The following is a 56438-nucleotide window of genomic DNA, read 5'->3' as shown; positions in this document are numbered from 1 at the left end:
CAGCAGGTTAGCTGCGAAGGCAGGTCGCTCGAACGCAGCCACGACCGCCGCCTTGAAGGCATCGACGTCTTCCGCCTCGTCGGCGCCGGCTACTGCGTGCGACAGAATCGTTTCGCGCGATATCACGCCGAACAACTCGCCGGTCATGAAGGTGGCGAAGCGTTCGACAGTCCCGCCATGCACACTGACCCACTTCGAATGCGTCCCCGGCATGCAGACGAGCGCATCGCCAGCCGCGTTAAGGCCCAAAGCGCCCAGCAACTGGGTCTCCTCGCCGCGCATGACATCGGGCGCCTCGCGGTCCCGTTGCGCGATTCCCGGGAGGATGCGGATGTCACGGTCCTGTCCCGGCACCGCGACGGCCCGCTGCAGGATTGAGGCGAGCGGCGCCGGCGTGTCGACATAGCCGGCTTCAATCCACCCCTGTCTCGCCCCGGCCATGCCACAGATGATCACGGGCAGGGTAGGCGCGGCGCCGACGGCCTCGAGATGCGATTGCAGCACGGCCGCAAAGCCAACCTTGCCGGCCGCCATCATCCCTTCGTGGCTGCGCCGCTCCCCCAACACGTTGCCGGCGCGGTCGACGAGCCAAAGCCGGAAGCTGCTCGTGCCCCAGTCGACCGCGACATATGCCGCCTCGCTCATCCCAAATCCATGTCGATTCTATTCGCTCCCTAGGGTCATCGTACCACGCCGCTCTGCCGGCGAGCTACGCTCGCTTTCCATTTGATTTGCAGAGGCGCAATCAGCATGATCTGACGTCATGTGGAGCCGCGTCGCTTGCTGCGGGATGGCTTCGCCAACGAGCGCACGTCCGCGACAACGCGGCATGACAGCAAAAAGGAACACAAAAAAGGAAGATATGGGAGGACGCCATGGTGAACAATTTCCCCCTTAGAAGTGCGCTCATGGGCCTTGGCCTCCTGTTAGCAGCGCTGTCGGCGCCGGCCCATGCGCAATCGACCGCGAAGACGGTGACGCTGGTTGTGCCCTTTGCAGCCGGCGGTGGCACAGATACTGTCGCGCGTCTGATCGGTGAGCGGATGTCGCGCACGCTCGGCCAGACCGTCATTATCGAGAACGTGGTTGGCGGCGGCAGCACGCTGGCCAATGATCGAGTTGCGCGGTCGGCGCCTGACGGTTCGACAATCCTGATCAATCACGTTGCGCTGCTCGCCGCGCCCAGCCTGTTCACTAATCTCCGTTACGATACGAAAACGGCGTTCGAGCCGGTCGGCCTCGTCAACAATGCGCCGATGGTCCTGATTGGCCGCAAATCGATTCCTGGCGAGGGACCGAGGGACCATGTGGCCTGGATCAAGTCGCAGCGCGACAAGGCGAACTTCGCGCATGGCGGTCTCGGGACCAACAGCCATCTGTGCGCGGTGATGATGGGAAATGTTCTTGGCTTCAAGCCGACGGTCGTGGCCTATCGCGGATCAGCCCCGGCGATCGCCGATCTGCTGGCCGGGCAGATCGATCTGTTGTGGGATCAGGTGACCAACGCGCTGCCGCAGATCCAGGCCGGAGCGCTGCACGGCATCGCCATTACATCGCCGCAGCGGCTCGAACAGCTAAAGGACGTGCCGACCACAGCCGAGCTCGGCATGCCCGAGGTCAGCTACTCGATGTGGCACGGGCTCTATGTGGCGAAGGGCACGCCCAGGGAGACCATCAATGCCCTGAACGCGGCGCTCCGCGCGGCCCTGGCCGAGCCCGAGCTTCTGGAGAAGCTCAAGCAGCTCGGAACTTTGCCGTTCCCGAACAATGAACTGACGCCCGAAGCGCACGCACGCCTGTTCGCGGCCGACCTGCTGCGCGTGGCAAAGCTCATTGAAAGCTCGGGCATCAAGGCGAGCGAAGCGAAGTAGGGCCCTTGCGGAATGCGGAGCGGCTGCGCCGAAGCCGGTGTAGCTCCGTCACACGTTGAGATCGTGCGGCGCGTGGGTGGTGACAGCGTTGCCCGTCTGGTTCCAAATGAAACCGTCGGGCGATTGTGCAGACAGTTCGATCATTTGGGCTGCCTCTGTAGTCGCCGGCGGCGCATTGGCTCCAAGATCGTCTTCGGGGGAGCTGATCGGCGCCGAGCTATCCTCTGCAAGGTCGATGACGTTGACGTCAGACATCTTGTCCTTGAAGTAGAACGCGTCGTTGGTGCCGTTGATGGTGATTGTCACTACCTGTGCGGTGCCGTCGATGGTAGCCACGGTGAAGCAGTCGGTCAGCGTGTCGCAGTCGTTGAGCGCCTGCACGTCGCAATTTGTGTTGTCGAGCTCGTAGGTCCAGACGCCATCCTTCGTCATCGTGAAGCTGCCATAGCCGCCGTCGCTGACTGTCGGGCAGCTGACCGCTGTGAACGTATTGGGCGTGTTGTCGACGTCAGTATCGGTGAGTGTGCCGGTTGCGATCGGCGTACCATCTGTGCAAGCGCCAGCTTCGGTTACTGAACCGGTTGTGGCGCCGCAGATGACGGCGGCGTCGTTGGCGCCGTTGATGGTGATCGTCACCACCTGCGGGGTGCCATCGATGGTGGTCACCGTAAAGCAGTCGGTCAGCGTGTCGCAGACATTGAGTGCCTGCACCGTGCAGTTGGTATTGTCGAGCGTGTAGGTCCAGACGCCATCCGTCGTCATCGTGAAAGTGCCATAGCCGCCATCGCTCGGCTTCGGCGAATCGATCGCCCTAAAGGTGTTGGGAGCGTTGTCGACATCAGTGTCGGTGAGCGTGCCGGTCGCGGTTGGTTTGCAAGATACCGAATTGGCCACGCCGCCAGCCTCGATGACCGAGCCTTGCTTGGTTCCGCCAATGATGGCGGCGTCATTGGTACCGTTTATGGTAACCGTCACCAGCTGCTCGGTGCCATCCACGGCGGTCACCTTGAAAGTGTCGGTCAGCGTGTCGCCGACATTAAGGGCCTGCACCGCGCAGTTGCTATCGTCGAGCGTGTAGGTCCACACGCCGTCCGCCGTCATCGTGAAGGTGCCATAGCCGGCGTCGCTGGCCGTCGGGCAATTGACGGCCGTAAAACCGGACGCGTTGTCGACGTCGGTAGCCGTGAGCGTGCCGGTCGCGATCGGTGGATCGCAGTTGGTGCCACCGTCCTCGGTCACGGAGCCGGTCGTGGCGCCGGAAATGACTGCTGCGTCGTTGGTGCCCTTGATGGTGACTGTCACGACCTGGGGGGTGCCGTCGATCGTGGTCACCGTAAAGGAGTCGGTCAGTTTATCGCCGACATTGAGTGCCTGCACTGCGCTGTTGGAGTCGTTGACCGTGTAAGTCCATATGCCGGCCGCTGTCATCGTGAAGGTGCCAAAGCCCTGCGCGCTCGCCGTCGGAGTGTCAACCGTCGTAAAAGTGTTGGGCGCGTCATCGACGTCGGCGCTGGTGAGCGTCCCGGTGGCGCTCAGCGTGGCGAGCGCGACGTTGGCGAGACTGCTGGCCTCGATCGCAGTGCCATTGGTGTCGCCGGAGATGATGGCCGCGTCGTTGCTGCCGTTGATGGCGATCGTAAAGGTTTGATCCGCCGAGAGCGTGCCGTCGGATACGGTGACCTTGAAGTCCGTGGTGGTGGGTTCGGTCAGCGCATTGATCGCGTTATTGTCCGGAACGAACGTATAGGCGCCGGTCCTGCTATCGACATAAAGCGTACCGTAGGGACCAGCCTTCGATACATCGTAAGTTACTCCGTCGATTGCGGTGCTGCCGACGGTTCCCCCGCTGATGCCGAAGGTCAGTACAGCGTTGCTGTTGGGACTGCTGGCAAGGAAAGTGCCGCTTGTCGCAGTGAAGAGGTCAAAGACGGTGGTGTCGATTTCGGTCGGCCCAATCACCGCATTCAACGTTGGAGGGGTTGGCGGTGGAGGCGGTATTTGCCCGAAAATGATCTCCGGAGCTGATGCCAAGGTCACCGTAGGCGCAGCAGGGACTTCCAGCTCCGGGGCAGAACCATCGGTCTGGATGAAATTGATTGGTTGGACCGGCAGCTTCTCGAGGGGAGGAGGCGTGCTCGATCCCGTCGACCCCAGCCCCTGCTCTTGGGTGGCGAGCGCCTCCTGCTGGGCCGCCTGCAATTCGGCCATTCGCGCAGCGGAGTTTGTGCTCTGACTTACGATGACCGAGGACCCTTGCGAACGCAGGATGATGGTCTGTCCAGGATCGTCAACGACGATGTGTCGAGGGATCGCCTCCTTGGTGACCAGCTCGAATGAGCCATGTTCGAGGTCTTTGTATGCGATGTTGCCGTCGTCCAGGAACGTGACGTCAGGATCGGCGGCCTGGGCCTGCTTGCCGAGCGCAAAGGTGAGTGCCGTGAGCCACAGCATGCCGAACCTGCCGGCATGAGCCCGGCTTCGAGTAGCGCCGGCTGGGACTTGGGTGGCAGCGCAGGTCGTCCGCCCAACCAGACCGGACCGGGCCGCGATCTGAAGCGGGGCCGCAACGGCCTTGACTTCGTCCCCCGTCTCGGCGTGGGACCCGACGAGCATGAACTTAACCCCCGTCTGCCACTTACCCCGTGCAATTGTTCATGGCCTGGCTTGCCCGGCCCATGAGGAAAGTATCTGAAGCAAAAAATACGTGACGCAAAAACATCCCGTCGCGGCCAGCACCTGGGACCGGCCGCTGAAATTTCCTGATTTCAACTTAGCCCAACCCCTGGGCATTAGCTTTAGGCTCAAAAGGAGTAATACTTTCGAGAGGCGGAGAGATGATGCCTTCCCCGGAAATCGGGTCTAATGTCCGTGATTCAAAGCTCTCCTGAGCGCCCTCTCGGACAAGATCATCTCGGGAAAGGGGGGATCATGTGCACGCGTATAATTGCCGCATTGGCGACAGGCTTCGCTCTGGCGACAGCCGGATTTGTCGCCGGGCCGGCCCACGCGCAAATTCAAGCTCAAGTTAGGCCCGCCGTTCAGGAGCTGACGTCCAAGCCAATCGGCAAAGTTGTTGTCGCCACGGGGTCGGTTACCATTGAACGTGCGACTGCGGTGGTGGTGCAGGCGAGCACCTCAGGTCAAGCCGGCCAGGCGAAGGTCGGTGACCTCGTCTATCAGGGCGATGTCGTTGCAACTGGCGCCGACGGCAAGGTCGGCATCAACTTCACCGACGGCACCTCGTTCAATCTGTCGAACAATGCGCGCATGGCTTTGAACGAGTTCGTGTACGATCCAAATAGCCTATCCAATTCGACGCTGTTCAGCCTGACCAAGGGAACCTTCACCTTTGTCGCGGGCAAAGTTGCAAAAACCGGCGATATGAAGGTCGATACTCCTGTTGCGACCATGGGCGTTCGCGGCACCACGCCGCGCGTCGAGATTTCGGATGACGGGACAGTCAGATTTTCCACGCTCATTGAACAAGGCAAAGGCAGGGCGCTGCGGAATCCGGGAGCGCCAGCGGCGCAGCAACCGGATCAAAAGCCGTATCCAAAATCAAATCTGAACATCTGTAGGGGATGCTAGGCACGTTCGCGGCGTGAGACTCGTCGGTGAGCAAGATTCGGGAGTTCAAGTCGACAACTGCCGCTTCGCAGGTGCCGGGATCGGAGACCCTTTCATGAAATGCAGTGCAAGCGGGCGCGTCACTCGGGGGCTTGCGTCTGTTGCTGCCTTGCTATTGTTCGGATCGCAGGCTGCCGCGCAGAATGCGAAGAAGAGCGACTATCTCGAGAACATTGCATTGTGCAACGGTTCGGATCGCGCCTCGCTTGCCGTTCGGATTAATGGTTGCACGGCGTTCATCGATTCCGGTCAGGGAACGACGACGGCCCTTGCGATTGCCTATAACAATCGGGGCAATGCCCATACCGCAAAGGGAGACCTTGACCGCGCCCTTCAGGATTTCGACCAATCAATCAAGCTCGATCCGTCTTCCGCCAAAACCTTCAACAACCGCGGCGCGGCTTATTTGCGGAAGGGCGAATACGATCTCGCGATCCAAGCCCTGGACCAAGCGATCAAGCTCAACCCGAACTACGCCAGAGCCTTCGTCAACCGGGCCGCGGTCTACCTGAAAAAGAACGAGTACGACCGCGCGGCGCGAGACTACGACGAGGCCATTCGTCTTCAGCCCAACCTGGAAGCTGCGTTGAGCGGGCGCTGCTGGACCCGGGCCATTCTCGGCTCATTGCAAACGGCGCTTCAAACGGCACTTGAGGATTGCAACAAGGTGCTTCAGTCGTGGCCGAACGATGCCGCTACCTATGACTCGCGCGCCTTGATTCACCTGAAGATGGGACGCGAGGCTGCGGCGATCGAAGATTTCAGTGCCGCGTTGCGCTTCGATCCGAAGCTGGCGAGTGCGCTCTATGGGCGCGGGCTCGCCAGGCTCAAGCGCGGCGACAAGACCGGCGGCGATGCCGACATCTCGGCGGCAAAGATGATCCAGGCGGGAATTGATGACGACTTCGCGCGCTATGGCGTACGCGCCGCCAACTGATCAGCAGGCTTGGCGCGGCACGCTCGCCAAAGCAAGGCGCCGCGCCTAGCGTACCAGATCAGTCGAGCTTCACGTTCGCCTCGGTCACGACCTTGCGCCAGCGTTCAACTTCCGAGGACACCATTTTCGCGAAGGCCGGCCCCGTAACATCGGGCACATCGGAGCCGTTGCGTTCCCAGGCCTCCTTGATGGCCGGCGTCTGCATCGCCTTCTTCAACTCCTTGGTCATCTGCTCGACGATCGCCGGCGGCGTATTCTTGGGTGCGAACACGCCATACCAGGTCGACACTTCATAGCCGGCCAGGCCCGCTTCGGCAGCGGTCGGAAGATCGGGGAATGCCGGCACGCGTTTCGGCGCAGCGACGGCGAGTGCGCGCAATTGTCCGGCCCTGACGGGGGCTGCCGACGAGCCGAGCCCGTCGAACACGACGGGCACATGGCCGGCGATGAGGTCCTGCATGGCGGGGCCAGCGCCGCGATAGGGCACGTGCTGAATGTTGGTCTTGGTCAGGATCTTGAACAACTCGCCGGCGAGATGGTGCGTGGTGCCGGCGCCGGCCGAGCCATAGTTCAGCTTGCCCGGATTGGCCTTGGCGTAGGCGATGAACTCGGCCAGCGTCTTGGCGGCAACCTTGTCCGGATTGACGACGACCACCTGCGGCGGCCGCGCGATCAGCGCCACCGCGATGAAGTCCTTCTCGATGTTGTAGTCGAGGTTGGGATAGAGCGAGGGGGCGATGGCATGATGCGCCGCGCCAACGAAGAAGGTGTAGCCGTCGGGCGCGGCCTTGGACGCCGCGGAAGCGCCGACCGTGCCGCCCGCGCCGGCGCGGTTTTCGATCAGCACGCGCTTGCCCAGCTGCGTATCGAGTTGGGCTGCAAGCGGGCGGGCAAAGGCATCGGTGCCGCCGCCGGCCGCGAACGGCACGATGAAGGTGATCGCCTTGTCAGGCCAGGTCTGGGCTTGGGCTGCAGTTGGGGCCTGGCCGACCACGGCGGACACGAGCGCCAGAAGTGGAAGCAGGGCACACCGAATAACTCTTGGCTTCACAGGATCTTCCTCCGGAAGTTGTAAATTGGCATCCGCCACTGGCGGCGCGATTGTGTTTTTTTGAGGCCCCGGTTCCACCACGCGTGCGGTCAGGGCGACGGACCCCACCGTATGCAAGATGCCAAGCGTGTCCATTAAAAATAAGTATGCAGTCGCGGCAAACGCCGGGGCGTTTGGTCGCTGCACCACGGGCAGCGGCGTGATCGTTCCGGCGCGGGCTGCCCTGTACGCCGCGCTATCGCGCGTATTCCGGCGCCGAAACCTCGGGACGAAGCAGAAGCACGATTAACAGCACGGGAAGCAGCGGGGCGACCCTGGCCACGGGAAACATCAGGGGCGGGCTCACCAAAGGCAGCAGCCAGACCATGAACGCCAAGGTCCAGCACCATAGCGGCAGTGGAGCGCGCCGTGCCATCAACCAGAACGCCGCGGCGATTACCAGCAGCGTCCCGTCATAAGGGCCGGAATGCGGGGCGGCCAGGACGGTCGCGGCGAGAAAGACCGCCGTCTTCTCCCGCGTCCCCAACCGCGATCGGAAAGCGATGATGACGGATATAGCCGCACCAAGCGTGGCGAGCAGCTGAATCCACGACGCCAATCGCGCCGGCGCGCCGAGCAGAACCGCGCAGGTATAGACGCTGTGGCCCCACATGCGGCCGTACTCGATCCACTTCTCGCTCGGGCTGACGAGATTCTCAAAAATGACAGGAAACCAGCGCAACCAGAGGTCCCATCCGAAAATCAATCCGCTCGCGATCATCAAGGCGAGCGCGGATAGCCCCGACGCCAGAAGCGCGCGCCATTGCCCCGCCGCGACGAGCGCGATCGGGACCAGGATGCAGAATTGAGGTTTGAACGTCAGCAGCCCCAGCACCAATCCGCCGAGATAGGGGCGCTGCTCGAGAAGTCCGAAGCCGCCGACGATCAGCGCGGCGACCAGGAAGACGGCCTGGCCGTTGATCGTGTTGATGGCCGATGCCGGGCAGATCAGCACGGCAGCCAGCAGAGCGCCCGATGCCAGGGCAGCTCCCACGCTCGCGCGCAGCGCCACTGCCAAGAGGGCGGCGGTCACGACCTGAAACGCCACGTAGGAGCCGAAGAATCCCAATGGCGCGAACGGCAGCAGAAGCACCAGGAAGCTCGGCGGATACGCCCACGGGCGGAATTCCAGCGGCTTGGAGAGCCAGCCTGCGAACGCCGTATTGAGGAAATCGGTGAAACGATCGCCATCGAAGATCAACGGCGCATTGCCGTCGAGCACCGAACGGATCGCGCCGTAGAAGACCATCCAGTCAGTGCCTAGCGTGTTGTAGTCGAGCCCGATCTTGCCCGGATACGGAATGGTCGTGACCAGGATAAGCCAGACATAGAGCGACATCACGAGGCTGGGGATCAGCACCACCGCGGGCGGATGCAGCGCGCCCCTCTGCTCGAAGCTACCTGCGCCGTGAGCCAAATCCATGTGTTGTCCCTGCCAAGCGCCCACCTTGCTGCGGTCGAGCGAATCGGTGCCGATCTTACGACGATCGAGGCGATGTGCCGAATGGACTCCGGTTGCAAACCTAAATATGCTCGCTCTGGGAATGTGGGGGAATCTTATGAAGTGCCGTGCCGCCGCGATCGCAGTCCTGCTGTGCTCGATTCTTGCCGGTTCAAATGCGAATGCGCGCGGACCTTATGGTTCGATCAGCGTCGGCAATTGGAAAGGCGGGGCCTACACCAACGATCAGACCGGATCCTTCTCGCATTGTGCAGCAGGCGCCCAGTACGCCAGCGGTGTCTATTTTGTCGTGATGATCGACGGCAATGGCGGGTGGAGTCTCGGCTTCATGCGTGAGCAATGGAGGCTGAGGACCGGGGAAGCCTTTCCGCTGACCCTGACATTCGACGGCCAGCAGCCCTTCAACGTTCATGGCATCCCGATCGCCGACAAGCTGGTTCGCGTCCCGATGCCGAGCAATTCCTCGCTCATCAGCCAGTTTCGGCGGGCAAAGGCCATGACTGCCTATACGCAGGGGCAGCTCTTCCAGTTCAATCTCGATCAGACCGGGCAGCTATTGCCGGTGCTGGCGAACTGTGTCGCCAAGATCAAGCAGTCGGGATTGGCAAGCGCCGGTGACTTTTCGGTCCTGCCCGCCGCCAAACCGGTCGCGGCGGCAACGGCGCCGGACTCCGCACCAGCCAAGCCTGACAGGCTGTTCGATCAGACCGGTACCGGTTTTCTGGTGAGTACGAACGGGCATCTCGTCACCAACGCGCATGTCGTGCAGGGCTGCGTCGGCGACATTCAGGGTAGCCTGTCAGGCGAGGCATCCACCAAGCTGCGCCTGGTGTCCAGCGACGAGACCAACGATCTTGCGCTTCTGCAGGCGACGGGCTCGTTCAAGGAGGTCGCCAAAATCAGGGACAAGGCGATCCAGTCCGGCGACAGCGTGGTGGCGATCGGCTATCCCTTCCATGGGCTGCTGACGTCGGATTTCACGGTGACCACCGGCATTGTGAGCTCGCTGAGCGGTCTTCTGAACGACACGCGCTTCCTGCAGATCAGTGCGGCCGTTCAACCCGGCAATAGCGGAGGGCCGCTACTTGCCTCCAGCGGCGACGTGGTCGGCGTGGTTGCGGCAAAGCTCAATGCCATCAAGTTCGCGCGGGCAACCGGCAACATCCCCGAGAACATCAACTTCGCCATCAAGACCGGAGCGTTGCGAGATTTTCTCGATAATAGCGTGGTGCCGTATCAGATCTCCGACGCCAAGGCTGAATTGAAGACCGCAGACATCGCCCGCAATGCCAGGGCGTTTACGTTCCTGATCTCCTGCAAAGCCAAGGCGAAGGAAAAAGAGACGGCACGAAATCAGTGACGGCGGCGCGCCAACGGCCGCTAGGTCAGCTGAAATCCAGGCGGGAGAACCGCCGGGCGTGGCCGCGGCGGTCAGCCTGATGGAAGCCTACCGCGAACTACTGCCGCGGCCATGCGCGGTCTGGGCGTTCCAGGTGCCCCAGCTGATGCTGGCAAGGCTTCGTTGGTCCGTCGCAAGCGGCCGTCGGGTCTGCCGCTCGTAGGCGCCGATGATGTGCTGCGACTGCCGGATTTTCTGCTCGAGCTCGGCAATCGTCTTCTGGGTCTTGCCGGTCCTGCTTGACTGCGCGGACTCGCCCACCGTGAACCTGGCGGCCTCGATATTCCTCAAGGTCTCGCGGAGCTTCTTGAGCTGGGCCCGGTGCCACGCAATGGCGCTGTCACTGTCTACAGGCATGCAAACCCTCCTGATTCGCAGCCGAATCTAGCACGCATGGGGCAAGTTGGGCCAAGGGGAGGCGCCAGCGCGGCGCCGGGCCCACCGGTTTCACGCCGCGGGGCCCCCGCAGCTTCCCGATTTCGGCCCTTTTTTGCCATCGAAGCGACCGCGGGCGAGCGTTCAAACAACAAACTTGCATGGCGAGCTGTGCTCAGCGCGGTCCCATTTATCGTCCTGGCGGCAGAATGCCGGGAGCCATGGAGCGTGCGATGAGCGAAGCTGAATTCGATCGGGTTGTGGATGCTGTGCGGAAGGAAATCGCGCTTGCACCGGCGGTGCAGTCGTTGACGGGGCTGCGGGCCTTCGACTGGCGGGCGAAGGCGCCCGGCAAGGCAGCGTCCCGGCGTCACGCCCCGATTGCGAGAATTCGCCGCGTCGGCGAGGGGCGCAAACGGTACAGGTGAAACGGATACAGGAGACCCAATGGAGCGATCAGTATTCGAAGTCGTCAAAGCGCCGCTGGGCTGGTCGGTATTCGCCGACAACATCAAGATCGGTGGCGTCTACGATTCGCGGGGCGCCGCCCTCGAAGCCGCCGCGCTGGCCGCCTCCTATACCGTCAGCGATGGTGGCGGAGTGCAAATCAACGTGCCCGGCGCGGAGGAAGAAAAGCCGAGATGGGCCGTCGCATTTGAGATTGCGAGCTCCATCCTGCCAACGAAGGCTGCGCGCGCGCGAAGCGGGTCGCGGTAAATCGCCGGCGGCCTTTCATTTCACATCATCGAACGGCGACACCGCGGGGCTGCCGACGCGCATCCGCTTAATGCGACGTACCGCCATCGGCGCGCCGTCGGACTGATACTTAAGCTCGTATTTCTTGCCGTTCTTGTCGACGGCGACGCAGGAGATAGAGGAAAGCTCCAGCGTCACGAAATTGCCGACCTGCGTGCAGAGGCCGGCGGTCGATTCGACTGACGGCACCGGGAGGCCATCGGCCTTGGGTCTGTCCTTGGATTTCAGGAGCATCCGGTCGATCGGCAATTCATACAGGTTGGCATCCGGCCTGCGCCCGTTGTCGCCGGAAAACGTGATGGTGTGGCTATCGTCGCTGGGGTCGTCGAGCGCGACGGTAAAATTCGCTCTGCCTTCCTCGGTCTGGAAGAAGGCGACGGCCCGACAAGAGAAATCCCGCCCCGCGACCTTGAGCGTGTTGCACTTGCCGGACATCATCGCGAAGATGATGGTATCGGGCTCTTGCCGATGAAGTTCGTCCGAGGCACGCGCCGGCATCGCCATGAAAATAGCGGCGAGGGCGAAAGCAAGCCGGAAAAACTGCATGGTCATATCGGGTTGATAGGACATCGGGCGCTGGCTGGCCAGCGTCTCGCTAGGTTCCGGGAAACAGGTCCGGTCTTGCGACGCCCTGCGCGGTCAAAAATCGAGCGGAGCATTATCGACCACCTCTTTCATAACGAAGAAGGTGCGGGTCTGGCGGACGCCCGGCAGTGCGATCAATTGCTCGCCATGGATGCGGTTGAAATCCTCCATATCGCCGACCCGGATCTTGAGGAAATAGTCAAAATCGCCGGCCACCAGATGGCAGTCCAGCACGAATTTGAGCTGCGCGATCGCCCGCTCGAAGGCGGCGAAGCTTTCCGGCGTGGAGCGGTCGAGCACGACGCCGACCATGACGAGCGCGCCTTTGCCGACCTTGCGCGGCGCCACCATGGCCCTGACCTGGGGGACATAGCCCTCGTCGAACAGGCGCTGGGTCCGACGATGACAGGTCGCGGGGCTGACACCCGCCGTTTCGGCCAGCTCGGCGTTGGTTAGCCGGCCGTTATTCTGCAGCAAACGCAATATCTTGAGGTCGATGCGGTCGAGCCTGCCGGCCATGAAAGGAGCTCTCGTCAGAACGCTGGTCTATGGAAAAAAGAGTAATCCAGCTTCGTCATTGTGCAATCTTTCTGCAGCCGATCCGTCAACTTTGAAAACACCTTTCCAAGGCTTGGTGATACGGCGTTTCCCAGATCAGACCATCAACGGGGACGACGATGCTGGAGAAATTCGAACGCTATCCGCTCACCTTCGGGCCTACCCATATCGAAAAGCTGGAGCGGCTGTCGCAGCATCTTGGCGGCAAGGTCGAGATCTACGCCAAGCGGGAAGATTGTAATTCGGGGCTTGCCTTTGGCGGCAACAAGCTGCGCAAGCTCGAATACATCATTCCCGATGCGATCGCCTCCAATGCCGATACGCTGGTCTCGATCGGCGGCGTGCAGTCCAACCACACCCGCATGGTTGCAGCGGTTGCGGCCAAGATCGGCATGAAGTGCCGCCTGGTGCAGGAAAGCTGGGTGCCGCATGAGGACGCGGTCTATGACCGTGTCGGTAACATCCTGCTCAGCCGCGTCATGGGCGCGGATGTGCGTCTGGTCGACGAAGGGTTCGATATTGGCATCCGCCAAAGCTGGGAAGATGCGATCGCAGATGTGAAGGCCAAGGGCGGCAAGCCCTATGCCATCCCCGCCGGCGCCTCCGTGCACAAATATGGCGGGCTTGGCTATGTCGGCTTTGCCGAAGAGGTCAGGGCGCAGGAGAAACAGCTCGGCTTTGCCTTCGACTACATCGTCGTCTGCACCGTCACCGGCTCGACCCATGCCGGTATGCTGGTGGGATTTGCCAAGGACGGCCGCGAGCGCAAGGTGATCGGCATCGACGCGTCCTTCACGCCTGATCAGACCAAGGCGCAGGTGCTCGACATCGCCCGCAACACGGCCGCACTCGTCGAACTCGGCCGCGAGATTGTCGAGGACGATGTTGTGCTGATCGAGGACTACGCCTATCCCGCCTATGGTGTCCCGTCGGAAGAAACCAAGGAAGCCATCCGGCTCTGCGCCCGCCTCGAAGGCATGATCACCGATCCGGTCTATGAGGGCAAATCCATGCAGGGCATGATCGACCTCGTGAACAAGGGCTATTTCCCGAAGGGATCGAAGATCCTCTACGCCCATCTCGGCGGCGCGCCGGCGATCAACGGCTACGCTTACACCTTCCGCAATGGATGAGGCTGTCGTGTGCGGCCCTTATGCGTCGGTAGCACGCACCAACGCGAGCAGTTCGTCGCCGTAATGTTCGAGCTTCTTGTCGCCGATGCCGGGGACGTTCCGGAGCTCGTTCAGCGTCGACGGCCGCGCGGCGGCGATGCCGTCGAGGGTAGAATCGTGCAGCACGACATAGGCCGGCACGCCTCGTTGCCGCGCGATCTCCGAGCGCCAGGCCCGCAGTGCCGCCTGCAGGCCGGCATCGGCGGGCCTCGTCTCGGCGCGCGGCGCCAGATCGCCGCGTCGCGATTTGGCGCGGCTGGCACGGATGCGCGTACCGGGTGGCATCTCGCGCAGCATCACTTCGGTCTCGCCTTTCAGGACGCCGCGTGAACTCTCCGTGAGCTTCAGCGCATTGAAGGCCTCGCTGTCGGTGCGCAGATGACCCATGGCGACCAGTTGCCGGATCACGGTGCGCCATTGCTTCTCGTTGAGGTCGCGCCCGATGCCGAACACGGACAACTTGTCATGGCCGAATTGCGTGACGCGCTCGGTCAGCCGGCCGACTAATACGTCGATCAGGTGCATGGCGCCGAAACGTTGCCCGGTGCGGTAGACGCAGGACAACAGCTTTTGCGCTGGTATCTTGCCGTCGCGAAGCTGTGGCGGTGACAGGCAGTTGTCGCAATTGCCGCAATTCTCTGATGTGACGGCTTCACCGAAATAGCCAAGCAGGCGGCTGCGCCGGCAGCCCGCAGTTTCCGCCAGCCCGACCAGTGCGTCGAGCTTGCCGATCGAGACACGCTTGAACGTATCCGAGCCGGTGGACTCGTCGATCATGCGGCGCTGCTGCACGATATCGGTCAGGCCATAGGCCATCCAGGCGCTGGAAGGCTTGCCGTCGCGCCCGGCGCGCCCGGTTTCCTGGTAATAGGCCTCGATGCTCTTCGGCAGATCGAGATGCGCCACGAAGCGTACGTCCGGCTTGTCGATGCCCATGCCGAACGCGATGGTGGCGACGATCACGATGCCATCCTCGTTGATGAAGCGATCCTGGTTGCGGGCGCGAACGCTGGCGTCCAAGCCGGCGTGATAGGGCAGAGCCGGGATGCCGGCATCGGTCAGCGCTTGAGCGATGTCCTCCACCTTGGCGCGCGACAGGCAGTAGACGATGCCGGCCTCTCCGGCGTGGCCCTCGCTGATGAAAGTCTTGAGCTGGGCGGGCGCATTCTGCTTCTCGACGATTTCGTAGCGGATGTTCGGGCGGTCGAAGCTCGAGATGAAGCTCGGCGCACCCGCCAGTCCAAGCCGGATCACGATCTCCTTGCGCGTCATCGCGTCGGCAGTCGCGGTCAGCGCGATGCGCGGCACGTTCGGGAAGCGTTCCGCGATCACGGACAGGCCGATATATTCGGGGCGGAAATCGTGTCCCCATTGCGACACGCAGTGGGCCTCGTCGATCGCAAACAGCGCGATATTGCACTGGCTGAGCAGGTTAAGGCAGCGCGGTGTGAGCAAGCGCTCGGGCGCGACGTAGAGCAGGTCGAGGTCGCCGGCGAGCAGCCGCCGCTCGACTTCCGAGGCCTCGTCGAACGAGAGCGTCGAGTTCAGCACCGCGGCATTGACGCCGGCCTCGATCAGCCCCGCGACCTGGTCGCGCATCAGCGCGATCAGCGGCGACACCACGATGCCGCAGCCGTCGCGCAGCAGGGACGGCAACTGGTAACACAGCGACTTGCCGCCGCCGGTCGGCATCAGCACCAGGCAGTTGCCGCCCTCCGTGACGTGGCGGACGATCTCTTCCTGCGCGCCGCGAAAGCTCGGCAGGCCGAATACGTGATTTAGTACGGAAAGCGCGTCCCGAGCGGTTCCCGAGTATCGATTGGGGGCTGTGTTCGCTTCCATGCCGGCTTCAAGGGGTCAACAGGCGGTGATCGATGCCGTCTCGGGCGAACGAGGTCGGGATATCCGTGTTTAAAGCACGGTCGAACAACAAATTCAAATCAATGAACATGACAAGATCGTCCCGGCTCATCGCAAGCGGTATCGCTGTCGTGCTGATCGCCGGCGCGGCGATGGCTTTTGCGATCGTTTGGCGGCCAGTCATTCCGGCGATCGATCCCCCGGCGCCACACGCGTTCGATCCCGCCCTGATCAAGCGCGGCCGCGATCTTGCGGCGATCGGCAATTGCAACGAGTGCCACACCGTGCGCGGAGGCAAGAACTTTGCCGGTGGCCTGCCGGTACCGACGCCGTTCGGGACGATCTACTCCTCCAACATCACACCGGATGCCGAGACCGGGATTGGCCAATGGTCGGAAGCAGCGTTCCGCCGCGCGATGCGCGACGGGGTCAACCGCAAGGGCGAGCACCTCTATCCGACCTTTCCCTACGATCATTTCACCCATGTTTCCGATGAGGACGACCGGGCACTCTATGCCTTTCTGATGACGCGACAACCGGTCCATGCACCCTCGCGCGAAAACCAGATTTCGTTTCCGCTTAATCAGCGGCCGGTCATCGCCGGTTGGAAACTGTTGTTCCTTCGCCGCGATAGCTATCAGCCTGACGCGACAAAAAGTGCCGAATGGAATCGCGGTGCCTATCTGGTCGAAGGGTTGGCGCATTGCGGCGCCTGCCACACGCCACGCAATGTGCTGGGTGCTGAACGCAAGAGCGCCCAGTTTGCCGGCGGCGACGTCGACAATTGGCTCGCCTATGCCCTGAACGACCGCTCGCATGCGCCGGTGCCATGGGATGCCGACGCCCTCTACATGTACTTGCGCAGCGGCTGGCATCCCGCTCACGGCACGGCGCGTGGGCCGATGGCACAAGTGGTCAGCAATCTTTCGTCGGTGTCGGATAGCGATGTCCGCGCCATCGCAGTCTATATGGCCGACATATCAGGCGCACCGACGCCAGAGCGCAAACAGGAGGGCGAGGCCGCGCTCGCGCAAGCCAGATCACCGTCTCAGGCCTCGCAGACCGACACGGTTGGCGCGACGATCTATGTCGGCGCCTGTGCATCCTGCCATGAGACGAGCCGGCCGCTACCTTATGGCGGCGTCAATCTTGCGCTCAGCACGGCAGTCTCTAGCCCCGATCCGCGTAATCTCGCCAACGTCGTGCTGTCGGGTGTCTCGGCCGTCGAAGGCGAACGCAGCCCGATCATGCCGGGCTTCGCCGATAGTATGGACGACGCACAGATGGCAGCCCTGCTGAATTATCTGCGCGCTCGCTTCAGCAAGCAGCCGGCGTGGATCGGCGTTGAAAAAACCGTCGCGGAAGCGCGCCGCGCCGTGACGATCTACCACGAGACATCGGCTGGGCCGCGTAATGCTCCGGCCGATCCGACGCAGCGAGACAAGCCATGATGACATTGAAGGTCAATGGTCGGGAACATCAGGTCGGCGCCGATCCGGATACGCCGCTGCTTTATGTGCTGCGCGATGACCTCAAGCTCAACGCCGCTAAATTCGGCTGCGGGCTTGGCCAATGCGGCTCATGTGCCGTGATCGTCGACGGCAAGGCCGTTCTCTCCTGCATAACGCCGATGGTCTTGCTGGAAGGCAAGCAGGTGACGACGCTCGAAGGCCTTGGCTCGGTGTCCGAGCCGGCGCCGATCCAGCGTGCCTTCATCGAAGAGCAGGCGGCACAATGCGGCTACTGCATTCCCGGCATGATGATGCGAGCGCAGGCACTGTTGCTGAAGAATTCCAAGCCGACCGATGCAGAAATTCGCGCTGCGCTCGAGCAGCATCTATGCCGTTGCGGTACGCATATGCGCATCCTGCGCGCGGTACGCCGTGCGGCGCGACTGATGGAGACAACCGATGCGTCTTCGACAGCCAACAGGAGCGCGCAATGAACGCCCCGCTCATTCTCAATCGTCGCCGCGTGCTTGCGGGCGGCGGTGCGCTGATCGTCAGCTTCTCGCTCACGAACGCTTTCGCGCAAGACCAGGCTCCGGCGGCGACTCCACCACTGAGGCGTCCCGGCAGTCTCGCGACCACGCCATATTTGGATTCCTGGATCCGCATCGATGCCGATGGCAGCATTACGGTCTTCACCGGCAAGGCCGAACTCGGCCAGGGATTTAGGACCGCGTTCCAGCAGATCACTGCGGAAGAACTCGATCTGCCCTTCGAATCCCTAGAGGTCATTACCGCCGACACGAAACTTACAGCGAACGAGGGCTACACGGCGGGAAGCCGCTCGATGCAGGATAGCGGTGCCGCGATCCAGAACGCGGCGGCGCAGGTGCGTGAATTGCTGGTCGCGGAGGCCGCGAAGCGCCTTGATCTGCCGGCGGAAAATCTCCGAACCGAAAATGGCGCGGTGATCTCGCCGGATGGCCGGCGGCTGTCTTATGGCGAATTGGTCGCCGCCGATATGTTGCATGTGCAGGCGCAGCCGAAATCACGGCTCAAGGACCCCGCCACGCTCAAGGTGATGGGCCAGTCGGTACCACGCGTCGATATCCCGGCAAAAGTCACGGGAGGCGCGGCCTATGTGCAGGACATGCGGCTGCCAGGCATGGTGCATGCCCGTGTCGTGCGGCCACCGAGTTATGGCGCGCAACTGACGGAGTGCGATAGTTCGGCAGTCGAAAAATTGCCCGGCGTTGTGAAAGTCGTACGCGATGGCAATTTCCTGGCTGTGGTCGCCGAGAAGGAGTTTCAGGCGATCAAGGCGATGAACGCGCTGTCACTAGCGGCGAAGTGGAAAGAGAGTGCGAGCCTGCCGAAGCAGGACGATCTCCTGAACGTGCTGACGCATTTGCCGTCGCAGGATTTCACAATCCTCGAGCGCGGCGATCCGTCCGTGCTCAGTAGTAAGTCCATCGAAGCGATCTATACGCGGCCTTATCAGTTACATGGCTCGATCGGGCCGTCCTGCGCGGTAGCGCAATTCGCCGACGAAACCATGACAGTGTGGACGCATACACAAGGCGTCTATCCTGATCGTCAGGCTATCGCTGAAATGTTGCGGATGCCACCGGCTAACGTCCGCCTGATCCATGTCGAAGGCTCCGGCTGCTACGGCCACAATGGCGCCGACGATGCCGCGGCAGATGCGGCGCTGATCGCACGCGCGTTGCCCGGTCGTGCCGTCCGTGTGCAATGGATGCGCGAGCAGGAGCACGCCTGGGAACCGTTCGGCCCGGCGATGGTGACGAAACTGAACGCATCACTCGACAGCAACGGCAAGATCGCCGCCTGGCATTTCGAGGTGTTCAGCAACACACATTCGATGCGGCCGGGCGGCGCCGGAGCGCTATTGGCAGCCCAGCACATGACGCAATCCTTTGCCGTGCCGGAGCCAAAGCCGCTCCCGCTGCCGGAAGGCGGCGGCGACCGCAATGCGATTCCGATCCACACTTTGCCCAGCGCGCGCGTGGTCCACCACTTCATCCCGGCAATGCCGCTCAGGATTTCCGCGTTGCGCGCGCTCGGAGCATATCACAACGTGTTCTCGATCGAGAGCTTCATGGACGAACTCGCGGGCCTTGCCGGTGCGGACCCCGTCGAATTCAGATTGAAGCATCTCGATGATGTCCGGGGCCGAGAGGTGATCGAAAAGGCCGCGCAAGGCTTTGGATGGAAGCGCAACGTGAGACCGGCGGATCGCGGCCACGGCTTTGCTTTCGCCCGCTACAAGAATCTCGCGGCCTATTGTGCCGTCGCTTCGGAGCTGGAGGTAAACCGCGAGACTGGCCGGCCGCGCCTGGTGCGCGCAGTAGCCGCCGTCGATGCCGGCCAGGTGGTCAATCCGGACGGGCTGATCAACCAGATCGAAGGCGCGATTTTGCAATCGATGAGTTGGACGCTGTATGAAAGTGTGACCTTCGACGATACCAGGATAACCAGCGTCGACTGGCAGACCTATCCGATCCTGCGTTTCGATGCTGTGCCCGAAAGCGTCGAAGTTCACATCATTAACCGACCTGGCCAGCCGTTCCTCGGCAGCGGCGAAACCGCGCAGGGGCCGGCGGCGGCCTCGATTGCAAACGCCATTGCCAATGCCACGGGAAAGCGGCTGCGCGACCTGCCGTTGACGCGCAAGCGCATCAAGCAGGCGATCGATGCGTGAAGGCGCCTACTGATAGCTCGCCACGATATCCGATACCGCGCGTTCGAGCTGCTTCGCCGTCGCGCATTGGCGGACCACGCTGCAGAACGTCGAATAGCGCGGCATCTCCGAATCCCCCCAGCCCCAGGCCATTCGTCCCTCGGGATTGAGCCAGACCAGCCGCTTCGACCGCTCGGCAATTCGACGGAGGATGTCGGCGCGAGGATCGAGGTTATTGCTGCGGGCGTCGCCGAGCACAATGACTGTGGTCTGCGGCGTGATCGTGCTCATCCATTCGTCCTCAAAATCGGCCAGCGAGCTGCCGTAATCGGACGAGCCGAAGCCGACCTTGGACATGATTTCGGCCATCGCCTCCTCCGGCGATTTGGATTCCAGGATGCCGCTGACTTCGATCAGGTGACCGGAAAATGCAAACGAGCGAACATCGTCCACGACCTCATGCAGGCTGTGGATCAACAGCAGGAAGAAATCGGAGACGCGCGCCACCGAGCCCGAGACGTCGCAGAGCGCCACGATCTTCGGCTTGTCGCGGTGCCGCCGCTTCCACGCGGTGAGGAACGGCACGCCACCCCAGGCGGCGTTGCGCCGGAGCGTACGGCGTACGTCGAGATGCCCGCGGCGCTGGCGCTTGCGCGGCTTCGAGTAGCGCTCGCGCAAACGGCGCGCGATCTGGCGAATCAGATGCCGCATCTGCTCGACCTGCCGCGGCTCGATCCGCGACAGCGGGGCATTGCGCAGGATTTCGTTGCGCAGGTTCTCCGCCTCTTCGCGCCCGTACAGCATCAGCGCCTGCGAGACAGTGTCGCGAACCGTGCCGCGCAGTCCGTCCAGCGCGTTGGTCAGCCGCTCTGCCAGTGCGGGATTGGTGGCGGTGAGATTGTCGAGATCGTCGCGCAGACGCTGAATTCCCATCTGGTCGAGAATGCGGCCGGAGAAGATACCGCGCTGCGTGAAGTAGCGTATATCGGACAGCGAGGCCGCATTCGCTGCGCTGGCGATGGCTGCCGAAATTGCGTTGCGGTCTTGCGCCAAGAGCATCTGCGCGAGCGCGCCGAGCCCCTCAGCCTGCCCGCCGCCACCCGGAGAATCGGAAGCCGTATTGGAGCCTGACGGATCCTGCTCGTCCGCCTTGCCGGCTTCGGGCGGCTGTTCCGGTTCCGGCTGATCGAAGAACAGATCGAAGCAGTCGCCGAGCGCCTTCTTCTCATCCTGAGTCTTGGCGAGCGTCAGCAGAAAGGTGTCACGCAGGATCGCGCGGTCGGTAAAGCCGACCTTGGATACCGCTCGCATCGCATCGATGCTTTCGGCCGGCGAGAGCCGCACGCCTGCGCCCCGCGCCGCACGAAAGAAGCGATGCAGGTTCTCTCTCATGCGCGGTCACCCGAAGACGCCTTGACGCGAGGCCTTGGCGATGAAGGTGGAGACCTGCGGCATGGTGGCCTCGATATCCGCCTCATATTTCAGGAGAACGTTCAGCGTGTCCTTGACCACCTCATGGCCGAGCTCGGGCGCCTGCAGCAGCACCAGCACGCGCGCCCAGTCGATGGTCTCGCTGACCGAAGGCAGCTTCTTCAAGTCCAGCGTGCGGACTTCGTTGATGAATCCCACCATCTGCCGGCGCAGCGTCTGCGAAATGCTGGGCACGCGGCTTTCGACAATGCGCTCCTCCAGTTTCTGCTCGGGGAAGCCGATATGCAGATGCAGGCAGCGGCGCTTCAGCGCATCGCCGAGATCGCGTTCGCTGTTCGAGGTCAGGATCACGGTCGGCGGCGAAACCGCGACCACGGTTCCGAGCTCCGGAATCGTCACCTGGAAATCACTGAGAATTTCCAGCAGCAAGGATTCGAACTCCGCGTCCGATTTGTCGATTTCGTCGACCAGCAGCACGCAGCCGGTCGGCTGCTCCAACGCTTGCAACAGCGGCCGCGGCTCGACGAATTCCTTGGAGAAGAACACATCACCGAAATCGTGCAGCTGGTTCAACGCCGCTTCCAGCGTCGGCGCGCCGCCGAGCACCTCGCCGAGCTTGTCCTTCAGGATCTGCGTATACAGAAGCTGCTTGGCATATTTCCACTCATAGAGTGCCTTGGCCTCATCGAGACCCTCATAGCATTGCAGGCGGATCATCTTCATGCCGCGCCAGGCGGCGATCGCTTTCGCCAGCTCGGTCTTGCCGACGCCGGCCGGGCCCTCGACCAGAATGGGTTTTTCGATCTGCTGCGACAGATAGACCGCCGTCGCGATCTGGCGGCTCGCAATATAGCCTTGCGCCGCAAGGCCGCTTTCCACTGCCTCGATCGAGGCTAACGGCCGATTTTCAGCCACGGGGTTTCAACTCCGAATTCGATAGATTTCGGAATGTTCTGCCTGCGTTCCCGGCAAAGAACAAGCGCCGTTTGGAGATAAGGAGGGCGCAGGTTCCGGTATTTTCCGCCTAGCGCAATGTCAGCCCGGTTGCCGCCTCGAGCTCCGTGATCGCCTGTGCGGCACTGATTACCTTGATCGTAGTCATGCCCATCTCACGCGCCGGCTTTAAGTTGATGCCGAGGTCGTCGAGATAGACGCAGTTCTTGGGATCGACCTTCAGCGTCTCGACCATCATCCGGTAGATGCGCGGGTCAGGTTTGCGCAAGCCGATCTTTGCTGACTCGATGACATGGTCGAACAGCGCCATCACCTCGGCGACGTAGAGCGTGCGTCCACTTTTGCTGCCGATGGCGTTGGCCGGAAGGTTATTGGTGATACAGCCGGTCTTGAACTTCGCCTTCACCCGCTTGAGCGCCTCGACCATTTCGGGCCGCAGATCGCCGGACAATAGTGGCAGCACGTCCTTGCCGCGAACGGCTGCGCCCAGCGCCAGCGACTCGGCCGCAAACAATTCGTCGAACGCCTCGATGTCGACTTCCGCGCGCTCGAACTTGGCCCAGGCGTTTTCCAGGTGATTGGCGGCGTTGGTGCGCCGGATGATGTCGGCCGGCAGCCCGCGCTCGGTCTCGAACCGCGTAAAGGCCTCGAACGGTGAGGTGGTCAGCACCCCGCCGAAATCCCAGATCACCGCCTCGATCATGTTTCCTGCCTGCTCGACACGCGTTTCACGAGCGGCTAACACGGAATGCCCTGCAGAACCAGCCCGATCCGGCGCTTGGCGATATGCGCGCCGCGGGCTATGGCTGCGCCGATGAAGATCCTGCCTCGCATCACCGCCGGCCTCGTGCTGCTACTGTCCGTTCCCGCTCACGCCATTGTCGGCGGCGGCGCGCCGTCGACGGAAGGCGTGGCCCGCTCGATCGTCACCATCGTCGGCTCGCGCGGCAATTTCTGCACCGGGGCGCTGATTGCGCCAAGACTGGTGCTAACCGCGGCGCATTGCGTGCAACCGGGTGCGGACTACAAGATCGTCGAATACGGTGCGGACCGGCAGCCGACGCTACAGGATATCAAGGCCGTCGCCATTCATCCCGGCTTCAACATGCAGGCGATGTCGGGGCATCGCGCGACCGCGGATGTCGCTTTGCTGCAACTGGCAGTATCGCCCAAGGGAAAGACAGCGGCCGCACTCGGATTGCCCAACATACCCATCAATGTCGGCAGCCGCTTCACCATCGCGGGCATCGGCGTGACCGTGCGTGGCGACGGCAAAAGCGGCGGCACCATCCGTGTTGCGGGCCTCGTCGCAACCGGCAAGCCGGGGACGCTGCAGATTCGCCTGGTTGATCCTGTAGGGCAGGGTATGCGCGAGGGCCTCGGCGCCTGCACCGGCGATTCCGGCGCGCCTGTGTTTGAAGACAAGCAAGGTGGTCCCGTGATCGTCGGCGTGGTGAGCTGGTCGACCGGGCCGAATGGAAGCGCAGGCTGCGGCGGGATGACAGGTGTTACGCCGCTAACGCTTTACCGCGACTGGATTCTGCAGACCGCGCAGAAGTGGGGCGCGGGGTTGTAGTACTCAGCCCGTCATTGCCGGGCTTGACCCGGCAATCCATCTCCTCAAAAGGTTCATTCTCGATGGATGCGCGGGTCCCGGCTGCGCCAAGGCTTCGCCGTGGCTTTCTCGCTCTTGGCGCGCCGAAGCTTTAGCGGAGGCGGCAAGCCCGCGCAGGACGAGTGTGCCTAATGCCGCGCCGCCTTGTTCGCCGCAGCATTGTTCAGCACGATCAGGCCGTCGACGGCGACACCGAGCTTGCTGTTGATCAGGAACGGGTTGACGTCGATCGAGGCGATCCGGCCATCGGCATCGGCCATCAGATTGGACAGGCCGACCAGCGCCTTCACGGCGGAAGCTTCGTGCAGTGCCGGCTTGCCGCGATAGCCTTTTATCTTCACGCCTGCCTTGGTCTTGGTGATCAATTGCTTCGCCTCGGCTTCATCCAGCGGCGCACCGGCGAGCGCGACGTCTTTCATCAGCTCGATGTCGACGCCGCCGGTGCCAAACAGCACCACCGGCCCCATCTCGGCATCGAGCGAGGCGCCGACCACGAGTTCGAAGTCGGCCTTGACCTGCTGCGCGATCAAAATGCCCTCTAACCTGGGCTTGCTCTTGATCTTTCTCACCCGCGCCGTGATGTCGTTGAATGCCTTCTTCACTTCGGCTGCGTTGTTGAGGTTCAGCACCACGCCGCCGATATCTGACTTGTGCAGGATTTCGGCGCTGACGACTTTTGCCACGACGGGAAAGCCGATCTTCTTGGCAATCTTCACAGCTTCCGCTGCGGTCTGTGCGATCTCTTCCTTCGAGACCGGAATGCCATATGCCTTGAGCAGCTTCTTCGAGGCGACCTCATCGAGCGCAGCGGCGCCGTTGGCGGCCTTCAGCGTCTTCTCCAGCACTGCGCGCGCCGAGGCCTTCGCGCTCGACACGATGTCGGGCACCTCCTTGCGCAAGGATGCATATTCGATCAGCGATTTGATCGCGCCGACCGCGCGATCGAGCCCCTGCATGACTGCCACATTCGGCAGTGATTTGCGCAGGGCCTTGGTGAATTCGGTGAACCCGATCGACATAGCGCTGATATAGACCACGGGCTTATTGGCAGCGCCCGCCATCTCGTTGACGATGCGCAAATTGCGCTCGCGCAGTTCGTGCGGCGCCTTCGGCAGCTCGGAGTCGATGATGACGATATCGGTGTCGGGATCGTCGATCATGATCTTGATCGACTTCATGTAGACGGAAGGATCGACCACGGCCGCAAAGCCCGCGTCGAGCGGATTGCCGACGATGCTGCCGGGCCCGAGCATCTGCGCCAGTTGCTCAGTCGCATTCGGGCTGAGTGGCGCGAAGTTGAGGCCAGCCGAATAGAATGCGTCGATCAAGAGGCCACGCTTGCCGCCGGACAGCGACACCGCGGCGAGACGGTTGCCCTTCGGCGGATCGGCATGAACGAAGCACTCGGTGGTCTCGATCAGCTCGTCCAGCCCGCGAACGCGGATCACGCCTTCGCGCGTCGAGATCGCATCGAAGGTTTCGATCGAGCCGGCAAGCGCGCCGGTATGCGCCATCGCGGCGGCGCGACCGCCTTCGGAGGCTCCGAGCTTGAGCGCAATCACCGGCTTGCCGGCGGCGCGGGCGGCCTTGCAGGCGTCGCGGAACACTTTCGTGTTCCGAACGCCTTCGAGATAGACCACGATGACGCGGATCGACGGATCGGCGGCGAAGTAGCTCATCAGGTCCGGCGTCTCGAGACCGGTCTCGTTGCCTGTAGTCACCATGTAGCCGACGCCGACGCCGCGGTCTTCCAGCGCCTGGCGGATCGCCATCACGATCGCGCCGGATTGCCCGGCAATCGCCACGGGACCCGCTTCCATGGTGACGATGCGGTCGTCGATATTGGTGAATAGCTTTTCGCCGGCGCTCAGGTTTCCGAGGCAGTTCGGGCCGGTAACGGCGAGGCCGGTTTCCTTCACCGCCTGCTTCAGCTCCACTGCCAGCCGCTGGCTTTCCTCGTCCTGCAATTCGCTGAAGCCTGAGGTGACGATGGTGGCGGAGCGCGCGCCGGCGGCGGCGGCGTCGCGGATCACCTGCACGGCAAAACGCGCCGGCACCAGCACCAGCACGTGATCGGGCTTTTCGGGAAGGCTGGCAAAATCCTTGTAGCAGGGAACGCCCCAGATCGTCTCGCGCTTGGCGTTGACCGGGTAAAGCCCGCCTTCATACTTGTACTTGATCAGGTTGTTCCAGATGCGCTCGGCGTAGTTGCCTGGCTTGTCGGTGGCGCCGACCAGCACGATATTGCACGGGTGCAGCATCGCATGGATGCTCTTGACGATGTCGCTGGCGTCAGGCGAAGGCGACCATTTTTCGGCTTGATGCGATGCGGTGCTGGCCTGAGCGTCCATGGATATCCCTAACTCTGTTGTTTGCATGCCTTGGCGATCGAGAAATGATCGTCTCGTCATGTTTCTTTTGATTGCGCTCTTTTTATTGAGACTTGTCGGAGGTGGCAACACGCGTTGCACGATGAGCCCTATTCGCGCTGCGCAAGATTTCCCGGCTGGCGGAGAATTCAGTCTGAGACGTGCCGCGATCTGATCATGCTTGCATGCACGAGATAGCGCTCCGGCCCCGGCGTCAGCGTGTCGAACGGCCAACAGGTCGACAGCACGAGCCGATATCCATCGTCGAGCGGATCGATGCCGGAGGCATCGAAGCGCACGACCGAAGTGCTATCCACCCGGTAACGGAAGTGTTTGCCGTCGCCTCGCGTCACCTCGATTTCGTCGCCGATGAGGACGTTCTTCAGGAAGGCAAAATGCGTATCGCGGTGCGCCGAGTAAACAGCGATGCCGCGTTCGCCGGCGTGAGGCGTCCGCTCGACATGGCCGGGGCCGAAGGCGAGCGCCTGGCCGCTGCTGCCGGCGAGCACGATCGCGTGGGCACCAAGGCGTTTCACTTCGATGCGCGCGACTGGCCATGTGTCGGCCCACGACCACGGCTTGGTCTCGCGTCCGGTCGCGATGGTCTGTTCAAAGGCCCGCTCCAGCAGGACCTGCGCGAGCAGTGCTTTGGCGTGGATGTAGGCACCCTGGCCGAACAGGCTCAGGCCGATCAGTGCGAAGAGGAGAGGGAGGATGAAGCGCATCGGATGTCTCGTCATTGCGATGAGCGAAAGCGACGAAGCAATCCACACTGTCGGAGCCGCGAGATGGATTGCTTCGCTTCGCTCGCAATGACGGTGGCGATGGAAAGAGCGGCGCGCGCGGCCTTGGGGGACGGGTGGGAGCCGCGCGCGCTCTGGAAGGAGGAGGTCGGGGAGGTCTCCTCCTTTCAGCCGACGTCAACGCAGCGACATCTGACGTCGATTGAACTGACGCCGATTGAACACGAACAGGATCAGGCTCACCGTGAGCAGGATCACACCCGCAATCATCTTCAGTTCGGCGTCGGTGGCTGTCTTGGGCAACGCGACCGTGGTGGCGGCCTGGGTAGCGACAGGCTGCACCGGCTTGAGCGCTGCGACCTGCACCTGTGCCTCCCCGCTATCCGCGCGCCGTTCCGCTGGCGCCGCCGGAGCGCGCGGGCGGACCCCGCAGTTCGTTCGGCATATAGCCATCCATTCGCTTTCGCTCCCCAGCACTCACCGGCGGTTTCTGCTGGTCGAAGATGGTGTTGACGGTTTTCTCGACCAGTTCGCCTAACGCAAAGGCAAAGCTGTTGCTCTTGAGGCCGAGATATTCGGGAACCGCGACCGTGCGCGCCAGCATGTCCGCCGCTTGCGCTGGGTCGGTGCCGATATGCGAGATCGGAACGTTCTCAACCTTGAGGATCGCTTCGCCGGCTTCGTTCTTTGTCCACCAGTCCTTGTTGTTGAAATCGTAGAAGGCCTCGCTCGTCACCGGCGGGCGATGACATTCCTGACAATGGGTCTTGTAGAGTTCGGCGCCCTTGTCTGCGAGCTTCGGATCGATCGGCGGCAGGATCTCGGCTGGCCATTTCGGAGATTGGAGCCCTGAGAATTTGTCCTTGGCGTTCGGCGGCTTGTCGCCCTTGATCATCTGCTCCATTGCATCGAGCGACTTCAGATCGACGCTGGTTTTATAGATGCCTTTTAAGGGATCGGTCAGGTTGAGCTCCGCCGATACGCCAAGCGCTTCGCCGGCGTTGCGCACCATCGGTTGCATGATCGAGCCGTTATACTGCACCCAATCGAACCAAGGTGTGTTCCATATCCGCGGGAAATGTACCGGCGCCGAGGACCCGGCGTAGTTTTCTGGCTTCTTGAGGTCGATTGAAAAAACCTGATTGCCGATCCGGTTGAGCGCGTCGAGCCGTCCGTAACCTTCCACAATGCTCCAGGGGGCGACGCGCTCTTCCAGGTCCTTGACCTGCTTGTACTGTTTCAGAACCTGGTCAAGCTGGTTCTTCAGCGCCTCGCGCTCCTCGGCGGTGGATTCGGATCCCAGAATGCTCTCGGCAAAGCGGCTGAAGCGGCCGGGCCAATATCGCGTCAGCAGCAGCGAGATGCCCATGCCCTGTTTCATTGCGAAAAGATTGGTGAGCGCCGGCCCGCCATCGACGACGACTGCGGTGCCATTGTAGGTGAAGCTGCCGGTGTGGCAGGCCGCGCAGGTCAGGCCGATGCCGGTCATATCCTGTTTGCTGCGGGGGTTGCGCCACGGCGCTCCCGTCTGATCGAGCATCGGACCGCCCTGCGCGAAGCCGATCGGAAGCGCCTCCTTACCGGGGATGATGGTATCGGCAATGAAGCCGTAGCGATCGAGATAAGCGGTATCGCTGAAGCGGCCTGGCGAGGTGAACAACAGCCACGGTATCGTCGGCTGCTCGAGCGCCATGAACCACTCATAGGGAAAGCCGAAGGTCCGCGTCCCCTGATCGGCGTGATAGAACCAGCTCAGCTTTTCTTTGCTGATACCTTGGTCGAGCCAGACGGTTTTCTTCGGCGTGGGATGCTCGACGATCCTGACGTGAAAATCGTTCCAGAGCTGGGCGATATCGTCTTTGACCGCGTAACCGATGGCGACGATCGCCAGCACGCCCACAATTTTCGCAATTCTCCCGACCCGCATGGCCTGCCCCTTCCCCAAAACCGCGCTGCTCGCGCGCAATATTCGTCTGCTACCAAAAAACGCCGGAAGGCGAATCACCCTCGGCGTGCGGCTGAATATGATGCCACCCTATAGTCGCACCATGGCGCTGTCCATTAATCCACTGTCGGCTGGTTCATCTTGCGCCGGGCTTTCGAGTATAGAGTCTCCATCCCGCAGCAAAGTGTCAGGCAGATCACATGAAAGCAAAAGCAGCGGAACGTCTGCGAATTGAGATCGGCCCCGGTGAGGCGGTATCCGGGCTAGTCGTGCAGCCGCCGCAGGCGCGCGCCTGCTACGTGTTCGCGCACGGGGCCGGCGCCGGCATGACCCATTCGTCGATGGAGGTGATCGCGACCAGCCTCGCCGAGCGCGGCATTGCGTCGCTGCGCTATCAGTTTCCCTATATGGAGAAGGGCAGCAAGCGGCCCGATCCGCCGGCGGTCGCGCACGCCACGGTGCGGGCGGCGGTTAAGGAAGCGGCGCGTTGCTGTCCGGCGCTGCCGCTGGTCGCCGGCGGCAAATCGTTTGGCGGCCGGATGACCTCGCAGGCGCAGGCATCGGCAGCGCTACCGGGCGTTCGCGGCCTCGCGTTCCTGGGCTTTCCCTTGCATCCGGCTGGAAAGCCCTCGAGCGATCGGGCCAAGCATCTCGGCGAGGTCAAGATACCGATGCTGTTCCTGCAGGGGACACGCGACGCGCTGGCGGAATTGAAGCTACTGGAAGCCGTCGTGGAAGGGCTGGGATCGCGGGTAACACTGCATTTGCTCAACGCCGCCGATCATTCCTTCCATGTACTGAAGAGCTCGGGGCGGAATGACCGCGAGGTGATGGACGAGGCGCTGGACGCGTTTGCCGCGTGGGTTGACGGGATCATTGCCTAAACCTCCTTCTGTCGTCCCTTGCGAACGCAGGGACCCATAACCACAGGAGCGCGTGGTTGAAAGAAGCCGTCTCCCCTTGTGCCTATTCCGCAGGCCGCGGCGTATGGGTCCCGGCTCGCGCTCGCTTTGCTCGCTTGGCCGGGACGACGGGAGAGAGAGTTGCACTGTGCTCGATACCCACTACGATACGCCCATGACAAAAATCCTGATCGTCAATCCGAACACAACGGCGTCGATGACCGAAACGATCGGCGCCGCCGCGCGTGCCGTTGCTGCGCCCGGCACCGAAATATCCGCTGTTACCTCATCAATGGGGCCGGTCTCGATCGAAGGCTATTACGACGAGGCGTTCGCCGTGCCCGGCCTGATCCAGGAGCTGATCAATGCGCCAGACGCGGATGCGGCGATCGTCGCCTGTTTCGACGACACCGGGCTCGACGCTGCCCGCACCGCCGCGCCTTTCCCTGTGGTAGGCATCTGCGAGGCGGCGCTGGTAACGGCCGGCCAGATTGCAAAACGCATCGCCGTCGTCACCACGCTGCCGCGCTCGATCGTGCCGCTGCAGGAGCTGGTGCGCCGCTATGGCTTTGCGGAGCGGGTGCAGGTCACGGCCTGCGACGTCGCGGTGCTCGACCTTGAAAAGCCCGGCTCGGGCGCGGAGGCGAAACTGGAAGCCGAAATTGCCCGCGCGCTGGACAAGGGCGCGGAGGCGATCGTGCTCGGCTGTGCGGGCATGGCCGATCTCGCGCAGAAACTGTCGCGAAAATTCGGCGTGCCGGTCGTCGACGGCGTGGCTGCAGCGGTGAAGCAGGCCGAGGCGCTGGCCGGGCTGAAGCTCACGACGTCAAGGCGTGGCTCGTATGCCTCGCCGGGGGTGAAGAATTACACGGGGCTCCTGGAGCAATTCGCGCCGCCTGATCCGTCATTGCGAGCGAAGCGAAGCAATCCATAGCGCCGCAAGCGGAGACATGGATTGCTTCGTCGCTTCGCTCCTCGCAACGACCGTGATTACGCGGGGGCCGGCGCGCCGTAGATCTTGTCGCGCAGCCGGCGCATGCCGGCGAGCCAGCGGTCGCGGTTGGAGGCCTTGCGCAGCATGTATTCGGCGACTTGCGGGTGCGACAGAATGAGGAAGCGTTCCTCCGCCATCGCCTCGATCACCATGCGCGCGACTTCCGGCGGCTGCAGCACGCCGTCGATCCTGGCGGCGCTTGGGCCCGGCGTCGTCATGCCGGTCTGCACGGATTGCGGGCAGAGCACGGAGACGCGAATGCCGCGGTCGCCATATTGAATGGCGAGATGCTCGGCGAGCGCCACCGCCGCATTCTTGGTGACGCCGTAGGGCATCGAGTTCAGCGACGCGAGCAGGCCTGCCGCGGAAGCGGTGTTGAGGAGATAGCCGGAGCCGCGCGCGAGCATGCCTGGCACCAGCGCACGCGCCGCGAACACATGGCTCATGACATGTACCCGCCAGCTCACGTCCCAGTCGGCGTCCGAGGCTGTCTCCTGTCCCTTGCGCGAGAGGCCGGCATTGGAAAAGAACACATCGACCGGACCATATTTGTCCTCGGCCGCGGCGATCAGCGCCTTGATGTCTTCCTCCAGCCCGACATCGGCGGTGATCGGCAGCCCGTCGATATCGCCGGCGACCTTCGCCAGCTTGTCGCGCGATGTTTTCAGGTCCGCGAGCACGACGCCGCGAGCGCCGGCTTCCGCATAAGCGCGCGCCACGGCTTCACCGATACCGCTCGCAGCTCCCGTGACGACACAGACTTTGCCTTTGACGTGCATGCTCGGTTCCCCGCCTGTTTCTTCTTCTTGGGCCTGCACAAGAGTGATACGGCCGCCACTATGCGGTCAATGTCCGATTGCATCTGCGATCAACTTTCTGCAGACGACGCGCAGCGGCGCTGGTGCCGGCCGCGTCATCGTGCGATGACGAACGGATGCAATGCAGTCTGGAGAATTGAAGGATGCTCGAAGTACGGGATGAGACGTTGACCGCGACGGTACCCCCTGCTGGTTCAGCGGCTTGGTCGCGAGAGGCCGCCTGGTCGCTCTACAAGTTGCCGTTCAACGATCTCCTGTTCAGGGCGCAGTCCGTTCATCGGCAGAATTTCGATCCCAATCGCGTGCAACTGAGCAAGCTCCTCAACATCAAGACTGGCGGCTGCCCGGAGGATTGTGGCTATTGCAGCCAGTCCTCACATCATTCGACCGGGCTTGCCGCCTCGAAGCTGATGGACGTCGAAAAGGTCATCGCCGAAGCGCGCGGGGCCAAGGACGGTGGTGCGACGCGCTACTGCATGGGTGCCGCGTGGCGGAATCCAAAGCCGAGAGACATGGACGCCATCGTTGAAATCATTGGCGCGGTGAAGGCGCTCGGGCTCGAGACCTGCATGACGCTGGGAATGCTTGACCGTGCGCAGTCGGACCGCCTCAGTGCGGCAGGTCTCGACTACTACAACCACAATATCGATACGTCGGAGCGCTATTACCCGCAGGTGACTTCAACGCGCACGTTTGCGGATCGCCTCGACACACTGGAAAACGTTCGGCAATCCGGCATGAAAGTATGCTGCGGCGGCATCCTCGGCATGGGCGAGCAGGAAGCCGACCGCGTCGACATGCTGGTGACGCTTGCAAATCTGCCTGAGCCACCGGAAAGCGTTCCGATCAACATGCTGATTCCGATCGCCGGCACGCCGCTTGCGGAATCAGCGCCGATCGAGCCGATCGAATTTGTCCGGATCGTTGCCCTCGCGCGCATCATGATGCCGACATCGTATGTCCGCCTATCGGCGGGCCGTTCGGCGATGAGCGACGAGATGCAGGCGCTTTGCTTCTTTGCGGGCGCAAACTCGATCTTCGTCGGCGACACCCTGCTTACAGCAGGCAATCCGGAACACGAGGCTGACCGAAAGCTGTTTCAGCGGCTGGGGTTGCAGGCCATCTGATCTGCGCCGCAGATCGGTCAGGCTTGATAAAGCCCCTTGCCACGCGCCTGCCGAATGGCAAGCGCGCCCATCATGTCGAGCATCGGTGTCGAAAGTCCGGCGGCGCGCGCAAACGCAGCGGGCGCGCGGACCAGCACGTCGATCTCCATGGCGCGGCCGAGCTCATAGTCCTGCAGGATCGACGGCTTGTGATCCGGCGCCGGGCCCGAGCGCGTCACGCGCTTGACGGCGGGAAAGCAGCTCTGCGCCACGCTGTTGGCTTCCTCGAGCAGGCGCGGCACGATATCGGCGAGATCGGGATCGTCGCGCAAGGCGCGTGCAGTCTGCCCGGTCAGAAGGCACAGTACCGACATCGACATGTTGGTCAGGAGCTTCGACCAGATCGTCTCCCTGATGTGCGTGACCTCGGGCGATTCGATCAAAGCTTCGTTCAACGCCGCGCGCAGCTTCGCGACCCGCTCGCTGGCGCGGTCGTCGCATTCGCCGATCAGGAGCCGGTTGCGCTCGGGCGAAAGGTTCGCAACCACGCCGGGCGCGATGACTTCATTGGACGAAAAAACCACGCCGCCGACAATACGCTCTTTCGGGATCGCGGCGCGCAAGCGACCGCCCGGATCGAGAAAGGAAAGATCCGGCACCGGCGGATGCGTGGGCGAAAGCCCGATATCGTACCACCAGGGAATGCCGTTCTGCGCGAACACCACGGCGGTATCCTCGCCGAGCAGCAGCTCTACTCCGTCGGCGAGGCTCGGAAGGCCCGTTGCCTTCAGCGTGCAGATGACGGCGTCCTGCGGGCCCAGCGTGGCGGGATCGCTCGATGCGCGCACCTTCGCCTTGAACTCGCCATCTCCGACCCGCAGCGTCAGCCCGCTGGCTTTCACGGCAACCAGATGTGCACCTCGCATCACGCAGGACACGTCATGTCCTGCCAATGCGAGCCGCACCGCAAAATGGCTGCCGACGGCGCCTGCACCGAAAACGCAAATCCGCATGGGCTGAAAAGTCCTGCTGCGAGGGAATGGCGTTGCTAGTTCTCACAAGCCTTGGCCGGGTGCAACCGGTGCGCCGCACAGAGCAGGTTGCAGAAGGTGCGGCCGGCCGCGCGGGAACCTCGCCGTTCAGTCGGCGTTCATCCCCGTGCCGTCACGCTTGCGACCTAGCGACAATGGACGTGCGACGATGAGGGGACGTGCCATGTCAAAGATCGCAGTGGGAATTGCCGCGATTGTCTTCGCAGCGGCGCTGACGGTAGCGGACTTTGCGATCGCGAAAGGCGGTCATGGTGGCGGCCACGGCGGTGGTCGTGGCGGCGGCCATCGTGGCGGAGGTCATGGTCACCATTTCGGCGGCCGGCATCATGGTGGCGGCCATTTTCATGCCAGATCGGCACACCGTTTTCATGCCAGATCCGCGCACCGTTCGTTTTCCGCACATCGCATGAACTTTACCGGTGGCGGCCGTGGGCTGAACTCGCGCGCGCTCGCCCGCAGCTATCGCCACGCCGCTGCCCTGCATAGTCCCGCCATGCGCGCCAGCGTCACCGCTGGCGCGGCGCTGGCAGGCTGGCAATACGGACGCGGCAGAGGCGGCGGATGGTGGCGGCACGGCAATGGTGGATATGGCTGGGTCGGGCCGCTGTTCTGGCCGTTCGCGTATTTTGACATCTATGATTATGCGCTCTGGGGCCCGCGCGTCGGCGCGCCGTTCTGGTATTACGGCTATGACGACATTTATGCCGGCCTGTTCGGGCCCTATGACTATCAGGGCCTTTCGGGTTACCTGCCGCCGCGCGGTTCGTCCGGCGGGCGGGACCGGCTGGCGCTGTTGTGCGGCGAGGACAGCCGCGAAATCGCAGGGCTGCCGATCGACCTGATCGCGCAAACGATCGAACCGACCGAGACGCAGCGCGCAGCGCTGGACGATCTCGCCAATGCGTCTATGACGGCGGCACAGAAGATCAAGGCGGCGTGCCCGGCCACGATTGCCCTGACGGCGTCCGGCCGGCTTGCCTCGATGCAGCAACGCATCGAGGCGATGATATCGGGCGTTGCGACCGTGCAGCCGCCGCTGGAGAAATTCTACGGCCTTTTGAACGACGAGCAGAAAGCGCGGCTGAACGCGGTCGCCGAAGACCAGGAAAGGAAGAGCGAGCGGCGGCGCAACAGATCGTTGGCGCGGCCGTGTGATGTCACGCAATCCTCAAGCCTGCGATGGCCAACTGAGGAAATCCAGGCGAGATTGCACCCGACGGATGCCCAGCGCGCCAAGCTGACGACGCTGCAGGACGCAAGCGCCAAGGCGGCCGATATGCTGGCCACGTCGTGCCGTCCTGAGGATGCCGCGACGCCGACGGCACGGCTCGCAGCGACCGGCAAGCGGCTGGACGTCATGCTGCAGGCGGTCAAGCAGGTGCGCACGGCGCTCGACGGCTTCTATGCGACGCTGAACGACGAGCAGAAAGCTCAGTTTGAGGCGATCGGCCCGCGGCGGACTTCGGTCGGGGACAGGGCAGACATGATGCAGCGGTACGGCCGAAGGTAATTCGGCGGCCGTGACAGGGCCTGCGATCCCGGCCTATTGTTCGGCATAACAAGAATGCCGAACAAAGGGACCGCCGAATGACTGCCAATCCTGTCTTGTGGAATCTCGATGCGCGCGGTGTCGCAACCGTCACGCTCAACCGCCCCGAGGTGAACAATGCCTATGACGGTGGGCTGATTGGCGGCGTGCTCGCGGCGATGGATGAGCTCGGCAAGAAGCCGAACCTTCGCGTCGTCGTGCTCAGGGGCAATGGCAAGCATTTCCAGGCCGGCGCCGACCTGAAATGGATCAACGGCGTGCGGCCGAAATCGGCTGAAGAGAACGAGGCCGTGTCGCGCGCAACGTTCGAGGCCGTGCAGCGGCTGAACACGCTGCCGATCCCGACGGTGGCGCTGGTGCAGGGCGGCTGCTTCGGCGGCGGTACCGGCGTGATCTCGGCCTGCGACGTCGTGATCGCCGCCGACAATGCGATGTTTTCGATTACCGAAGTGCGCTGGGGACTGACGGCCGCGATCATCATTCCGCAACTCTGTGACGCCATCGGCGTCCGCCAGGTGCGCCGCTATGCGCTGACTGGCGAACGGTTCGGCGCGGAGGAAGCGCGGCGCATCGGCCTGGTGCATGAGGTGGTGCCGCTGGCCGATCTTGAGGGGGCGGGTGCGAAAGTCGTCGAGCAACTGCTCGCCAACGGCCCCGAAGCGCTGGCCGAGACCAAGCGGCTTGCGATGGAAAGCTCGTTCGGCGGCATGGGCGTTGACGACGCGGCCTATGCGCGGTTGGTGAAGATGCATTCGGCGCGGCGGCAGACGAAAGAGGCGTCGGAGGGGCTGGCATCGTTTGCGGAGAAGCGGGCGGCGAATTGGTGGAAGGGCGCATAAGCGTTTCGTTCCGGGGTGCTGTGTGAGGTCCGTTGCAGGAGTATCGGGTTTGCCAACGAAGCGCATCGCTATAGCCGGGCTGGGCGAGATCGGCCGAACCGTGGCGCGCAAGCTGGCGCAGGGTTTGCCGGGCCTCTCGCTGGCGGCGATCGCGACCAGGGATCGGGCCAAGGCGCAGGCGTGGCTCGATCGCGAGGGCATCACTTCTTCGCTGGTTTCGCTCGATGAGTTGCCGGATCATGCCGACCTTGTCGTCGAATGCGCGCCGGCTGAAATCCTCGATCAGATTTGCCGGCCGATGCTGCGCGCCGGCAAGCAGGTGATGGTACTGAGCGCGGGCGCGCTCTTGCCGCGTCCCGATCTGGTCGACCTCGCCCGGGCGCATGGCGGCAAGATCATCGTGCCGACCGGCGCGCTGATCGGCTTCGATGCGGTCTTGGCTGCTGCCGAGGGCACTATCCATTCGGTGCAGATGGTGACGCGCAAGCCGCCTCGAGGTCTCGCAGGCGCGCCCTATCTTGTAGAGAACGGGATCTCCATGGAAGGCCTGACATCCGCGCTTTGCGTGTTCAAGGGCTCGGCACGCGATGCCGCCGCGGCCTTTCCCGCCAATGTCAATGTCGTCGCGGCTCTATCGCTCGCCGGCATCGGGCCCGACCGCACGACGATAGAAATCTGGGCCGATCCGGCGGTGACGCGGAACTGTCACGAGATCAGGGTCGAATCCGACTCGGCCTCGTTTTCGATGTCGATCGAGAATGTGCCATCGGAAAATCCGAGAACAGGGCGCATCACTGCGCTCTCGGTGATCGCCGCGCTACGCAAGCTTACCTCGCCGCTGCAGGTCGGAACTTGAGCCGTCCCGCGCGCCGCGCTAGCTAGATGCTGTGCCCGAGGCATTAGCCTTCAGCCATTGATCCGGGAATTTGCGCTTGCCTGTCAAAACCATCACCGAACCCGCCCGCGAAGTCCCGCTTTATGGCGAATATGAAGTTGCCGTTCTCGGCGGCGGTCCGGCGGGCATTGCTGCTGCCGTTGCCGCCGCGCGCGCCGGCCGCCGTACGCTGCTGATCGAGCGATACGGTTTTCTCGGCGGCATGGGCACGGCCGCGGGCGTCACGAACTTTTGCGGGCTGCATGCCAACGTTCATGGCGAGATGCATCGGGTGGTGCAGGGCATCGCCTCCGATCTGCTCGCTCGGATCGACCGGCTTGATGGGCTCAACGCGCCGCATCTGATCCTCGGCAAGATCTTTGCGCAGGCCTACGACACCGCGGCCTACAAGATCGCCGCGGATGATCTGCTTGCCGCGCACAAGGTCGACATCCTCTTTCACGCGCTGGGCGCCGGCGTGGTGATGGATGACGCGCGGCGCATCGATGCGCTGATGGTGGAGACCAAGGCGGGGCGTCAGGCGGTGCGCGCCGGCATCTTCATCGATTGCTCCGGTGACGGCGACCTCGCGGCCTGGGCGGGCGCGCCCTTCGAGGTCGGCGACAATGCCGGCGGCATGATGTACCCGTCGATGATGTTTCGCCTCAACGGCATCGACCCTGACAAAGCGGGCGATGCCTGGCGGACCATCCCGGCGCTGATGGAAAAGGCGGAAGCCGCGGGCACGCATCGCTTTCCGCGCAAGACCGTGATCGTGCGGCCGCAGCGGTCGGCCATCGAATGGCGGGTCAACTTCACCCAGCTCGCGCGCGAGGACGGCACGGCGGTGAGCGGGATCGATCCCGACCAGATGACGCGCGGCGAAATCGAGGGGCGGCGGCAGGCGATCGAGGCATTCGAATTCCTACGCACCGTGCCCGGCTTCGAAAAATCCTACATCGTCGATTTGCCGCCGCAGCTCGGCATCCGCGAGACGCGGCGCGTGATCGGCGGCTACATGCTGTCGGGCGAGGATGTGCTCGGTTGCGCCTCGTTCGACGATTCCATCGGCGTCAATGGCTGGCCGATGGAGCAGCATGTCGCCGGCGACGTCGTCTTCAAGTTCCCGCCGATCCCGGAATCGCGCGGCTTCAACGAATTGCCCTATCGCATGCTGGTGCCCGAGGGCATCGATAATCTGCTGATGGCTGGGCGCTGCGCCTCGATGACCCATGAGGGGCAGTCGGCGGCGCGGGTTTCCGGCGCCTGCTTTGCGATGGGCGAGGCGGCCGGCTCGGCCGCGGCGCTGGCGCTGTCCGGAAACACGATTCCCCGCGACATTGCGGTTGAAAAATTGCAACAGATGCTAAAACAACAGGGCGCGTTTATCGGGCGGGATCAGCGCGTGCCCGAGGGGTTATAGATTGGTGAATTCCGAAATATGCTACGTCGTCCCTGCGAACGCAGGGACCCATACGCCGCGGCCCTTCTCGTGGCACTTGGGTAGACGGCTTTAGCGATTACAAGGTCCTGTGGTTATGGGTCCCTGCGTTCGCAGCGACGACCCAAGTGGATAACCTGCGAAAACAAGGGACGGAGGAGACCGGATGAGGAAGTTTGCGCGGCTCGCGCTGGCGGGCCTGTTGGCAGTTGCGGCGGGCGGGATCGCGCGGGCCGATGATGCGCTGAAGGCCAAGATCGGCGTGCTCCGGCTGTCGTCCTCGGCGCCGGTCTTCATTGCGCAGGACAAGGGCTATTTCCGCGAGGCCGGACTCGATATCGAACTGAAATTCTTCGATGCGGCGCAGCCGATCGCGGTGGCGACGACCTCAGGCGATGTCGATTTCGGCATCACCGCGTTCACCGCCGGCCTCTACAATCTCGCCGGCAAGGGCACGTTGAAGATCATCGGCGGCATGAGCCGCGAGAAAGCGGGCTATCCCCTGATCGGCTATTTCGCCAGCAACAGTGCCTATGCGGCCGGACTGAAGACGCCGAAGGATCTTGCGGGCAAGCGCATCGCAGTAACGCAGGTCGGCTCCAGCTTCCATTATTCGCTCGGCTTGCTCGCCGACAAATACGGCTTCAAGCTTGCGGACGTGAAGATCATGCCGCTGCAGTCGCTGTCGAATGCCGCGGCAGCGCTGAAGGGCGAGACCGTCGACGCCGCCTTGCTGCCGATCTCGACCGCGCGGGCGCTGGTGGATTCCGGCGGCGCCAAATTCCTCGGCTGGGTCGGCGACGAGACGCCCTGGCAACTCGGCGCGGTGTTTGCCGCGCCGAAGACGCTGACGAACAAGCCGCTGGTGACCAAGCTTCTGGCCTCGCTGGCGCGCGCCGACCGCGAATATCATGACGTGATTCTGGCTTCCGTGAAGGACGGGAAGGCTGACATCAACGACAAGACAAAGCCGCTGCTCGAGATCATCGCGAAATACACCAATCTGCCAGTGGAGCAGGTGGTCGGGAACTGCGCGTATATCGATCCCGAGGGCAAGCTCGATGTGAAGAATGTCGCCAACCAGATCAGCTGGCTGCAGGAGCAGGGCTTTGTCGACAAGGGCTTTGACGCAGATGCGATCATCGCGAAGGAATATGTGAAGGCGGATTGATGTTCATGCCAAACCCGTCATCCTGAGGAGGCCGCGAAGCGGCCGTCTCGAAGGACGACGGCCACCAGCGGGGCCGCGCATCCTTCGAGACGCGCGCAAGAGCGCGCTCCTCAGGATGACGGATCACGAGAAGAGCACCACATGGACCTGATCGCCGACCAAATCAGCCATCGCTTCGACGGCCTCGACGTGCTCGACCGCGTGTCGTTCACCGTCGCCTCCGGCGAAGTGGTCGCGATCGTCGGGCCGTCCGGCTGTGGCAAGAGCACGCTCTTGTCGATCCTCGGCGGGCTGCTACGGCCGAGCGAGGGGGCCGCCGAGCTGCGCGGTGCGCCGCCGGCCGACAGTCTCAATCCGCTGACTTTTGTGTTCCAGGATTTTGCGCTTCTGCCATGGTGCACGGTGGAGGCCAACATCGAATTCCCGCTAGTTCATACCGTGCTCGATCCCGCCGCGCGCAAGGCAGTGGTTGATGATGCGCTGCGCCGCACCGGCCTGTCCGATTTTCGCGGCGCCTATCCAAAGCAATTGTCAGGCGGCATGCGCCAGCGTGTCGGCATTGCGCGGGCGCTCGCGGTACGGCCGGCGATCCTCTTGATGGATGAGCCGCTGTCGGCGCTGGATTCGCAGACGCGCGAACTCTTGATGGAGGATTTCATCCGCCTGCTCGCCGACGGCACGATGGGCGCGGTCTACGTCACGCATAATCTGGAGGAGGCGGTGCGGCTCGCCGATCGCATCGTGGTGCTGTCGCGCCGTCCTGGCCGCATTCGTGAGATCGTGACCATTCCGATGACGCGGGCCGAGCGCGGCGGCATCGATGCGCGTGGTAAATTGCTCAGCCTGCAGAACCAGCTGTGGTCACTGATCCGCGAGGAGGCGATCGACGCCGAGCGCGAGGTGCAGCATGCTTGACCGCGCGCCGCAGGAAACCATCGGAGCTGAGAGCCAGCCGCGGCCGGTTATCTTCCGCGGCGCGGGTTTTACGCCCAGCGCCGGACGCGCGTCGGGCTGGATCGCGCTGGGGCTTGTCATCGCATTCTGGCAACTCGCCGGCAGCGCCGGCTGGGTCAATCCGCTGTTCCTGCCGGCGCCTTCGGCGATTGCGGTGGCGATCTACAAGCTCGCGCTATCAGGCGCGCTCTGGCAGCACGTTTCGGCCTCCGTCGTTCGTATCGGCTCGGGCTGGCTGATCGGCACGGTGCTGGGTGTGATCGTCGGCTTCGGCATTGGGCTGTCGACGCTGGCGCGCGGCGTCGGCATCACCTTTATCTCGGCGCTGTTTCCGATTCCGAAAATCGCGCTGTTGCCGCTTTTGATCCTCTGGCTCGGGATCGGCGAGGAGCCGAAGATCGCGACCATTGCGCTCGGGGTGTTCTTCTCCACCGCGATCTCGGTCTATAGCGGCGTCGACGCGGTGCCGCGCAATCTGATCCGGATGGCGCAGAGTTTCAACGTGCCGTTCCATGCGATCGTGCTGCGCGTGATCTGGCCCGGCGCGCTGCCCTCGATTCTCGCGGGTTTTCGCATCACCGCTTCGGTGGCGCTGCTCCTGGTGGTGAGCGCGGAGATGATCGGCGCCCAGTTCGGCATCGGCGCCTTCGTGCTGCAGGCCGGCAATCTCATGCAGACCGACCAGCTACTCGCCGGCGTCGTGATCCTGTCGCTGTTCGGGCTGGCGGTGGGAAAGGCGATCAACGTGCTGGAAGCGCGGTTGCTGCACTGGCGGTAGGCGTCAACGCTCCTTTTGCCCACCTACGATTCTGGCGGTGAGGTGGGGGAGTTGCATCCATCGTCATTGCGAGGAGCGATAGCGACGAAGCAATCCATATCTCTGCTTGCGGCGCGATGGATTGCCGCGCTTCGCTCGCAATGACGCCGGAGTGAGTGTCAGTTCGCCTCACGCATTCCCGCGATCTTCGCGGAACAAATCAAGCTTCTGCTGCACCGGGCGGTCGGAGAAGGAGAACAGCACCGAGTCGGTGTCGGCCTCGTGGGTGACCCAGTGCCAGCTCGGCACCACGAATAGGTCGCGCGCGCCCCACTCGAAGGTCTGCTCGCCGATCCGTGTACGGCCCTTGCCCTCGATCGCCGCGAACACGGTGGCATCCGTTGAACGATAACGCGCGGTCTTGAAACCCTTCGGCAGCAATTGGATGAAGGTGCCGATCGTCGGCATCGCGAAATCCCCGGTCTCGGGATTGGAGAATTTCAGCTTCAGCCCGTGGCAGGCGTCCCATTCGTCGCGCAGCTTGGCCTGCTCCAGCGCTTCGCGCGTGTAGCTATAGGGATAGTTGAAGATCGGCGAGGTCTTGGATCTGCGCTTCTCGTCGACCGGCAGCAGATTGTGGCCATAGCGCGCAAAGCTGTCGCCGGCGGGTTTAATGATCTTCTGCTGATCCTCGTTCGATCCTTCGGCAAAGGAGGCGTCGAAGAACTGCACCATCGGAATGTCGAGGCCGTCGAGCCAGAACATCGGCTCGGAAGTTTCGTTGGAATGGTCGTGCCAGGTCATCGATGGCGTGATGATGAAATCGCCGGGCTCCATCGCGGTGCGCTCGCCGTCGACAGTGGTGTGGGCACCCTTGCCTTCGAGCACGAAGCGCAGCGCCGACTGGCTGTGGCGATGGGCAGGGGCGACGTCACCCGGAACCACCATCTGCACGCCGGCAAACAGCGACGTCGTGACCTTGGACTGGCCGCGCAGGCCAGGGTTCTCCAGAACCAGCACGCGCCGCTCGGCTTCCTTGGCGGTGATCAGCTTGCCCGCTTCTGTCATGTAGTCGCGGATCGAATCGAACTTCCAGAGATGCGGCCGGCAGGCGCTTCGCGGCTCCGGCGTGACGAGGTCGCCTAGCACGGTCCATAGCGCGGAGAGATTGTCGCCGTCGATCTTCTTGTAGAACGCCTCGCGTTCCGGCGTCTTCTGCACGGCTTCCATGGCAAGCCTCCCGTCATTCTTATGTGTCTAGATTGACAGTATACTGACAATATGGGTAGCGTCAATGTGGTAAACCCCGGAGGGTCAGAAGAATCAGGGGAGGTTTCCGATGAAGCTGCACGGCTATTTCCGCAGCAGCGCGGCATACCGGGTCAGGATCGCGTTCAACCTGAAGGGACTTACGGCAGAGCATCTGCCGCATCATCTTCGCAAAGGCGAGCAGAGCGCGCCCGACTATCTCGCGATCAACCCGCAGGGGCTCGTACCGACGCTGGAGGACGATGCCGGCGCGGTGCTGACCCAATCGCTCGCCATCATCGAATGGCTGGACGAGACCCATCCTAACCCGCCGCTCTTGCCGAATGACCCGCTTCGCCGTGCCAAGGTGCGCGCCTTCGCGCTGGCGATCGCCTGCGACATCCACCCGGTGCAGAACTTGAAGGTGCTCGCCCGGTTGCGCCAGCTTGGCCTGCCGGAAGAGAAGGTGACGGAATGGGCGGCCTGGGCCAATCGCGAAGGCCTCGCCGCCTGCGAAGCTCTCATCAAGGGCGAGCAGGGGCCGTTCTGTTTCGGCGACAAGCCCACGATGGCCGATATCTGCCTGGTGCCGCAGCTTGCGAACGCGCGGCGCTTCGGCGTCGACGTATCAGGCTTTGCCCGCCTGCTCGAGGCTGAAGCGGCGGCCAAGGCCATGAAGGCGTTTGCGGACGCCGCACCGGACAGGCAGCCCGATGCAGAGTAAACCATCACCCATCACCATGGACGCGGTCTATACCGCGCCGGGATATCTGTTCCGCCGGATGCAGCAGATCGCGGTCTCGATCTTCGTCGAGGAATGCAGCGCGTTCGATCTCACGCCGGTGCAATATGCGGCGCTGGTGGCGATCCATACCCATCCCGGCATCGACGCCACACGGCTGTCGGCGGTGATCGCCTTCGACCGCTCCACGCTCGGCAATGTGATCGAGCGTCTTGAGAGCAAGGCGCTGATCGAGCGCAAGCCCTCGCGCGAGGACAAGCGCGTCAAGCTGCTCTATCTCAGCAAGGCGGGCGCTACCGTGCTGCGCGACATCATGCCCTCGGTCGAACGCGCGCAGGTGCGAATGCTGCAGCCCTTGAAGCCGGCCGATCGCAAGACCCTGCTGGCGCTGTTGACGCAGCTCGTCGATCTCAACAACGAAGCCTCGCGTGTGCCGCTGCGCGCCGAAGATGCGCTGGAGCATCTAGGGAAGGCGGGGTGAGGAGCCCGCCGTCATTGCGAGCGCAGCGAAGCAATCCATTCCTCCGCTTGTGGCGCTATGGATTGCTTCGCTGCGCTCGCAATGACGGGGTCAACTACATCTTCATCAACGCCTGGCGATCGATCTTCCCGGTTCCGGTCTTCGGCAATTCCGCGATGAACCTGATCTCGCGCGGATATTTGTAGGGCAACAGCTTCGCCTTGACGTAATCCTGCAGCTTCTTCGTCGCGTCACCCTCGTCGAACTCGTTCCTGTTCATCACCACCACCGCCTTCAGCGTCATGCGTCTGTCAGGCAGTTCGGCGGCGTACACCGCGCATTCCCTGATGTCGGGGTGCTCGGCAAGGCAGAGCTCGACTTCCAGCGGGTAGACCCACTGGCCCGAAATCTTGATCAGGTCGTCAGCCCGGCCGCGGAAGAAATGGAAGCCATCAGCGTCGCGCATGAAGCGGTCGCCGGTGTAGATCCACCCTTCCTCGCGAATGGTCTCCGCCGATTTGTCGGGCCGGTTCCAGTACAGCGGCGTGTTGGAATCGCCGCGCACCCACAAAATGCCTTCCTCGTTGTCGCCGACCTCGCGGCCGTCCTTGTCCCTGAGGAGAATTTCGTAGCCGGGAACGCGCAAGCCAGCAGCGCCGAGCTTTTTCTTCTCAGGCCTGTTGGAGAGATAGATGTGCAGCACTTCGGTCGAGCCGAGGCCTTCGATGATCTCGAGCCCCGTCAGCGTCTTCCAGCCGTTGAAGACTTCCGCCGACAGCACCTCGGCGGCTGACAGCGCCATCCGCAGCGAGGAGAAGTCGGTGGCTTCAGCGCCTTCGGCCTTGGTCAGCGAGGTGTAAAGCGTCGGCAACCCGTAGAACACCGACGGCCGGTATTTTTCGATCGCCTCGAAGATCGTTGCCGGCTTCGGCTGTCCCGGCAGCAACAGCGTAGCCGCACCGACCGAGAATGGGAAGGTGATGGCGTTGCCAAAGCCGTAGGCGAAGAAAATCTTTGGCACCGAGAAGCAGATGTCGTCAGCCGTCAGTTTGAGCACGCTGCGCGCAAATGCCTGCTCGCTATAGGCCATGTCGTGCTGCAGATGGACGATGCCCTTGGGACGTCCGGTCGAGCCGGATGAATACATCCAGAACGCCATGTCGTCGCGCTTGGTGTCGGCTTCCGTCAGATCGGTCGAAAATTCTCGCAGCCATTGCGACGCGATTAGGGTTGTCGGCACGGCGTGTTCGCCGGCTGCGCCATTGACCACGATCAGCGTTTTGAGCGGCGTATCCTTGCAAGCCTCCGCATTGAACCGTGACGTGAACTCGGCCTCGGCGACAGCTACCGCAGCATCAGCGTCCGACAGATAGAACTGCAGCAGGTCCGGCGGCGTCAGCGTGTTGATCAATAGCGGCACGAAGCCGGAGCGCACTGCGCCGAAGAAGGCCGCGGGGTAGGCCGGCGTATCGTCGAGGAACATCAGGATGCGGTCGCCGCGCTTCAGGCCGAGCGACTGGAAGCCATGGCCCCATTGCGCGGCCTCGGCGCAGAGCTCTGCATAGGTGCGCGTGCCGCCGGGGCCGGTCAGCGCCAGCCGGCTGCCGCGCCCGGCCGCGAGATTGTCGAACAGGATACGGCTTGCGTTGTAGCTTTCCGGAATCGAAAAGCCGATCTCGCGGCTGCCCGGATTGTCGCGGGGGACCAAATCGGAAATTACTGACGTCATGCCTGGCTCCCGATTTTCTTCGCCGCCTCGTAGCGGGCCATGAATTCCGGCGACATCGCGCGCAGCCGGGCGTCGGCGATCCGACCGGAACGGGTGATGTAGCTATAGGCAAAATCCATGAGGTCGAGCTCCATGTGCTCGGGGAAGCGTTCATACCAGTCGGCGCTGGTGCGCGCGGCCGTCACCAGCTTCTGCACGATCGGCTTGCGTTCGGCCTGGTAGCGGGCGAGGCCTGCGGAAATTTCCGTCTCCGCCTCCAGCGCCTTGGTCAGCGCGATCGCGTCTTCGATCGCAAGCCGCGTGCCCGAGCCGATCGAAAAATGCGCGGTGTGGAGCGCATCGCCGATCAGCACCATGTTGCCGTGCGACCAGTTCTCGTTCCAGATCCAGGGAAAATTGCGCCACACCGATTTGTTGGAGACCAGCGAATGCCCATCGAGGGTATCTGCAAAGATTTCCTCGCAGATCGCCTGCGACTGCTCGATCGTCTTGTGCTCGAAGCCGTAGGCCTGCCAGGTCGCGGCGTCGCATTCGACCAGGAAGGTGCTCATCGAGGGCGAGTAGCGGTAGTGATGCGCGTTGAAGAAACCCAGATCGGTCTTCACAAACGTCTGCGACAGCGTGGCAAAGCGTTTGCTGGTGCCATACCAGGCGAACTTGTTGGTCGAGTGCGAAACCGTGGCGCCGAATTCCTTCTCAAAAGCGCGGCGCACCAGCGAGTTCAGCCCGTCTGCGGCGACGATCAGGTCGTATCCTCTGAGGTCGTCGATCGACTTGATTGTGGTGTCATAGCGCGCGGCGACGCCTGCGGCGCGCACGCGCTGCTGCAGGATGGTCAACAGTTCGAGCCGGCCGATGGAGGAGAAACCGACGCCGTCGATCTCGACGCTTTGCCCATGCAGGTTGAGCGTGATGTTCTTCCAGCTCTCCATCCGCGGCGTGATGGCATCGACCGTCTCCGGATCGTCGGCGCGCAGAAATTCCAGCGCCTGTTCGGAGAACACCACGCCAAACCCCCAGGTCGCGCCCTCGGGGTTCTGCTCGAACAAGTCGACATGCGCGTCCGGATGACGCCGCTTCCAGAGATAGGCGAAATAGAGGCCGCCGGGACCTCCGCCGATGACGGCGATGCGCACGTCTTTCCTCCCAGATCGACAGTATACTTACTAATTTGAGGTGGAGACTAATCCGCGCCGGAAATTTGCGCCACAGAAAAAATTGCCGAGAGGCGAAATTTGCGCCCGGTCCTGGCCGCATCAGGGACGGACGTTCCGCAGCCGGATTGAGCGCGCCGGTTCTATTCGCGAACCGTTGTCCGCTCTGCGGCAGTCCGGCTTGATCAATCCTCTGACGGAATTCCCGGGCTCAGGTGCAACGGCGAACCTTGGCGCCGTTCACCCACACGGTCCGGCACACCACGGCCGGCTTGCGGACAACGACCGCGCCGCGGGGGCCGGCGCAGCCGGCACGGTAGACGCCCTTGGCGCATACAGCGGCGTTAGCTTCGGTAGTCTCAAAAGTCATGGTCGCGGAAAAGGACAGCACGGCGGCTGCAATCAGCAGGAACGAACGCATGTTGGTCTCCCGGACTGTACTGGTTGAAACTCAGGTTTTGAAAGTTTCTTCTTGAAAGTCTTTCGGAAGGTTCTCCGGATGCGTGTTGCGGCGCGCTCTCACGCCGATCTCGTTTCGGCTGCGGACGGCATGAACGCTGTTCGGCGTCACCTCCTGCTGCTGAACTTCGTCGACGGGCTCTACAAGCTCGCCAAGGTCAATTGGCATATCGCGTACCAAATCATGATGACGATCATCTATATCGCACTCTCGGTAAGGCTCATTCAGCTCATCCTCGCTTTCGCGGCGGCGAGTGACCGGCGATCGCCGGCTCAGTCAGGGATCGCCGCGGGCGCGTGATTATCGCGCGGCGAACTGCGACAGAACATCCTTGCAGGCCGGCGAAAGCTGCGCAGCGTTGGTCGCAAGGCACTGCACGATCCGGCCACCGCCGGCGGGAACACCGCCGCAGATGGTGCGGACGTCAGCACCGCAGGCCGAGCGCAGCACGAACAGTTCTTCACGCGGGCGCATTGGCCGCAACACGATTACGGTCGGCGCCGCTGCCGGCGCAGCAGTCGCCGCAGCGCCAGCCGCCGGAGCTGCGCCGCCTGCCGCGGGTGCTGCCGCTGCAGTGCCGCCGCCGCTCGCATCTGAAACGGCTTTCTCGCAAGGGGCCGAGAGTCTTGCCTTGTTCTTCTCCAGGCATTGCAGGGCCGGGGCGCCGCCGGTCGGCACGCCTGGGCAGAACTTCTGATAGTCGGAGCGGCACGCGCTGCGGATCGTAGAAATTTGTGCGCTGGTCGGCTGTCCGACGGCCGCGCCAGCTGCAGTTTTTGGTTCGCCGGATTTTGACGGCGCTGCCGTTGCAGCAGCCGGTGCTGCGGTCTCGGCCGGCTTGGCTGGCGCCGCCGCTGCCGGCGCTGCTGCGGCGCGCACGGCGCTCTGACAGCTGGATGAAAGGCTCGACATATTCTTCTGCAGGCATTGCAGCGATGCCTCGCCGCCCGGCGGTACGCTGGAGCAATGCGCCATGTAGTCGTTGCGGCACTGGGATTTGATGGCGTCGCGTTGCGCCTGGGTCGGCGCTTGCGCGAGCGCAGGTGCTGCAGTTACGAATATCGCGGCCGCCAGCAGCGGACCAAGCTTGCTCGTGCGCGTCAATCTGTTGATCATTTGAATAATCCTTTTGTCGTCGCCGGAAGCCGCCGCTCCAACCAAAGCGAAATCTGGAATGCGCCTTAGAAAAAATCGGGCTGCATCATTTTCGCTTTCCGGTTCCGCCGCAAGCGGATTGTTGCTATTTTCATGGGGTGGCGGAAAGCCAGCTTTTGAATAAAGCCTCTTCCAGAACAAAATCTATGGGGGCACTAAAAATGAAGGCTTCGCGTTCGCCTGCACGGTTTAGAGCATATGGCGCCGCCGCACAAAGAGGCGCGGCCGCCTGCCGCGCAGCTTTCGCCATCGCAGCGATGGGTATCTTAAGTGCCTGCGAAAAAAATACTTTCGTCCCGCCTCCGCCGCCGAAGGTCGAAGTTGCGGCGCCGGTGCAACGGCCTTTCACACGTTATCTGGAAGCAACCGGCAATACCGCAGCCTTCAAGAATGTCGATCTGGTCGCGCGAGTGCAGGGCTTTCTGCAATCGATCAACTATAGGGACGGCGCCTTCGTGAAGGAGGGCACGTCGCTGTTCACGATCGAGCCTGAGACTTACAAGCTGAAGCTCGAACAGGCGCAGGCGGCGGAAACCGGCGCGCAGGCATCGCTGAAGCAGGCCGAGGCGGACTTCAAGCGCCAGCAGGAATTGGTCCAGCGACAAGCCGTTTCGCAGGCCACGCTGGATACTTCCACCGCTAACCGCGACAACGCGCAGGCGAACCTGCTGCAGGCGCAGGTCAATACCAAGATTGCGGCGGTCAATTACGGCTATACCAATGTGACTGCGCCGTTTGACGGTGTCGTCAGCGCCCATCTCGTCTCGATCGGCGAACTCGTCGGCGCGTCGTCGCCGACGCAGCTCGCCACCATCGTGGCGCTCGATCCGATCTATGTGAATTTCAACGTCAATGAACAGGATGTGCTGCGGATCCGGGAGGAAGCCCGCCGGCGCGGGATCACGCCTGATGATCTCAGGCAATTGCCGGTCGAGGTCGGGTTGCAGACCGAAACCGGCTTTCCGCACAAGGGCAAGCTTGATTACGCGGCCGCGACGCTCAACCAGTCGACGGGCACGCTTCCCGTGCGCGGCGTGCTGCCCAATGCGGACCGTGCCCTGCTGCCGGGATTCTTCGTCCGGGTTCGCGTGCCGCTGGATCAGGTGCAGAACGCGTTGTTCGTGCCTGACGTCGCCCTCGGCGCCGATCAGGCTGGACGTTACGTGCTGGTCGTGAACGGCGAAAATGTCGTCGAGCAGCGCAGGGTGCGGATCGGACCGCTGGACAACGGACTGCGCGTTATTGAGGAAGGTTTGAAGGCCAACGATCGCGTGATTACCACCGGGCTATTGCGGGCGATCCCCGGCCAGAAGGTCGATCCGCAACTGAAAACGGTCGAAGCGCAGCCGGCGTCGGCCAAGTAGGAGCCGGCCATGATTTCAAAATTCTTTATCGAGCGGCCCGTTCTTTCGAACGTGATCGCGATCCTGATGATTCTGATCGGCGGCGTCAGCCTGTTCCGGCTCGCGGTCGCGCAATATCCCGATGTCGTGCCGCCCACGGTGCAGGTCACCACCCGCTACCCCGGCGCTAGCGCGAAAACCGTGATCGATACGGTGGCGCTGCCGATAGAGCAGCAGGTCAACGGCGTCGAGGACATGCTCTACATGCAGTCCTACAGCGGCGCCGATGGCTCCTATTCGCTGACGGTTACATTCAAGATCGGCACCGACCTCAACTTCGCGCAGGTGCTGGTGCAGAACCGGGTGTCGAGCGCGCTGTCGCAGTTGCCGCAATCTGTGCAGAGCCAGGGCGTCACCGTGCAGAAGAGATCGACGGCGATCCTCCTGTTCGTGACGCTGACCTCGCCGAAATCGACCTATGACAGCCTGTTCCTGAGCAATTACGCCACGATCAATATCCGCGACGAGCTGTCGCGTTTGCCCGGCGTCGGCAACGTCACGGTGTTCGGCGCCGGCCAGTATTCGATGCGAGTCTGGCTCGATCCGAACAAGCTGTATGCGCGCAACCTGATGCCGCAGGACGTCATTTCGGCGATCCAGCAGCAGAGCCAGCAGGTCACCGCCGGTCAGGTCGGCGCGCCGCCAGCCCCTGCAGGGCAGGCGTTTCAATATACGCTGAACGTCGCGGGGCGGCTCGACGATGTCAGCGAGTTCGAGAACGTGATCGTCAAGACCGGCAATAGCGGCGACGTCACGCGCGTGCGTGACGTCGGCTGGGTCGAGCTCGGCGCCCAGACCTACAGCCAGATGTTCTCGCTGAACAATAAGCCGGCTACCGGCATCGCCGTGTTCCAGTCGCCTGGCGCCAACGCGCTGGAGGTCGAGGAGGCCGTCAAGAAGAAGATGGAGGTGCTGGCGAAGTCGTTCCCGCAGGATGTGGTCTACGACACACCGTTCGACACCACCAAGTTCGTCAAGGAGTCGATCAATGAGGTCTACAAGACGCTGATCGAGGCGGGCCTGCTCGTGCTCGTGGTGATCCTGATCTTCCTGCAAGACTGGCGCGCGATGCTGGTGCCGGCGACCACAGTGCCGGTGACCATCATCGGCGCGTTCGCAGCGATGGCGGCGCTCGGCTTCACCGTCAATATCTCGACGCTGTTTGCGATCGTGCTGGCGATCGGCATTGTGGTTGACGACGCCATCGTCGTGGTCGAAGGCGCCGCCCACAATATCGAGAAGGGGATGTCCGGCCATGATGCGGCGATCAGCGCGATGGACGCGCTGTTCGCGCCGATCGTCGGCATCACGCTGGTGTTGGTTTCGGTGTTCCTGCCGTCAGCGTTCCTGCCGGGATTGACGGGGCGGATGTATGCCCAGTTCGCGCTGGTCATCGCCGCAACCGCGCTGCTCAGCGCTATCAACGCGGCGACACTGAAGCCGACGCAGTGCGCCTTGTGGCTGCGCCCGCCTGCGCCGCCGGAACAGCGCAACTTCTTCTACCGCGGTTTCAACGCGGTCTATAGCCGCTTGGAGGCCTGGTATGGCAGGCTGATCGGCCGGCTGGTCGCGCACAGCAATATCTCCGTCGTCTGCGCGCTGATCCTGATCGCGATCGGCGGCTATGGCCTGTCGCGGGTGCCGACCGGCTTCATCCCGATCGAGGATCAGGGCTATCTCCTGGTGGCCGTGCAATTGCCCGACGGCGCGTCGCTGGATCGGACCCAGAACGTGCTGACACGGGTCAGCGATATCACCGGCAAATCGCCTGGAGTCGATCAGGTCATTACCATCGCCGGCATTTCCGCGCTCGACAATTCCTCCAGCCTCGCCAATGCGGGCGTGGCCTATCTGATCCTCAAAGAGTGGAGCGCGCGCGGGCAGGGCGAGGATCTGCGGTCGCTGTTCGTCGGATTGAACGAGAAGCTGTCCGTGATCGAGGAAGCGCAGATCCTGGTGGTGCCGCCGCCGCCGATTCAAGGCATCGGCAATGCTGCAGGCTTTGCGATGCAGGTGCAGCTCCGGGACGGCAATTCCGACTTCAGCAAGCTGCAGGCGATCACCGGCACGATGGTGTCGAACGCGGCCTCGCAGAGCGCGCTGCAGCGGGTCAGCTCGCCGTTCCGCTCGATGGTGCCGCAGTTCGATGTCGAGGTGGATAGGATCAAGGCGCAGACCATGCATGTCACGACCGACCAGGTCTTCTCGACGCTGTCGTCCTATATGGGCTCGAGCTACGTCAACCAGTTCAACAAGTTCGGCCGCACCTTCCAGGTCTATGCGCAGGGCGATGCGCAATTCCGTCTGACGGCGCGCGACATCGAGCGGCTGACGGTGCGCAACAGCCAGGGCGACATGATCCCGCTCGGCGCGGTGGCGAAGATCACGCCTGCGGTTGGGCCGTCGCTGATCAGCCTGTATAACCTCTATCCGTCGGCAACCATCATCGGCCTGCCGGCCACCGGCTACAGCTCCGGCCAGTCGATGAATCTGATGGAGGAGATCGCCGCCAAGACGCTGCCGCAGGGCACGGGGTTCGAATGGACGGCGATGTCGTATCAGGAGAAGGTCGTCGGTGGCCAGATCTACTGGGCGTTCGGCCTTGCCTTGCTGCTGGTCTACCTCGTGCTGGCCGGCCAGTATGAAAGCTGGTACGCGCCGATCTCGGTGATCCTCGCGGTGCCGCTGTCGCTGCTGGGACCGATGGCGGTGCTGACAGGTCTTAGGATCGAGAACAATCTCTACACCCAGATCGGCATCATCCTCTTGATCGCGCTGTCGGCCAAGAACGCGATCCTGATCGTCGAAGTGGCGCTGGAGCTGCACGTGCGTGACCGCAAGCCGCTACTGGAATCCGCTATCAACGCGGCGCGCGCCCGTTTCCGGCCGATCCTGATGACGTCGTTCGCCTTCATCCTCGGCGTCGTGCCGCTGGTGCTCGCCACCGGCGCCGGCGCCAATGCCCGGAAATCGATCGGCATCACGGTGTTCTCGGGCATGCTGGCCTCGACGTGTCTCGCCGTGCTGTTCGTGCCGACGTTCTTTGTCGTGATCCAGCGGTTCGAGAACTGGCTGAAGGAGCGGAAGGCGAAGAAGGCCGCGATGAAAGCAGCGCCGCAGGCGCCGGCGGCGCATTAAGCACGCCGCCGAATCTCCCTCTCCCCGCTCTTCGCGGGGAGAGGGTCGGGGTGAGGGGCTCTCTCCGCGAGTCAGATGTCGATGATAGACCTGTACCCCCTCACCCGGATCGCAAGAGCGATCCGACCTCTCCCCGCAAGCGGGGAGAGGTTAGAATCCGCCTCTACACCTTCACCATGCGCTTGCCGCGGTTCTCGCCGGCGAGCAGACCGATCAGCGCTCTTGGCGTGTTCTCAAAACCGTCGATCACATCTTCCTGCACCTTCAGTTTGCCCGAGGCGACCCAGGACTGCAGGTCCTTCAATGCCGCGGCGCTCTGGTCCATGTAGTCCATGACGATGAAGCCCTGCATGATGAGGCGCTTCACCACGATCAGGCCGGGGACGCCGCGCGGTCCGTGGGCTGACGGCACGCCGTCATATTGCGAGATCGCGCCGCAGCAGGCGATGCGGCCGCGGTTGTTCATCAGCGACAGGCAGGCTTCGAGAATATCGCCGCCGACATTGTCGAAATAGACGTCGATGCCCTTGGGCGCTGCGGCGCGCAGCGCCTTGAAGGTGGCGCCGTCCTTGTAATCGACCGCGGCGTCGAAGCCGAGCTCGGAGGTGAGCCACTGGCACTTGTCCTTGCCGCCGGCAATGCCAATGACGTTGCAGCCCTTGATCTTTGCGATCTGGCCGACGATCGACCCGACGGAGCCGGCGGCCGCCGACACCACCACCGTCTCGCCCTCCTTCGGCTTGCCGACATGCAGCAGGCCGAAATAGGCGGTGAGACCGGCGACGCCGTAGACGCTGAGCAGATGGGTCATCGGCTCCATCCTGGGCATCTTGTGAGGTGCTTGGCCGGCACGGCGGCATAATCCTGCCAGCCGGTGTCGCCGAACACGATATCGCCAGGCGCAAGGGCAGGGCTCTTCGAGGCGACGACCTCCGCGATGCTGCCGCCCGCCATCACGGTGTTGGCCTCGACGGCGGCGCGATAGGTCGCGCCGTGCATCCAGGCCCGGTTGGCGGCATCGAGCGAGATATAGCGCGTCCGCACCAAGGCCTCGCCGTCCTTCGGCTCGGGCACCGCGCCCGTGACCAGCTTGAAATGCTCTTGCCCGAGCTTGCCGGTCGGCTTCTCGACCAGCAGGATCTGTCGATTGACGGTGTCGCTCATGACGCTTTCTCCCCTCGGTGTCGTTCTATTCTGACGTTTCCGGCCGCGGTCGGCCGTTCGATTGGGCGGATTGTGCGCCACGTTCAGAAAAACTCCAAATCCTCCGCGCGCCCACCCTTTGCGACGGTTGCGTATTCGATCGCCAGGAACAGCCCGCCCGCCACATATATCCTTCGCTTCTCCGCCCGAGCCATCTCCTGCGAGAGCCGCACGGCATCCGCCATCGTCGCGGCGACATGAACATTCGCCTTGGAATTGCCGAGCTGCGCTACGGCAGCGATGGCTTGCGGCTCGGCGCCCTTGTGATGCGCCGCCGTGCAGATGATGATGTCGAAGGAGGGTGCCAGCGCGCCGACGATCTCCTCGGCCTTCTTGTCGCGCGACGCGCCGGTGACGAGAATCCAGTCCCCCGCGCCGTGGATAGCCATCAGGCTCGCGAGCGATTGACGGATGCCATCCGGCGTGTGGCCGACATCAATTACCGTGAGCGGCTCCTGCTGGATGACTTCCAGACGGCCGGGCCAACGTACATCGTGGAGGCCTGCGCGTATCGCGGCCTCGATCCGGTCAGCGGCGCTCGCCGGGTGAGCGTCCTGCAGCCATAGCAGGAACAGGGTGATTGCGCCGGCGGCGTTGCTGAGCTGAAAGGCGCCAGGCAGGTTGAGGTCGATGCGCTGAAACCGGTGATCGCCGAACTGGTAATCAAAATGTTGCATAGATGCGGAACGTGTCTCGTTGCTGACGCCGATCTCGTCGCGAACGAACAGCGAGGCGCGCGCCGGTCCGCGATTATATTCGGTGAGATGCCGCCGCAAGGATCGGCAGTTCTCGCCATAGATGATGGTGCCCCCGGCGGCGCAGGCGTCGCTTTTGTCGGAGGCGATCAGTTCGAGCGAATGTCCGAGCAGCTCGACATGCTCGTAATCGACCGAGGTGACGCAGGTCGCGCGCGCGCCGACCATGCGGACCGGATCGTAGCGGCCGCCGATGCCGGCCTCGAACACCGCGAAATCGCAATTGCTGTCCTGGAAGTGCAGACAAGCCAGCGCAAACAGCGCTTCGAACGCACCGAAATTTTCGCCGCGGCGCTTCGAGACGTCGGCGATCGCAGCTTCAACCAGTCCTTTGAGCCGGGCGAAGGTCTCGTCATCGATTTCGATGCCATCGATCTGAATCCGCTCGTTGAAGCGAAAGAGGTGAGGGGACGTGAAGAGCCCGGTGCGCAGGCCATAGGCGCGGCCGATGGCGGCACACATCGCCGCCGTGCTGCCCTTGCCGTTCGAGCCAGTCACCACGACCGAGCGGCGCTGCAGCGCTGCACGATCGAGGGAAAGTGCGTCCAGGAGCGCTGCCATGCGCGCGAGGCAAATTCCGTTGCCAAATTTCGGCAGGTCGAACATCACAGCAGACCCGCGGCGGAGAAGGTGTGATGCCAAATTTTCAGAATGAGGTCGCCGCGATTGGAGTCTTCCAGCAGCCGGATCGACGGATTGGAATTGACCTCGATGATTTCGATTGCATCCGGGTTGCCGCCGATATCGTCGAACATGTCGATGGCCGCGACGCGAAGTCCGATCGCACGGGCGGCCTGCCGCGCCAATGTGATGGTCTTCTCGGACGGCGCCTCCGCCAGCACCATCGTGCCGCCCGCGCTCAGGTTCATCCGCCCGGGAATCTCGCGGCGCTCGCCCTTTGCCGGAACGCCGTCCAGCGATAGATCGTTGGCCGGCAGCGAAGCGGGCGAGAGGCCGCGGGCGCGCAGGGCGTCGTTGTGGGCGGTGAGCAGTTCACGAAGGGTATGCACACCGTCGCCGGTGATGTAGGGCGGGTATTTTCGCGCGCAGAAGAGCACGTCGTCGTCGAGCAGGAAAACGCGATATTCGGTTCCATCGACGATCGGCTGGATCAGGACCGCGTCGTAATATTTCATCACCTCGTCGAGATAGCGAACGAGCGCCGCTTCGTCGTGAATGGCTTGTGCGAAATCGCCGCGCGATCCCGTCAGCGGTTTGACGAAGACAGATCCCAATGCCCTGAGATATTCGAGCGCGTCGCTGCGCTCATGGCCTGCGGGGCGATGCGCGCGATGGCGGTCGTGCAGGAAGAAGTATTCGCCGCCGAGCGCCGGCACGCCAGCCTCTCGCAGGATCCTGCTCGCAAAATGCTTGTCGGATGCCAGCGTCGAGGCGGTCGCATTGTTCTGCGGATACCAGGAGCACCGACCAGCGCCAAAATGAAGCAGCTTGCCGCGCGAGGCGATGCTGAAGATCAATCCAGAACCGTCGTCGAGATCGCGAAATTCCAAACCGAATTCGGCACAGGCGAATTCCGCATAGATGGTCTGGTCCGGATAGAAGCCCGGTTTTCCCTTTCGAAACTCAGTGGGGCTTCGCATGCGATCTCTTTTGAAACGTTCTTAATTCGGCGTAG

51 protein-coding genes and 1 pseudogene (1 of these 52 cut by a window edge) are annotated in these 56438 nt (G+C 62.9%); 27 read left to right on the top strand and 25 right to left on the bottom strand.

The window, feature by feature from the left end; genetic code table 11:
• Window positions 1-645, bottom strand: the 5' portion of a protein-coding gene (locus J6524_RS12420) for a 2-dehydro-3-deoxygalactonokinase (RefSeq protein WP_225670820.1). 270 nt of this gene lie to the left of the window's left edge; the window shows 645 of its 915 coding nt (coding positions 1-645); the start codon lies at window positions 643-645; its stop codon lies off the left edge, out of view.
• Between the two features lie 230 nt (window positions 646-875).
• Between J6524_RS12420 and J6524_RS12415 the strand changes: the two genes are divergently transcribed.
• Complete coding sequence (locus J6524_RS12415; RefSeq protein WP_225670819.1) at window positions 876-1871, top strand: tripartite tricarboxylate transporter substrate-binding protein; 996 nt, start codon at window positions 876-878, stop codon at window positions 1869-1871.
• 48 nt (window positions 1872-1919) lie between these two features.
• Here the strand turns inward: J6524_RS12415 and J6524_RS12410 are convergent, their stop codons facing one another.
• Entirely contained in the window at window positions 1920-4322 is a 2403-nt protein-coding gene (locus J6524_RS12410) for a VCBS domain-containing protein (RefSeq protein WP_225670818.1), read from the bottom strand.
• Window positions 4323-4733: 411 nt separating this feature from the next.
• Here J6524_RS12410 and J6524_RS12405 point away from each other — a divergent pair, with 411 nt between their 5' ends.
• On the top strand, window positions 4734-5459 hold the full coding sequence (locus tag J6524_RS12405) for a FecR family protein (protein ID WP_225670817.1): 726 nt from the start codon (window positions 4734-4736) through the stop codon (window positions 5457-5459).
• 94 nt (window positions 5460-5553) lie between these two features.
• On the top strand, window positions 5554-6435 hold the full coding sequence (locus J6524_RS12400) for a tetratricopeptide repeat protein (RefSeq protein ID WP_225670816.1): 882 nt from the start codon (window positions 5554-5556) through the stop codon (window positions 6433-6435).
• Window positions 6436-6493: 58 nt separating this feature from the next.
• Here J6524_RS12400 and J6524_RS12395 read toward each other — a convergent pair whose 3' ends face one another.
• Both J6524_RS12395 and J6524_RS12390 read right to left on the bottom strand, forming a co-directional pair.
• Window positions 6494-7486 (bottom strand): Bug family tripartite tricarboxylate transporter substrate binding protein, encoded by a 993-nt coding sequence (locus J6524_RS12395; protein ID WP_225670815.1) that lies wholly within the window; start codon window positions 7484-7486, stop codon window positions 6494-6496.
• Between the two features lie 235 nt (window positions 7487-7721).
• On the bottom strand, window positions 7722-8948 hold the full coding sequence (locus J6524_RS12390) for a glycosyltransferase family 87 protein (RefSeq protein ID WP_225670814.1): 1227 nt from the start codon (window positions 8946-8948) through the stop codon (window positions 7722-7724).
• A 136-nt stretch (window positions 8949-9084) separates the two neighbouring features.
• On the opposite strand from J6524_RS12390, the gene J6524_RS12385 reads away from it, so the two are divergent.
• Complete coding sequence (locus J6524_RS12385) at window positions 9085-10347, top strand: S1C family serine protease (RefSeq protein ID WP_225670813.1); 1263 nt, start codon at window positions 9085-9087, stop codon at window positions 10345-10347.
• A gap of 87 nt (window positions 10348-10434) precedes the next feature.
• Here the strand turns inward: J6524_RS12385 and J6524_RS12380 are convergent, their stop codons facing one another.
• Window positions 10435-10743: a hypothetical protein gene (locus J6524_RS12380; protein WP_225670811.1), complete on the bottom strand. Its 309-nt coding sequence runs from the start codon at window positions 10741-10743 to the stop codon at window positions 10435-10437.
• A gap of 251 nt (window positions 10744-10994) precedes the next feature.
• On the opposite strand from J6524_RS12380, the gene J6524_RS12375 reads away from it, so the two are divergent.
• Entirely contained in the window at window positions 10995-11189 is a 195-nt protein-coding gene (locus J6524_RS12375; protein WP_225670809.1) for a hypothetical protein, read from the top strand.
• A gap of 19 nt (window positions 11190-11208) precedes the next feature.
• Window positions 11209-11478 (top strand): hypothetical protein, encoded by a 270-nt coding sequence (locus tag J6524_RS12370; protein ID WP_225670808.1) that lies wholly within the window; start codon window positions 11209-11211, stop codon window positions 11476-11478.
• A 15-nt stretch (window positions 11479-11493) separates the two neighbouring features.
• Here J6524_RS12370 and J6524_RS12365 read toward each other — a convergent pair whose 3' ends face one another.
• Complete coding sequence (locus J6524_RS12365) at window positions 11494-12087, bottom strand: hypothetical protein (protein WP_225670807.1); 594 nt, start codon at window positions 12085-12087, stop codon at window positions 11494-11496.
• A gap of 69 nt (window positions 12088-12156) precedes the next feature.
• Window positions 12157-12621 carry an Lrp/AsnC family transcriptional regulator gene (locus J6524_RS12360; RefSeq protein WP_225670806.1) on the bottom strand — a complete coding sequence of 155 codons (465 nt, stop codon included), beginning with the start codon at window positions 12619-12621 and terminating at the stop codon, window positions 12157-12159.
• A 158-nt stretch (window positions 12622-12779) separates the two neighbouring features.
• Between J6524_RS12360 and J6524_RS12355 the strand changes: the two genes are divergently transcribed.
• Complete coding sequence (locus tag J6524_RS12355) at window positions 12780-13793, top strand: 1-aminocyclopropane-1-carboxylate deaminase (RefSeq protein ID WP_225670805.1); 1014 nt, start codon at window positions 12780-12782, stop codon at window positions 13791-13793.
• A gap of 18 nt (window positions 13794-13811) precedes the next feature.
• Here J6524_RS12355 and recQ read toward each other — a convergent pair whose 3' ends face one another.
• On the bottom strand, window positions 13812-15674 hold the full coding sequence (gene recQ / locus J6524_RS12350) for a DNA helicase RecQ (RefSeq protein WP_225670804.1): 1863 nt from the start codon (window positions 15672-15674) through the stop codon (window positions 13812-13814).
• Between the two features lie 101 nt (window positions 15675-15775).
• Here recQ and J6524_RS12345 point away from each other — a divergent pair, with 101 nt between their 5' ends.
• From J6524_RS12345 to J6524_RS12335, 3 genes are read left to right on the top strand one after another with little or no spacing between them, the layout of a single operon-like run.
• On the top strand, window positions 15776-17143 hold the full coding sequence (locus J6524_RS12345; protein ID WP_225670803.1) for a cytochrome c: 1368 nt from the start codon (window positions 15776-15778) through the stop codon (window positions 17141-17143).
• Complete coding sequence (locus J6524_RS12340; RefSeq protein ID WP_225670801.1) at window positions 17140-17637, top strand: (2Fe-2S)-binding protein; 498 nt, start codon at window positions 17140-17142, stop codon at window positions 17635-17637. The genes J6524_RS12345 and J6524_RS12340 overlap by 4 nt, the downstream gene beginning before the upstream one ends.
• Window positions 17634-19862, top strand: a complete 2229-nt coding sequence (locus tag J6524_RS12335; protein ID WP_225670799.1) for a xanthine dehydrogenase family protein molybdopterin-binding subunit — start codon at window positions 17634-17636, stop codon at window positions 19860-19862. Before J6524_RS12340 ends, J6524_RS12335 begins: the two co-directional genes overlap by 4 nt.
• Before the next feature lie 6 nt (window positions 19863-19868).
• Here J6524_RS12335 and J6524_RS12330 read toward each other — a convergent pair whose 3' ends face one another.
• The 3 genes from J6524_RS12330 to J6524_RS12320 all read right to left on the bottom strand — a co-directional run bounded on the left by J6524_RS12330 (window position 19869) and on the right by J6524_RS12320 (window position 22929).
• Window positions 19869-21233 (bottom strand): vWA domain-containing protein, encoded by a 1365-nt coding sequence (locus tag J6524_RS12330; RefSeq protein ID WP_225670797.1) that lies wholly within the window; start codon window positions 21231-21233, stop codon window positions 19869-19871.
• Between the two features lie 6 nt (window positions 21234-21239).
• Window positions 21240-22187: an AAA family ATPase gene (locus tag J6524_RS12325; protein WP_225670795.1), complete on the bottom strand. Its 948-nt coding sequence runs from the start codon at window positions 22185-22187 to the stop codon at window positions 21240-21242.
• A 109-nt stretch (window positions 22188-22296) separates the two neighbouring features.
• The gene (locus J6524_RS12320; RefSeq protein WP_225670925.1) at window positions 22297-22929 is read right to left on the bottom strand and encodes an HAD-IA family hydrolase; all 633 of its coding nucleotides are present in this window, start codon (window positions 22927-22929) and stop codon (window positions 22297-22299) included.
• Window positions 22930-23040: 111 nt separating this feature from the next.
• Here J6524_RS12320 and J6524_RS12315 point away from each other — a divergent pair, with 111 nt between their 5' ends.
• Window positions 23041-23802: a S1 family peptidase gene (locus J6524_RS12315; protein WP_225670794.1), complete on the top strand. Its 762-nt coding sequence runs from the start codon at window positions 23041-23043 to the stop codon at window positions 23800-23802.
• 167 nt (window positions 23803-23969) lie between these two features.
• Here J6524_RS12315 and J6524_RS12310 read toward each other — a convergent pair whose 3' ends face one another.
• From J6524_RS12310 to J6524_RS12295, 4 genes are all read right to left on the bottom strand, one after another.
• Window positions 23970-26192 (bottom strand): acetate--CoA ligase family protein, encoded by a 2223-nt coding sequence (locus tag J6524_RS12310; protein WP_225670792.1) that lies wholly within the window; start codon window positions 26190-26192, stop codon window positions 23970-23972.
• Window positions 26193-26359: 167 nt separating this feature from the next.
• The gene (locus J6524_RS12305; RefSeq protein ID WP_225670790.1) at window positions 26360-26935 is read right to left on the bottom strand and encodes a class GN sortase; all 576 of its coding nucleotides are present in this window, start codon (window positions 26933-26935) and stop codon (window positions 26360-26362) included.
• 195 nt (window positions 26936-27130) lie between these two features.
• On the bottom strand, window positions 27131-27319 hold the full coding sequence (locus J6524_RS12300) for an LPXTG cell wall anchor domain-containing protein (RefSeq protein WP_225670788.1): 189 nt from the start codon (window positions 27317-27319) through the stop codon (window positions 27131-27133).
• 13 nt (window positions 27320-27332) lie between these two features.
• Window positions 27333-28880 (bottom strand): di-heme-cytochrome C peroxidase, encoded by a 1548-nt coding sequence (locus tag J6524_RS12295; protein WP_225670786.1) that lies wholly within the window; start codon window positions 28878-28880, stop codon window positions 27333-27335.
• A gap of 218 nt (window positions 28881-29098) precedes the next feature.
• Between J6524_RS12295 and J6524_RS12290 the strand changes: the two genes are divergently transcribed.
• The gene (locus J6524_RS12290) at window positions 29099-29782 is read left to right on the top strand and encodes an alpha/beta hydrolase family protein (RefSeq protein ID WP_225670784.1); all 684 of its coding nucleotides are present in this window, start codon (window positions 29099-29101) and stop codon (window positions 29780-29782) included.
• Between the two features lie 193 nt (window positions 29783-29975).
• Entirely contained in the window at window positions 29976-30734 is a 759-nt protein-coding gene (locus J6524_RS12285) for an aspartate/glutamate racemase family protein (protein WP_225670782.1), read from the top strand.
• A gap of 56 nt (window positions 30735-30790) precedes the next feature.
• Here J6524_RS12285 and J6524_RS12280 read toward each other — a convergent pair whose 3' ends face one another.
• A complete protein-coding gene (locus tag J6524_RS12280; RefSeq protein WP_225670779.1) occupies window positions 30791-31573 on the bottom strand; it encodes an SDR family oxidoreductase in 783 nt (260 codons plus the stop codon).
• Between the two features lie 182 nt (window positions 31574-31755).
• Here J6524_RS12280 and bioB point away from each other — a divergent pair, with 182 nt between their 5' ends.
• Entirely contained in the window at window positions 31756-32739 is a 984-nt protein-coding gene (bioB, locus tag J6524_RS12275; RefSeq protein WP_225670777.1) for a biotin synthase BioB, read from the top strand.
• A 17-nt stretch (window positions 32740-32756) separates the two neighbouring features.
• On the opposite strand, the gene J6524_RS12270 is transcribed toward bioB, so the two are convergent.
• Window positions 32757-33731: a ketopantoate reductase family protein gene (locus J6524_RS12270; RefSeq protein WP_225670775.1), complete on the bottom strand. Its 975-nt coding sequence runs from the start codon at window positions 33729-33731 to the stop codon at window positions 32757-32759.
• 287 nt (window positions 33732-34018) lie between these two features.
• On the opposite strand from J6524_RS12270, the gene J6524_RS12265 reads away from it, so the two are divergent.
• The 8 genes from J6524_RS12265 to J6524_RS12230 all read left to right on the top strand — a co-directional run bounded on the left by J6524_RS12265 (window position 34019) and on the right by J6524_RS12230 (window position 41376).
• Entirely contained in the window at window positions 34019-34180 is a 162-nt protein-coding gene (locus J6524_RS12265; RefSeq protein WP_225670773.1) for a hypothetical protein, read from the top strand.
• Window positions 34177-35280: a Spy/CpxP family protein refolding chaperone gene (locus J6524_RS12260; RefSeq protein WP_225670771.1), complete on the top strand. Its 1104-nt coding sequence runs from the start codon at window positions 34177-34179 to the stop codon at window positions 35278-35280. Before J6524_RS12265 ends, J6524_RS12260 begins: the two co-directional genes overlap by 4 nt.
• 77 nt (window positions 35281-35357) lie before the next feature.
• A complete protein-coding gene (locus J6524_RS12255; RefSeq protein ID WP_225670769.1) occupies window positions 35358-36158 on the top strand; it encodes an enoyl-CoA hydratase-related protein in 801 nt (266 codons plus the stop codon).
• 49 nt (window positions 36159-36207) lie between these two features.
• On the top strand, window positions 36208-37014 hold the full coding sequence (locus J6524_RS12250) for an aspartate dehydrogenase (protein ID WP_225670767.1): 807 nt from the start codon (window positions 36208-36210) through the stop codon (window positions 37012-37014).
• Window positions 37015-37090: 76 nt separating this feature from the next.
• Complete coding sequence (locus tag J6524_RS12245; RefSeq protein WP_225670765.1) at window positions 37091-38455, top strand: FAD-dependent oxidoreductase; 1365 nt, start codon at window positions 37091-37093, stop codon at window positions 38453-38455.
• Between the two features lie 184 nt (window positions 38456-38639).
• The gene (locus J6524_RS12240) at window positions 38640-39644 is read left to right on the top strand and encodes an ABC transporter substrate-binding protein (RefSeq protein WP_225670763.1); all 1005 of its coding nucleotides are present in this window, start codon (window positions 38640-38642) and stop codon (window positions 39642-39644) included.
• Between the two features lie 141 nt (window positions 39645-39785).
• Window positions 39786-40559, top strand: coding sequence for an ABC transporter ATP-binding protein (locus tag J6524_RS12235; RefSeq protein WP_225670761.1), 774 nt, complete (start codon window positions 39786-39788; stop codon window positions 40557-40559).
• A complete protein-coding gene (locus J6524_RS12230; protein WP_225670760.1) occupies window positions 40552-41376 on the top strand; it encodes an ABC transporter permease in 825 nt (274 codons plus the stop codon). Before J6524_RS12235 ends, J6524_RS12230 begins: the two co-directional genes overlap by 8 nt.
• A 168-nt stretch (window positions 41377-41544) precedes the next feature.
• Here J6524_RS12230 and gtdA read toward each other — a convergent pair whose 3' ends face one another.
• On the bottom strand, window positions 41545-42585 hold the full coding sequence (gene gtdA / locus J6524_RS12225; RefSeq protein WP_225670759.1) for a gentisate 1,2-dioxygenase: 1041 nt from the start codon (window positions 42583-42585) through the stop codon (window positions 41545-41547).
• Between the two features lie 109 nt (window positions 42586-42694).
• On the opposite strand from gtdA, the gene maiA reads away from it, so the two are divergent.
• The gene (gene maiA / locus J6524_RS12220) at window positions 42695-43327 is read left to right on the top strand and encodes a maleylacetoacetate isomerase (protein WP_225670758.1); all 633 of its coding nucleotides are present in this window, start codon (window positions 42695-42697) and stop codon (window positions 43325-43327) included.
• Window positions 43317-43826, top strand: a complete 510-nt coding sequence (locus J6524_RS12215) for a MarR family winged helix-turn-helix transcriptional regulator (protein WP_225670757.1) — start codon at window positions 43317-43319, stop codon at window positions 43824-43826. The genes maiA and J6524_RS12215 overlap by 11 nt, the downstream gene beginning before the upstream one ends.
• 94 nt (window positions 43827-43920) lie before the next feature.
• On the opposite strand, the gene J6524_RS12210 is transcribed toward J6524_RS12215, so the two are convergent.
• The 3 genes from J6524_RS12210 to J6524_RS12200 form a co-directional block, all read right to left on the bottom strand.
• Entirely contained in the window at window positions 43921-45534 is a 1614-nt protein-coding gene (locus tag J6524_RS12210) for a benzoate-CoA ligase family protein (protein ID WP_225670756.1), read from the bottom strand.
• Window positions 45531-46670, bottom strand: coding sequence for an FAD-dependent monooxygenase (locus J6524_RS12205; protein WP_225670755.1), 1140 nt, complete (start codon window positions 46668-46670; stop codon window positions 45531-45533). The genes J6524_RS12210 and J6524_RS12205 overlap by 4 nt, the downstream gene beginning before the upstream one ends.
• Before the next feature lie 229 nt (window positions 46671-46899).
• On the bottom strand, window positions 46900-47109 hold the full coding sequence (locus J6524_RS12200) for a hypothetical protein (protein WP_225670754.1): 210 nt from the start codon (window positions 47107-47109) through the stop codon (window positions 46900-46902).
• Window positions 47110-47187: 78 nt separating this feature from the next.
• Between J6524_RS12200 and J6524_RS12195 the strand changes: the two genes are divergently transcribed.
• The gene (locus J6524_RS12195; protein WP_225670753.1) at window positions 47188-47448 is read left to right on the top strand and encodes a hypothetical protein; all 261 of its coding nucleotides are present in this window, start codon (window positions 47188-47190) and stop codon (window positions 47446-47448) included.
• Here the strand turns inward: J6524_RS12195 and J6524_RS12190 are convergent, their stop codons facing one another.
• A complete protein-coding gene (locus tag J6524_RS12190; protein ID WP_225670751.1) occupies window positions 47449-48264 on the bottom strand; it encodes a cysteine rich repeat-containing protein in 816 nt (271 codons plus the stop codon). It abuts the gene before it with no gap.
• 200 nt (window positions 48265-48464) lie between these two features.
• Here J6524_RS12190 and J6524_RS12185 point away from each other — a divergent pair, with 200 nt between their 5' ends.
• Together J6524_RS12185 and J6524_RS12180 are read left to right on the top strand one after the other, a co-directional pair.
• A complete protein-coding gene (locus J6524_RS12185; RefSeq protein ID WP_376712010.1) occupies window positions 48465-49667 on the top strand; it encodes an efflux RND transporter periplasmic adaptor subunit in 1203 nt (400 codons plus the stop codon).
• A 9-nt stretch (window positions 49668-49676) separates the two neighbouring features.
• Window positions 49677-52844, top strand: coding sequence for an efflux RND transporter permease subunit (locus J6524_RS12180; protein WP_225670747.1), 3168 nt, complete (start codon window positions 49677-49679; stop codon window positions 52842-52844).
• 163 nt (window positions 52845-53007) lie between these two features.
• On the opposite strand, the pseudogene J6524_RS12175 reads toward J6524_RS12180, so the two are convergent.
• The 3 genes and pseudogenes from J6524_RS12175 to J6524_RS12165 form a co-directional block, all read right to left on the bottom strand.
• Window positions 53008-54008 (bottom strand): annotated as a pseudogene (locus tag J6524_RS12175) (NADP-dependent oxidoreductase).
• 83 nt (window positions 54009-54091) lie between these two features.
• A complete protein-coding gene (locus tag J6524_RS12170) occupies window positions 54092-55363 on the bottom strand; it encodes a bifunctional folylpolyglutamate synthase/dihydrofolate synthase (RefSeq protein ID WP_225670744.1) in 1272 nt (423 codons plus the stop codon).
• 44 nt (window positions 55364-55407) lie between these two features.
• Complete coding sequence (locus tag J6524_RS12165) at window positions 55408-56403, bottom strand: hypothetical protein (protein ID WP_225670743.1); 996 nt, start codon at window positions 56401-56403, stop codon at window positions 55408-55410.
• Window positions 56404-56438: the final 35 nt, after the last annotated feature.

Origin of the sequence: Bradyrhizobium hereditatis, assembly GCF_020329435.1 — a bacterium.
GTDB lineage: Bacteria > Pseudomonadota > Alphaproteobacteria > Rhizobiales > Xanthobacteraceae > Bradyrhizobium > Bradyrhizobium hereditatis.
This window is presented reverse-complemented; position numbering and strand designations above follow the sequence as displayed.

Bases quoted from the DNA above. Each gene is read 5' to 3' on its own strand.
- J6524_RS12415 (WP_225670819.1), top strand. From the start codon at position 876: ATGGTGAACAATTTCCCCCTTAGAAGTGCGCTCATGGGCCTTGGCCTC.
- J6524_RS12410 (WP_225670818.1), bottom strand. From the start codon at position 4,322: ATGCTGTGGCTCACGGCACTCACCTTTGCGCTCGGCAAGCAGGCCCAG.
- J6524_RS12405 (WP_225670817.1), top strand. From the start codon at position 4,734: ATGTCCGTGATTCAAAGCTCTCCTGAGCGCCCTCTCGGACAAGATCAT.
- J6524_RS12400 (WP_225670816.1), top strand. From the start codon at position 5,554: ATGAAATGCAGTGCAAGCGGGCGCGTCACTCGGGGGCTTGCGTCTGTT.
- J6524_RS12390 (WP_225670814.1), bottom strand. From the start codon at position 8,948: ATGGATTTGGCTCACGGCGCAGGTAGCTTCGAGCAGAGGGGCGCGCTG.
- J6524_RS12385 (WP_225670813.1), top strand. From the start codon at position 9,085: ATGAAGTGCCGTGCCGCCGCGATCGCAGTCCTGCTGTGCTCGATTCTT.
- J6524_RS12380 (WP_225670811.1), bottom strand. From the start codon at position 10,743: ATGCCTGTAGACAGTGACAGCGCCATTGCGTGGCACCGGGCCCAGCTC.
- J6524_RS12375 (WP_225670809.1), top strand. From the start codon at position 10,995: ATGAGCGAAGCTGAATTCGATCGGGTTGTGGATGCTGTGCGGAAGGAA.
- J6524_RS12370 (WP_225670808.1), top strand. From the start codon at position 11,209: ATGGAGCGATCAGTATTCGAAGTCGTCAAAGCGCCGCTGGGCTGGTCG.
- J6524_RS12365 (WP_225670807.1), bottom strand. From the start codon at position 12,087: ATGTCCTATCAACCCGATATGACCATGCAGTTTTTCCGGCTTGCTTTC.
- J6524_RS12360 (WP_225670806.1), bottom strand. From the start codon at position 12,621: ATGGCCGGCAGGCTCGACCGCATCGACCTCAAGATATTGCGTTTGCTG.
- J6524_RS12355 (WP_225670805.1), top strand. From the start codon at position 12,780: ATGCTGGAGAAATTCGAACGCTATCCGCTCACCTTCGGGCCTACCCAT.
- recQ (WP_225670804.1), bottom strand. From the start codon at position 15,674: ATGGAAGCGAACACAGCCCCCAATCGATACTCGGGAACCGCTCGGGAC.
- J6524_RS12345 (WP_225670803.1), top strand. From the start codon at position 15,776: ATGAACATGACAAGATCGTCCCGGCTCATCGCAAGCGGTATCGCTGTC.
- J6524_RS12340 (WP_225670801.1), top strand. From the start codon at position 17,140: ATGATGACATTGAAGGTCAATGGTCGGGAACATCAGGTCGGCGCCGAT.
- J6524_RS12335 (WP_225670799.1), top strand. From the start codon at position 17,634: ATGAACGCCCCGCTCATTCTCAATCGTCGCCGCGTGCTTGCGGGCGGC.
- J6524_RS12330 (WP_225670797.1), bottom strand. From the start codon at position 21,233: ATGAGAGAGAACCTGCATCGCTTCTTTCGTGCGGCGCGGGGCGCAGGC.
- J6524_RS12320 (WP_225670925.1), bottom strand. From the start codon at position 22,929: ATGATCGAGGCGGTGATCTGGGATTTCGGCGGGGTGCTGACCACCTCA.
- J6524_RS12315 (WP_225670794.1), top strand. From the start codon at position 23,041: ATGAAGATCCTGCCTCGCATCACCGCCGGCCTCGTGCTGCTACTGTCC.
- J6524_RS12310 (WP_225670792.1), bottom strand. From the start codon at position 26,192: ATGGACGCTCAGGCCAGCACCGCATCGCATCAAGCCGAAAAATGGTCG.
- J6524_RS12305 (WP_225670790.1), bottom strand. From the start codon at position 26,935: ATGCGCTTCATCCTCCCTCTCCTCTTCGCACTGATCGGCCTGAGCCTG.
- J6524_RS12295 (WP_225670786.1), bottom strand. From the start codon at position 28,880: ATGCGGGTCGGGAGAATTGCGAAAATTGTGGGCGTGCTGGCGATCGTC.
- J6524_RS12290 (WP_225670784.1), top strand. From the start codon at position 29,099: ATGAAAGCAAAAGCAGCGGAACGTCTGCGAATTGAGATCGGCCCCGGT.
- J6524_RS12285 (WP_225670782.1), top strand. From the start codon at position 29,976: ATGACAAAAATCCTGATCGTCAATCCGAACACAACGGCGTCGATGACC.
- J6524_RS12280 (WP_225670779.1), bottom strand. From the start codon at position 31,573: ATGCACGTCAAAGGCAAAGTCTGTGTCGTCACGGGAGCTGCGAGCGGT.
- bioB (WP_225670777.1), top strand. From the start codon at position 31,756: ATGCTCGAAGTACGGGATGAGACGTTGACCGCGACGGTACCCCCTGCT.
- J6524_RS12270 (WP_225670775.1), bottom strand. From the start codon at position 33,731: ATGCGGATTTGCGTTTTCGGTGCAGGCGCCGTCGGCAGCCATTTTGCG.
- J6524_RS12265 (WP_225670773.1), top strand. From the start codon at position 34,019: ATGGTGGCGGCCACGGCGGTGGTCGTGGCGGCGGCCATCGTGGCGGAG.
- J6524_RS12260 (WP_225670771.1), top strand. From the start codon at position 34,177: ATGAACTTTACCGGTGGCGGCCGTGGGCTGAACTCGCGCGCGCTCGCC.
- J6524_RS12255 (WP_225670769.1), top strand. From the start codon at position 35,358: ATGACTGCCAATCCTGTCTTGTGGAATCTCGATGCGCGCGGTGTCGCA.
- J6524_RS12240 (WP_225670763.1), top strand. From the start codon at position 38,640: ATGAGGAAGTTTGCGCGGCTCGCGCTGGCGGGCCTGTTGGCAGTTGCG.
- J6524_RS12235 (WP_225670761.1), top strand. From the start codon at position 39,786: ATGGACCTGATCGCCGACCAAATCAGCCATCGCTTCGACGGCCTCGAC.
- J6524_RS12230 (WP_225670760.1), top strand. From the start codon at position 40,552: ATGCTTGACCGCGCGCCGCAGGAAACCATCGGAGCTGAGAGCCAGCCG.
- gtdA (WP_225670759.1), bottom strand. From the start codon at position 42,585: ATGGAAGCCGTGCAGAAGACGCCGGAACGCGAGGCGTTCTACAAGAAG.
- maiA (WP_225670758.1), top strand. From the start codon at position 42,695: ATGAAGCTGCACGGCTATTTCCGCAGCAGCGCGGCATACCGGGTCAGG.
- J6524_RS12215 (WP_225670757.1), top strand. From the start codon at position 43,317: ATGCAGAGTAAACCATCACCCATCACCATGGACGCGGTCTATACCGCG.
- J6524_RS12210 (WP_225670756.1), bottom strand. From the start codon at position 45,534: ATGACGTCAGTAATTTCCGATTTGGTCCCCCGCGACAATCCGGGCAGC.
- J6524_RS12200 (WP_225670754.1), bottom strand. From the start codon at position 47,109: ATGCGTTCGTTCCTGCTGATTGCAGCCGCCGTGCTGTCCTTTTCCGCG.
- J6524_RS12195 (WP_225670753.1), top strand. From the start codon at position 47,188: ATGCGTGTTGCGGCGCGCTCTCACGCCGATCTCGTTTCGGCTGCGGAC.
- J6524_RS12190 (WP_225670751.1), bottom strand. From the start codon at position 48,264: ATGATCAACAGATTGACGCGCACGAGCAAGCTTGGTCCGCTGCTGGCG.
- J6524_RS12185 (WP_376712010.1), top strand. From the start codon at position 48,465: ATGAAGGCTTCGCGTTCGCCTGCACGGTTTAGAGCATATGGCGCCGCC.
- J6524_RS12180 (WP_225670747.1), top strand. From the start codon at position 49,677: ATGATTTCAAAATTCTTTATCGAGCGGCCCGTTCTTTCGAACGTGATC.
- J6524_RS12170 (WP_225670744.1), bottom strand. From the start codon at position 55,363: ATGGCAGCGCTCCTGGACGCACTTTCCCTCGATCGTGCAGCGCTGCAG.
- J6524_RS12165 (WP_225670743.1), bottom strand. From the start codon at position 56,403: ATGCGAAGCCCCACTGAGTTTCGAAAGGGAAAACCGGGCTTCTATCCG.